Raw genomic sequence first — 44,183 nt, forward strand, 5'->3', positions numbered from 1 at the left:
GGTGCGGGATCGCTGGATCGAAGAAGATCTCCAGGGCTGGCTGGGGCTGCACCGCTTTTATCCAGGGGTGACGGCCTGGATGCGCCAGATCCAGGCTGCCGGAGAGCCGCGCCTGGCCATTCTCAGCACCAAAGAGGGGCGGTTTATCCAGCAGCTTTTGCTCCGCGAAGGGATCCAACTGCCGCGCCACCGTATTCTGGGCAAGGAGGTGCAGGCCCCCAAGGCCACCACCTTACAGCGGCTGCTAGCAGCGACCCAGGTAGCGCCTGAGGAACTCTGGTTTGTCGAGGATCGCCTGCAGACGCTGCGCCAGGTGCAGAGCGTACCGGAACTGGAGCAGGTGCTCTTGTTTTTAGCCGACTGGGGCTACAACCTGCCGGAGGAGCGGGAAGAGTCCGTTCGGGATCCCCGTCTCCATTTGCTCAGCCTAGAACAGTTTTGCCAGCCCTTTGAGCAGTGGTTGGCCCTGCCTGTTCCTTCCCCTCGCCTTGCTGTCAGCCCGGCCAGCCCGGAAGACTTCACCCCTGGCCGGAAACGCCCGGAAGCCGGTTTGGCCTCGCTGGTGCTGACCTTGGTGGAGCTGCTGCGGCAGTTGATGGAAGCTCAGGTGGTACGCCAGATGGAAGCCAATCGCCTCTCTGCAGAGCAAATTGAGCGGGCCGGCAGCAGCCTGCAAGCCCTGCGCCAGCAAATTCGGCAACTCTGCGCCCTGCTGGAGATCGACCCAGCGGATCTCAACCTGGACTTGGGAGATCTGGGCTCTCTCTTGCCCCGCCAGGGGGACTACTACCCCGGCCAACCCCACGGCGAGGGATCCCTGCTGGAGTTGTTGGATCGGCTGATCCACACCGGCATTGTCATCGACGGCGAGATCGACCTGGGGCTGGCGGACTTGGATCTCATCCACGCCCGCCTAAAACTGGTGCTCACCTCTAGCGCCAAGCTCTAGCGGGGCTGTGATCAAGAGTGGCCTGAGCATTGAGAGTCTTGATTGAGATAATTGGGAGAAGCCATGCCTGAAGAGAGAAGAGAGCCCAGAAATCGCGGTATGCTGGCTTTGGATCCCGTTAACCTCTCTTCATAGTCTTCTCCTATGGATGTCTTCGCCCCAACCGGAAACCTGCATGCTGATGCTATCTGGCCGGAAGTGGTAGTTACCCTCACGCTGTTGATCGTCTTGGTGGTGGATCTGGTGGGTGGGTCGGCGGCGCGCAAAAATCTTCCGATCCTCTCCATCTTCGGCTTGATCGGAGCCTTGGTGACCTTGGTGTTGCAATGGCAGCAGCCCCAATTGGAGAGCTTCTTGGGCAGCTTTGCGGCGGATCCCGTGAGCATTCTCTTCCGCGGCCTGGTGGTGGGGACGGCGGCCCTGACGGTGATGATGGCGGAGCGCTACATCGCCCAGGCGGGGACACCCACTGGCGAGTTTTATGTGCTGCTGCTCACGGCCACCTTGGGGGGCATGTTCCTCGCCGGGGCGACGGATTTAATCATGGTGTTCGTCTCCTTGGAAACGCTGGGCATCGCCAGCTACCTGATGGCTGGCTACACCAAGCGGGATCCGCGTTCTTCCGAGGCAGCCCTGAAGTACCTTTTGACGGGGGCCAGCAGCACGGCCATCTTCCTCTACGGCATGTCGCTGCTCTACGGCCTGTCGGGGGGGCAGACCCAATTGGCGGCCATCGCGCCCTACCTGGCCAATGCCGGCCTGGTGGGGATCCTTGCCTTGGTGTTCTGCCTGGGCGGCATTGGCTTTAAGTTGGCGGCGGTGCCTTTTCACCAGTGGACTCCTGATGTTTATGAGGGATCCCCGACGCCGGTGGTGGCCTTTTTGTCGGTGGGATCCAAAGCGGCAGGTTTTGCCCTGGCCATTCGCTTTTTGGCTACCGTCTTCCCGGCCATGACGGAAGAGTGGCGGGCGGTGCTCTCGGTGCTGGCCATTTTGACCATGGTGCTGGGGAACGTGGTGGCCATCGCCCAAACCCGCCTCAAGCGCCTGCTGGCCTATTCTTCCATTGGGCAGGCGGGTTTTGTCTTGATTGGGTTGGTGGCGGGCACCGAAGCGGGCTATGCCAGCTTGATTTTTTACCTGATGGTCTATTTGGCCATGAACCTGGGAGCCTTTCTCTGCGTCACCCTGTTCAGCCTCAAGACTGGCACCGACGAAATCAACGAGTACAGCGGCCTCTATCAGAAGGATCCCTTCCTCACCCTTTGCCTGAGCATTTGTCTACTCTCTCTGGGCGGGTTGCCGCCGCTGGCGGGCTTTTTCGGCAAGCTCTATCTTTTCTGGGCCGGCTGGCAGGCAGGGGCTTACACGCTGGTGCTGGTGGGCTTGGTGACCAGTGTCATCTCCATCTACTACTACGTGCGGGTGGTGAAAACCATGGTGGTAAAAGAGCCGCAGGAGATGTCGCTTTCGGTGCAAAACTACCCTGAGACGAACTGGCAGGCCGAAGGCATGCCGGCTTTGCGGGTGGGCATGGTGCTGACGCTGGTGGCCACGATCTTTGCCGGGATCCTCTCCAATCCGCTCTTTACTCTCTCCACCCAGGCGGTGGAGCAAAGCCCGTTTTTGGGGTTCCCGACAGCCCAGGCTTTTGCTCCAGAGGTGACCAGCCCTTCTCTGACAGTTGCGGGACGAGTCCTAGACCTTTCTTGAGCACTCTGTAAGGCAGGGATCCCTCACCCCCAACCCCTCTCCCTTCGGGAGAGGGGAGTTTACTTGGACAATTGACCCGATGTTGTTGAGCCGGTTTCTGGGCTATCTCAATTCCTGGGATCCCTGACCAGCAGCCGTCCACAATCCAAGAGAATTTCAAATACCCTCTAGGCTGACATTGAGAAAGCGGGCGATCTCGGCTGCTTGGTTTTCGATCTCGGCCAGGGGAGGGGGCTGGCCAACGCCGGTGAGGGGGATGTCGCCGCGTCCTTTCACCCGCAAGTAGATAACTCGGCGGGGGTTGAGGCCTTCTCGCAGCTCGACCCGCAGGCTTTGCACCTCGGCAAAGTCGTATTCCAGCCGCACCTCGCGGTTTTTGCCCGGAAAGCCCTGCCGCACCAGGGTTATCTTCTGGGTGCGGCGGTCGAACTCGTTGTAGCCGCCTCCCAGGTTCCAGTACAGGCTCAGCCATTGATACAGCCCCGCCAGGGATCCGAGCACACCGTAAAAGAGCATGGCAATGCCCTGGGGAATGAACACCAGGCTGGCGGGATCGGAAAAGGGAAGCAAGTTGCGGTGGAAATAGCTGGAAAGACCGGCCAGGGTAAAGCCCAGCCCACCCCCTGTCAGCGCCACCGCCCAAAAGTAGACGCTGGGCCGCCGCGACCCAATCACGGTGTAGCGCAGCAGCTCTTCAGAGCGAATTTCGGGAATGGTTGCAGACACAGACGGGATCCCTGTCGATTTTCCTGGCTTCTCCCATTTTATTTAATTGCAAACTAGAGCGAGACACTTCCCAAGCGCTCCGCGCCGCTAACGCGACCACCCCATCTCCCAAGGGGAGAGGGGAGTTGGGGATAGTAGCGCGTTCGCGACAGCGTTGCGTAGCAATAACGACGTAGAGAGCGGCAACAGATCCTTTCCCGCCTTCTACAACAAGAGTCGCGGGGATCCTGGCTCCCCCTTGAGCGGTTGGATCTTTGCAATGAGCGCCAGCGCTTTAGACCTCTCTGCTCCCGCAGCTTGGGATCCCTCTAATTCAGGGTTGAGGCTGGCGCGGCGTAACGATTTCCCCTGCCCCTGGAGCAACTGCTGGGATCCTGAGTGGTGGGGATGGCTCAGGGTTGCTAGCAGCGCCGGGAGAGGGTTCGCCCTCAGGGGTGGGAGCGGGGGAAGGGGTCGGGTCTGGTTCGGCAGCAGGGGGAGAAGGCTCAAGATCGAGGGGCTTGGCTGCGGGAGTTGCGGTTGGCAAGGCAGCTTCTTGAGTCGTCCGCTCTCCAAAGGCCGACAGGGCAATTGCCGCTTCCCCGCGGCTGACCGGCTCAAAGGGGTTAAAGGTGCGGATGGGGCCGAAGGTGCGCAACACGGTGGAAGCATTCTCCAGGCCGCGATCCGCCACCAGGGGGGCAACCGCCTCCTCAGGGATCTGCGCCGCATCGGTAAAGCCCCAACGCTCCTCCAGCTCTAATCGGGATCCCTTGATTTGGCCGGGAGGCAAATCCAGAGGTGCCTTCATGCGGATCAGCTCTGCCCGCGACAGCAGGCTGTTGGGGCGAAACTCGCGGTTGGCGTCTCCGCTAACGATGCCGGCAGCTCCCAGGGCCTGGATGTAGCGAAAGTTGGGATCCTCCTCCGGCACATCCAAAAAGAGGGGGCGCTCGCTGGCGGATCCCAAACGGATTTGGCGGCTGGGCTGGTCGGCGTGAATGGCGTTGTTGGCCAGCACCAACCAGCGGGCAAATTCGCCGCGACGAACGCTGCGCTGCGGCTGAAACTCACTGCCAACAACATCGGCAAAGACCCCCAGCCGATCCAAATCAGAGACAGCACGGGCCACCAGGGATCCGGGCTCCAGATCCGCAAAGCGGCTGCTGACCTGGCTGGGCGGAGGCGTGAAGGAAGCAGGGGGAGTCGCAGGAGCAGAGGGGACAGAGGTAGAGGAGGAGCGGGATCCCGGCAGAGGCGTGGGCGTCTCCGGTTGGTCTCCAGAGGGGAAGGTAGGCAGGCTCACCGGTCGCACCGCTCGTTGCAGCCGTTCTCCCCACTCGGTTCCCTGACAGGCCGACAACAGCCCCAGCAGCAGGACAAAACCAGCGGCCCTGAGCCAGGTGCCGGCTGGAGGCAGCGATCGCCTAGACTGCTTGAACCGATTGAGCTGATGCTGCAATGCTTTCTCCCCCTCTACTGAGCCCATTTGCGGCTGAACTCCTCCAGCACATCCAGTAAGTTCAGCAGGCTTTGCATGGGCAGCAGATCCGCCAGGGGCAGCTCTTTGCGCCCGCCCCCCACTTTCACCGGGATCCCTTGCAGGATCTCTGTAACGGCATTCTCATCCACCTTGCCTGCCATCACCTGGGGAGCCAGTCGCTCTGCCAAAACGGTATGCAGGTGGGCATCCCGCAGGTAGAGGTGCCACCGGGCCACATCGATGTAAACTTCCTCGCCAATGGCAGCGGCCAATTGCTCGATCTCCGGGTTGCTGGGCACTTGGGCCATTGCTCAGCTCCGTCAGTGGTTGCCCTCTGCCGATCATAACCTGCTCCCACCTCAGGGAGAGCTGGCGGCAGAGCGGCCCGGTAGAGGCAGGGCAAAGTTCTCCTGCAACTGCCGCAGCAGCAACAGGTGCTCCAGCGCCAGGCGATCCCGTTCTGTGCGCAACTGGCTCAGTTGGGCCTGAATTTGACGGATATCGGCCTCGTCAGAGTCCCAGTCTTGCAACAGGCGGTAGAGGCGCTCTTGTTGGTTGGCAATCTGCCGGTTCAGGCGGGCCAGGCGGCGGTTGAACTCCCTATCCATTGCTTCTGCCAGCTCGGGATCCGGCAGCAGGGCCAGGTGATCCCAATGGATGCCCAAGTCGGCCAAGGTTGGTGAGGGTGGATCCAACTCCTTAAGGAGGGGGAAATCGGGAAAAGGCGATAGCTCTATCCCGGGAGAGGTCGGTTGGTTTTGGGCGGGGGTGGGAGTGAGACGGGATCCCGGTGAGGGCAGGTTGGTGGGCTCCAGGGCATTGGGATAGGGACGTGAGTCCTGCGGCGCTGCAAAATGGCTGCCACTGGGGTCAGCCTGGGCTGGCAGGGATCCCAGACTGCATAGCCAAAGGCAAACCGCCAGACCGCAAGCTCTGCGAACGGCTTTTTCCACCCTCCACTCCTCAATCTTTCTCAAGCCTGCTCAGCATCATTCCCAGTCCCCCTCGGCTTCGAGGTTCGGCGTTGTCTCAAACAAAATCGAGTAGGCATCTTGTTTTTGCCCCGGCTCGAATAGGTAGTGCTGGGCAACGCGAGCAGAGGCAGGCACGATGGCCACCCGCACCGGCGGATTTTCTAGCGATACCAAGGGCTGAGGATGCGACCAACGCCATCCCGCCCAGCCGGCTCCCGCCAAGGCCACCACAGCGGCTGCCACCCGTCCCCAAGGGGTGCCCCTGCGCCACCGCCAGCCCAGATCGAGCGCCGGCCTTTGGTCCAGCTCCTCGAACACGTGGCTGATCAGCAGCTCTGTCTGGATGGGATCCAAAGTTGGGGCCTTGAGATTGGCCAAACCGGCCTGCAAGGCTGCCAGTTGGCTGTACAGTTGCCGCGCTTGGGGATCCCTGGCCAGCCAGTCTTCCACCTGCCGCGCTTCTTGAGAGGACAACTCCCCATCCAGGTAGGCGCTCAACTGTTCAAAGCGCTCCTCCACCAGCGGCATCTCCTGCTGGGAATCCCTGGGATCGGGGTTGCGGTTGCGGCGAACCATGGTCATTCACCGTTGAGGTAGGGTTTTAGGGTGGATTGTAAGCGGGCGCGGGCGCGGGCAATGCGAGACTTAACGGTGCCCAAAGACACGCCTGTGATCTCGGCAATTTCCTCGTAGGCCATCCCCTGAATTTCCCGCAGCAGGATTGTCTGGCGAAAAACCTGAGGCAGGTCGCGGACGGCCTGGTGCAACTGCTCGTAAAACTCGCAGGTGGTGAGGTGCTCATGGGGGCTGGGGCTCTCGCTGGGCAGCTCCCATTCCATCTCACTGTCTCGCATTGCAATCGGCGCATCCAAAGAAAGAGGCTGCTGCTGCCGCTTGCGCCTGCGCAGCTCGTCATAGAACAGGTTGGTGGCAATCCGCCCCAACCAACTGCGAAATTTCGCCGGCTCCTGCAGCCGCTTTAGGTGGCGGTAGGCCCGGATCCAGACTTCCTGGGCCAGGTCGTGCCGGTCGGGCCAGTCCGGGGCGAGGTGGTAGAGCACCTTGTCCACATGGGCCTGGTGACGACGCATCAGCTCAGCAAAGGCCTCGCGGTGGGGCTGGGATCCCTGCTGACAGAGCAGCACCAGATCCCCATCAGCGAGCTTTTCGGGCCGCGCAGGCACGTTCTTCACCGAGACCGACCAGCGCTGGCCAGTGATGTCGCTGAGGGCAGCATCCATAGGCATCCATAGGTTATTGAACGACGGAGGGATCCCCTCCCAAGCAGAACCTCTGTTTCCTGACGCAACGGGGGAAGTTAGGTTCCCTCTCCCGATCTTGGCTCAAGGGGGCAGGGCGGTGCGAGAACCCTCTGCAGGATAGCCCTTGAGCCGGCGGCTGGGCTACAGTGGGCTTGCGGTACGGTCAACCTCCCTCCGGCATGACTCCTGATGTCTCTGCTGCCCTCCTCTCCGAGCTCAAGGTGGTGCCGACGCTGGCGGAACTTTCGGCAGCGTCCTTGCAATGGCTGGGATCCCAGGTGAAGCTGCGGGATATTGCGGCAGGACAAGCGCTCTTGATGCAGGATGCCTGGGGCAGTGTGGTTTATCTGATCCTCTCTGGCTGGGCCAAGGTGCGGCGGCCTGTGCGGATCGGCACAACAGAAGGGATACAAAGCAGCGCCCAAACCTTGGCTTTGCTCGGGCCGGGCGCTTGGGTGGGGGAAATGGCGGTACTGGACGAGGCCCCCCGCTCGCGGGATGTGCTGGCCCTGACCCCGGTGCGGGCTGTCGGGATCCCGGCGGCCACCTTCAAGGCGCTGATGCTGCAGGAGCCGCACCTGTGTTACCAGCTAGCCCGCAGCCTCTCCCGCCGCTTGCGCCTGGCCAATTTGCAGGCCGATCTGGATCGACAAAGCCCCCCGCTGCGGGTGGTACATGCGCTGGTGCAACTGGCAGAGGCCTTTGGCGAGAAGACCGCCCAGGGAATGCGCATTGTTTACCCTCCCCTCCAGGATTTGGCCGATATCAGCCAGGTCAGCCGAGAGGCAGCGGCGGCGGTGCTGGGCCGTCTGCAGCAGCAGGGGGTGATTCAGGTGTTGCCGGAGCAACAGTCTCTGCTGCTGGTGCAGTACGCCAAACTGGTAGAGGCCAGCCGTCTGCTTTAGGTGCTGTCAGATCCTGCTTTGGAGACTGCCCATGCGCCCCCAGCCCATCCCGCCCCGGCCCGGACAAGAATCCGTCTGGGACTACCCGCGCCCGCCCCGCTTGGAGCCCACCGCCGAGCGGGTGGAAGTGCTCTTCAACGGCGAGCTCATCGCCCACAGCTGCCGCTGCTACCGTATCCTGGAAACCAGCCACCCGCCCACCTACTACATTCCCCCCAGCGACGTGCGGCTGGAGTATCTCCGCCCCAGCGCCCGCACCTCCTTCTGCGAGTTCAAAGGAACTGCCCGCTACTGGACGATCCAGGTCGGCTCCCAAGTGGCCGTGGATGCCGCCTGGAGCTATTCGGATCCCAGCCCAGAGTTTTGGCCCATCCGCGACTACCTTGCTTTTTATGCGGGCCGCGTGCAGGAGTGCCGGGTGGATGGAGAGCGAGTTCGGCCCCAGCCGGGAGATTTCTACGGCGGCTGGATTACCTCCAAGGTCGTAGGCCCCTTCAAGGGGGAGCCGGGGAGCTGGGACTGGTAGGTTCTAAGCAAGAGGGGATCCCTTTTGCTGAGGAAAAGACTACAGTTAAGTCGAGGCGGGTTCAGGGATCCAACGCGATTAGGAGAGCCGACAACAGCCATGACGGTGCGAGTGCCCCTCGACTACTACCGAGTTTTGATGCTGTCGCCACGGGCGGACGAGCATCAGATCGAGCAGGCCTACCGGGAGCGGCTCGATCCCAAACCGGGCGAGCGCTCTTGGCTGCTGGGGTTTTCGCCGCAGGCCGTGGCAGCTCGCGCTCAGCTTATCCAAGAGGCAGCCTCGGTGTTGCTTAACCCAGAGGCGCGACGAAACTACGACGAACACCTCATGCCGGCGGATCCCACCCTGACGGTGGAAGAGACCCTCTTGCCAGGCGTGCTGTGTTTGTATTGCGAAGCCGGAGACTACCAAGCGGCTTTGGATTTGGCTCAACAGATGTTGGGGCAGGGCCACCCTGCCCGTTCCGATGCCATTTTGGCGCGGGCCATCGCCCGTTTGGAGCTGGGCCGGGAAGCCTGGCAGCAGGGATCCTACGAAGAGGCGGCGCGTTCTTTGCAGGCGGGCCTGGCCGAGCTGGAGGAGTACCAGGCCTTTCCGCAGATGCAAGCAGAGTTCCGCCTTGATCTGGGCAAGCTGCGCCCTTACCGCATTTTGCAACTCCTCAGCCACGAGGCCAATGTTTTCTCCCGAACTGGCCAAGAGGCTGCCGATGCGAACGGGGAGCGACAGCAGGGACTGGCTCTCCTCAAAGCCATGCTGGACGAACGGGGCGGCATCGAGGGGATGGGTCAAGATGGCTCTGGCCTCAGCACCGAGGATTTCCTGCGCTTCATCCAGCGGGTACGTCGCCACCTCACCCTCAAAGAACAGCAGGAGTTGTTTGAGCGGGAGGCTGAGCGTCCCTCGATGGTGGCCGCCTACTTGGCCGTGCAGGTATTGCTGGCAGCAGGGTATCTGGAAAATCGTCCGGCCCTGGTGCGGCGTGCCCGCGGTTACCTGGTTCGCTTGGCGCAACGACAGGATGTGCATCTGGAGCAGGCCATCTGCAGTCTCTTGCTGGGACAAACCGAAGAGGCGCTCGAACATCTGCGCTCCACCCAAGAAGCAGAGGCCTTGCAGTTTATCGAAGAACACTCCGCCGGCTCCCCCGACCATCTGCCGGGTCTGTGCCGCTTCACAGAAAGGTGGTTTCAAGAGGAGGTGTTCCCAGAGTTTCGTGGCCTGGAAACTGCCCAAGCGACTTTGCAAGCCTACTTCGACAACCCCCAAGTCCAAGCCTACCTGGACGAGATGCCCAGCCGCGAAGACCCGCCGGCAGGGATGCTATCTCCGCGAGCCCCCTATCCCCCCCCTCATTTGCCGGCTATGGTGGGTGGCCCGCGACTGCTTGAGCAGACTCAAGAATGGCCTCGCCCACCCTCCCCCTTGCAAGGGGGAGGAACCATGCCCGAACCCCCGCGCCTCTCGGATTTGCCCTCTTACCGGGGCACCCCTAGGCCGGGTGTCTCTGCCCTTGCGGATCCCGCCAGCGGGACGGAGTCCTTTGAGGGGCTCCCTGCTCAGAACCCAGGTTTGCAGGATGGGGAACGTTACCGCCGCAGCCGCCTGGGATCCCGCCGTGGCCGGAGTGAGCGCCCTGCCCTTCCCGCCGGCATTCGTTTGGCCGGGGTGGTTGGTGTCGGCATCCTCTCCCTGCTGATCATCTGGCAAATGCTGCGGGGCCTGTTCACGCCACCGCCGGCGCCACCGCTGGAGCAGCCCCAGGTGCAAGTTGAGCAGCCGCCGGTTGCCCTCAGCCGTCCTGATCAGGCAGAGCCCACTCCTGAACCTGAGCCCACCGGCCCTCTGGCCGAGTGGCAAGGAGTCCAACAGGTGCGGGTGATCTCCAACGATGGCATCAACATCCGCCAGCAGCCCAGCCTGAGGGGAGCCATTGTCGGGACAGCCCCCCGCCAAGCTCTGCTGCGGGTGGTAGAAGTGCAAGCCGGCGAAGGACAGGTGCCCGTCTGGTTGCGCGTCGAGCGAGATGGGGCTCCGGGGGGATGGGTCGCTGCCCAATCCGGCTCAACCCGTTTGGTGGAACGGCCCTGAGCTGTCGGCTTTTGCTCTCTTGTTCAGGGGTTCGGCGGCCTATCAGCCCTTTGAGATGGGCAGGGGCGTGAAGATGTGTCCTTCTTGCAGGCTGCCGAAGCTGTGGCAGCGCTCGGATCCCCAGCGAAAGCCGTAGAGGGCGATGTAGGCGCACATCAGGGCATCGATTTGGTCTTCGTAGTTTTTGAGTTGGCGGCCCCTAAGGGATCCCACCTCCACCTGGAGCAGGGTTTCGTGGCCGCGCAGGGCAGGGTCGGCGTTGGTCAGGGAGCGCAGGTGCTGCCGGTAAAGTTGCCAAGCTTGTTCCCGTTCCGGCCAACTGCGTCGAGGGCGGGCCTTGTATTTCAGGGTGCGGCGGAGGCCGAAGAGGCTCACCATGGCGCTGTGGGGGAAGACTTCGGTGATCTGGCGGGCCAAGGATCCCCGCTCGATGCTGGCCTGCTCCCGAAAGCCATGGCGGGAGAGGGCTTGCACCAGGGCTTCCCCTCGCACTTGGCCGTTTTTTTCTAAGAGCCGGCGGTTGGCCGGGTGGGCGCCGGCGGCGTAGGCGCGAAATACTCGGTTCAACTCGGCTTCGGCCCGCCGCTGGCCGCTGAGGTTGGGGACGCGCAAGGGGGCGTCCACCGCCACCAGGCAGGGATCCCCTCCGGCTTGGGCTTGGATGTAGTCCACAATTTCCGGGTCGGTCTGCAGGATGCGACTGTCCAGCAGGCGGCCCGTCAGGTTCTGGGCTTTGGCATCCCCCATTTCGACCTGCAACGTCGCCACCCCAGAGGGGTTGCGGTTTGACCAGGCCAGGTCTAGGCCAATACAGATTAACCGAGCCATACCGCTTTCCCCTTTTCCACACGCTCGATCGAGGATTCCCTCACCCCCAGCCCCTCTCCCTGAGGGAGGATCCCTCACCCCCAGCCCCTCTCCCTCAGGGAGGGGGGAGTAGGGTTCCCTCGCTGTTCGACTGCCAGTAGCGCCCTCGCACGGCCTCTATCCAATTTGGAACCGTCCTCTAACATCCACCTCAAAACCTAAGAAGGGATCCCGCTAAGGGGGATCCCGAAAGATCTATCCTATTCAGGGCAGTGGACTACGAACCGGCGAGGCAGTAGGTTTTCTGATGAGTGGAGAAACCTCACCCTGCCCTCGCCAGAGGATTAGTAGTCGTAGTCACCCATGCCGCTGCCGCTGCTGGCCGGCGTGTTGGTTTTGGGCTCGGGCTTGTCCACCACGATCGCTTCGGTGGTGAGCACCATGCTGGCAATCGAGGCAGCGTTTTGCAGAGCAGAACGGGTCACTTTGGCCGGGTCAACGATACCCGCTTCAAACATGTCCACATAGGCGTCGTTCTGGGCATCGTAACCCACCGTGAAGGGTTTCTCTTTCACCCGCTCCAGCACGATCGAGCCGTTCTGACCAGCATTCTCGGCAATGCGGCGCAGCGGAGCGCCCAGCGCACGGGCAACCAGGTTGGCCCCCACCAGTTCATCGCCGGACAGGTTGGCCTGCGCCCACTCGGTGACCACCGGCATCAGGTGCGCCAGGGTAGTGCCGCCGCCCGGGACGATCCCTTCTTCCACCGCCGCTTTGGTGGCGTTGATGGCGTCCTCCAGGCGCAGCTTGCGATCCTTCATCTCGGTTTCGGTGGCCGCGCCCACTTTGATCACCGCCACACCGCCGGAGAGCTTGGCCAGGCGCTCCTGCAGTTTTTCTTTGTCGTAGGTGGAATCGGTTTCTTCAATTTGGCGACGGATTTGCTCGCAGCGGGCTTTGACAGCCGCTTCGTTGCCTTCCGCCACGATGGTGGTGTGGTCTTTGGTTACCGTGACGCGACGGGCCGAGCCGAAGGAGTCAAGACGGGCGTTCTCCAGCTTCAGGCCGCGTTCTTCGCTGATGACTTCACCGCCGGTGAGGATGGCGATGTCTTCCAGCATGGCCTTGCGGCGATCCCCAAAGCCAGGCGCTTTCACCGCTACCACGCTCAGCACGCCCCGCAGCTTGTTTACCACCAGGGTGGCCAGGGCTTCTTTCTCGATGTCTTCGGCGATGATCAGCAGCGGACGACCGGCGCGGGCCACTTGCTCCAGAACCGGCACCAGGTCTTGCACCAGGGTGATTTTCTTATCGGTAATCAGGATGTAGGGGTTTTCCAGAACCGCCTCCATCCGCTCCGTGTCGGTGACGAAGTAGGGAGAGATGTAGCCTTTGTCAAAGCGCATCCCCTCCGTCACTTCCAGCTCGGTGGTCATGGACTTGCCTTCTTCCAGGGAGATCACCCCTTCGCGGCCCACTTTGTCCATGGCCTCGGCAATCATGCGGCCCACTTCCTCATCGTTGCCGGCGGAAATGGACGCTACTTGGGCAATGGCTTTGGAGTCTTCCACTGGGCGGGCATGTTCGGCAATTTTGTCCACCAGGAACCTCACCGCCTTGTCAATGCCGCGCTTGAGGGCAATCGGGTTGGCGCCGGCGGCTACGTTTTTCAGCCCTTCTTTAACCATGGCATGGGCCAAGACGGTGGCGGTGGTGGTGCCGTCACCAGCCGTGTCGTTGGTCTTGGAAGCCGCCTGACGGATCAGGGAGACGCCGGTGTTTTCAATGTGGTCTTCCAGCTCGATTTCTTTGGCGATGGTTACCCCATCGTTGATGATTTGGGGCGCGCCAAATTTTTTCTCCAGTACAACGTTGCGCCCTTTGGGGCCAAGAGTAACGGCTACTGCTTCTGCCAATACATCCATGCCGTGCTCAAGGGCGCGACGAGCGTCTTCGCTGAAAATGATCGATTTGGCCATAGTTAACCTCTGACGTACAAACGCCGGTAAGGGTGAAACAAAGACTCAACGGCTCGACTGCTGAATTGCAGTTGAGTTGCTACCGAAGCACTGATGAATTACTGAACAATGGCGAGAATGTCCCGCTCGGCCAGCAGCACATATTCATCGCTGCCCAGCTTCACTTCTGTGCCGGCGTACTTGGAGTAGAGCACTTTATCGCCGGCCTTCAGTTCCATCGGGATCAATTTGCCCTCGTCATTGCGCTTGCCAGGCCCAACTGCGACCACTTCCCCCACTTGGGGTTTTTCTTTGGCGGTATCGGGCAAAAAGATGCCACCCGCCGTTTTTTCGTCCTGCTGGGCAATCTTGACCAGCACGCGGTCGCCCAGCGGCTTCAGGGTAGAGACGTTCAGAGCTACTGCAGCCATGACAATTTTCCTCCGTGATCCGAAAGCACGAAGCTGAAGGGTTTAACTTATGAGTCGAGACCTTAAGCTTGTGCAAATCGAGGTTTTAGCACTCTCGACTTACGAGTGCTAGTTTATCAGCCAACTTTCTGGCCTGACAATAGCCCCTGTGGGCGGGATCCCGCTTTTGGGCAGGTACGGTTGGGTACGGATCTCTCTACTTCTGGGCCTGTTGTGGGATCATGGCCTGAGGGGGGTGGAGCAAGCAGGTGCGGATCCCGTTTTTTCAAGTAGATGCCTTTACGGCGGTGCCTTTTGGGGGCAACCCGGCGGCGGTGTGTTTGCTGCCCCAGGAGCTGCCGGCAGCTTTGATGCAAGCGATTGCGGCGGAGAACAATTTGTCGGAGACGGCTTTTTTGCTGCCCCAGGGATCCCTGGGCGCTGTTCCCCACTATGGGCTGCGCTGGTTTACTCCGACGACGGAAGTGGATCTCTGTGGCCATGCCACCTTGGCCGGTGCCTATGTGCTCTTGACCGAGGTGCACCCGGAAGCTCAGGAGGTGGCCTTTTCCACCCGCAGTGGCCGGTTGTCGGTGCGGCGGCAGGGGGAGCGGCTGGCGATGGATTTTCCCGCCCAGGCTCCCCAGCCCTGGCCGGAAGCGCAAGAGCAGGTGGCAGCGGCTTTGGGGATCCCACCTGTAGATCTGTGCCGCGGAGGCATGGGTATGGCGGTGCTGGCTTCGGCCCAGCAGGTGCAGCAGGTGCAGCCGGATTGGGCCCAGGTTCAGGCGCTCCCCGTTTCCGGCTTGATCGTCACCGCCTCTGGGGAGGATCTGAAGGATGGGCCGGATTTCGTCTGCCGCGTTTTCGCCCCCCAGTTGGGGATCGTGGAGGATCCGGTGACGGGATCTGCCCAGTGTCTTTTGATGCCCTATTGGTCGAGGCGCCTGGGCCGGGCTGAGCTCAAAGCCCGCCAGCTCTCGACGCGGGGAGGCGAGCTGTGGTGCCGCGATCTCGGCCCTCGTGTGGAGATTGCCGGCCAAGCGGTGTTGGTGATTGTGGGAGAGCTGCGGATCCCCTAGAAAAAAGCACCCCGGCTGGTTCCGGGGTGGTGGAAAAAGTATTGGAACGGTTGGGCTAGCCCAAAAGTTCTGCCGCCTGAATGAGTTCCACTTGCTTTTTCTTGAGCACCAGCAGGAGCTGGGTGATGGCCACCGCTGCCAGGAAGGCCACCAGCCATTTCACCCGATCCGGGCTTTGCAACACCAGATCCCGCTCTGCTTGGCCAAAGCCGCCCACGTTGGGGTTGTTGGTGACCGGATCCCCCTCTTGGACGCTGTCGCCCACGTTAACCACCAACTCCGGCCCCGGCGGCACTACCAAGTTTTGGATCCCGTTTTCGGTCTCGAAACTGAGCACCCGCGTGCCCGGCAACTCGTATTCGGGCGGCACTAGGGCAGCCAGCTCAGCTGGCAGGTCGCTGAGATCCGACTCGACGGTGGCAATGCTGGCCAGGCGACCGGTGGCGGGAGCGCGGAAGACGTTGTTGTTGCTGAGGCTGCCGTCGGGGTTGATCTGGCCACGACCGCGGTTGGCGCCGACATAGACCCGATATTTCATGAAGGCCACCGAGGAATCCTCTTTCGGGTCAGGCGCTACCACCGGGAAGACGATTTCCTGGTGTTGCTCGCCGGGCAAAGGGCCCACCAGAAGGATATTGGGCTTCTCGTCGCTGTAGGGGGTGATGTAGGTCTCGGCGGTTTCCTGCCGCTGTTCCTCGGTCATCTCCTCTTCGGTAGCCAAACGGAAGCCCTCCGGCAACACCACCACAGCACCCACATTCAGCCCGCCTTTGCTGCCATCCCCCAGCACCTGCTGTTTGCTCAGGTCATAAGGGATCCCGACCTTGATGGTGAACACCTGGCCAGGGGTAACCGCCTGCGGCACTTCGGCACGGGCGGGCATGGCGTTCAGGTGGCAGTTGGCGCAGACAATTTTTCCGGTGGCCTCGCGGGGGTTGTCGTAGGCCATCTGGGCGTAATAAGGGTAGGCTGCCGCCGGACGGGATCCCATCCCCAGAAACAGCAGCAGCGCACACACGGCTAAGCAAATTCGCTTCATAAGTTCAGCTCAGAATGGATTGCAATCACAGTTTTGGAACACAATTGAGGAAGAGCGATCTCGATCATTCGCCCCACCTCGCTCGGCAGAAGCTGACCTAACCACAAGCGGCTCACCTCGCCATCGGGATCCTGACTCACCGTTTTAAAAGGACTCCATCCCGCTGGCACGACCGGGAATTCAGTTAACCTCAGTTAACAGTTGAACCCAATTGCCGCCGTAGAGCTGTCGGGATCCCTTGCTCCTTCAGCTAGGCCTCGCGGAAATCGGGGCCTTGCCAGGGGCTGAAGCGAACGTTGTCGCCATCCACTGTGGCGCTCACCAGCTCCAGCGAGCGGGGAGCCGGCCCCCGGATCACCTTGCCGTTGGCCGCGTACTGGGATCCGTGGCAAGGGCACTTAAACAAGTTTTCTCCCACATTCCAGGGCACCACACAGCCGAGGTGGGTGCAAACAGCATTGAGGCCGTAATTGGCCACCGCCCCGTTGTCGATCACGATATAGGTGGGATCCCCCTTTAAGCCTTGGGCCAGCACCCGATCCGTGGCGGCATGGGTGGCCAACAGTTCACTGACGCTGATGGGCTTGCCGAGGGCGTCCTGAGCGATGAGGCCCTCACCCCCTCCCCCGGACGAGGGCGGAATAAAATACTTCACCACCGGGTAGAGGGCGCCCACCACCACCACTCCCACCGAGCCACTGAGCAGGGCATTCAGAAAAACCCGCCGGCTCATGGGGGGGGCTTCAAAGTTGCTAACCGCTTCCGTCATAATGGCAAATGCAGACCTGAGAAGTTTTAACGTTCGTTGACAAGCGACACCATCCTAACCGACCCCTTTGGCCAATATCGTTAAGAAATGCAACGGTGAACCCAAGGCCTTCAGCCTACCCGGCAACATTGAAGCCAGTCTCAAGCCAGTGCGATGACGGGATCCGAATTTCAAGCTTTGCTGCAAGACAAGTGGGGCTGCTCCTACGACGTGCAGTTGCGGCGTATCCAGCAAAAGGTGGTGTTGCTGGTGATGTGGCGCTACCTGGAGCAGCCCTCTTTTCCCTTGAGCGAGGCCGAGTACCTGGCCCACTTGGAGAAGGTGATGGCCCATTTACAGGCTTGGGGGGTGTGGGAAACCGTGCGCCGCGAAATCGAAGCCACCCGTCAGAGGCCTCGCATGGGCAAAGCGGTGGCCATTCCTCTAGATTTGCAAAAGGTGGGGGAGCGGGCCTCCGAGTGGTTGCTGTAAGTCCTAGAGGGGACGCTGCTTGCGCACTGGTTTGGTTTCGGGGCGATCCTCCTGAGCTTCTGATTCCAGTTCCAGCAGCGTGCGGAATGCCGGCTCGTCCAGACGGTAGTCCCGCTGCTCGATCAGATCTCGGTCGGTCGAGTAAATGGTGTCGGACTCGGACACAACTTCCTGACGGCGGAAGCGGCGGGCAAAGTTGAGTTTGCGCAGCAGCGCCTCTGTGGGACGCTTCAGTTGCTCTCGCCAAAGCTGCCGGATGCGATTGCGCCGCTCCACCCCTTGATTGCGAATTTGCAAGGCCAGCCAGCGAACGGCAGGCACGGCCAAAAACAGCGTGCCGTAGAGGAAGAGGAATCCAATCAGCGGGTAGATAAACGCCAAAAAGGCGTTGCTGCCGGCGGCGGCGGCCACCTCTTCCCGCGCTCCGTAGAGAATGGCGGCCAGAAAGAAATTGAGCACCCCCAATCCCCCCGCCAGGGTCAGTTGACCAGGTGTAGCCCGGCTAAACACCCAGGGTTTCTCTTGCAACACTTCAGGGATCCCCTTGGGCTGGCGCTCTGAGGCGGCCACCTGCAGCTCCGGGAAGCGGTAGACGATATCCCCGTCGTCGCTCACCTCCGGCTGACCGTCGAACTTGAGCAAAATCGGCAGCATGTAGTCTTCATACTCCAGGGCCGGGGATCCCGGCTCCACATCCAGATAGGGCAACACCTGCTCTGCTGTGATCACCCCTCCATTGGCGCGAATCAGTTGGCCGATGAGGGCATAGCGCTCCTCCTCTAGGTTGGCATTGGGATCCCCATCCCCAAACAGGAAGCTGTACACCGCCTCCAAAAAGTTCATCTCTGCTTGTTCCTGGCGGGGGCGCGCCCGACCGGAATAGTCCCTGTAGTAGTAGGGATAGGGATCCCAGAAGGGGTTGCCAACCCAAAGGTTGGGAAAGTAGTAAAACCCTATCCCCCGCGACCGGCTGCGATTGTCCTCCTCGCGGCTACTGGCCATCTGCAGAGCAATCAAGGCCAAAACGATCAAAACAATCGACACCACCAGCAGGATGCCAAAGGAGATGCGCAGCCCATAGAGAAAGCCCCCCCACAGCTTGCGACGCAGGGCGGCAAGCCGATCCTGCTGCTCTTTGCGCTTGAGAATGCTGCGAAAATCAGGCGGGAAAACGTAGGCGATCTCCCCCTGCCGGGAAACTTGCAGATGCCCCTCCGCCTTTTGGGCCAAATTCAGCAGCTCTTGTTTGGCCTCGTGTAAAGATAGGCCCGTGCTGGAGGCAATATCTCCCAGAGTGACCCGCAGGCCCAACTGTTCTACTGCGTCCATCACCAATGTTTGGGTAGCCACTCTTAACCTCCGCTTTTCGCCGAGACGCGCCGGGGAGCCTATCGGAACCCTTGACCCCGATCCGCTCCCGCATCGATCTATTTCCAGTATCTCCCCTCAACTCCGCGGCGGCGAGGGTCGTTGTTCCTCCCGCCAGCTTTTAACTGGGATCCCCATGAGGTGCCCTGCTGTTTTCTCCACAGCTTGCCGACCTGCCGCAACCTAAGCTTGGGGGAGTCTTATGTACCCCCATCTAGGGCAGCCAGGCCATCACGGCCAGCAGGGCAGAGAGGATCCCGATTAACGCCCAGGTGAGCGGCTTTGTATCCAACGGGGGAGCGGCTTCGCGAGGATCAAGGGAATCGCCAGATTTGGGGGAAGAGCCCTTGCGCTGAGATTGCCCATAGTCCAAGCGGTACGCCGGGGGGTCAGCTTCCTCGAGCCGGCTGAGATCGGGAATTTCGCTCAACCACTCCGCCGGACGCCGCAGACGGGGAGCTTGCCAGATGCCCAAAACATAGCGAGCCTGCTGGGCAACTTCTGGATCCGGGTTGCGCAGCAGGGTTTGGGCCAACCGGATGGCCTCCTGCGTTTCGCCAAGGGCTTCTTGGGCCAGGGCCTGCCAGAGCCGTAGCTTGCCCGACTGTGGGTAGCGGCTTTGGGCCTGCTTTATCTGTTCCAGCGCCTGCCGATAGTCTCCTCGCTCGAACTTCGACTGGATCAGGGCCAGGTGCTGGGTCAATCCCAGGTTTTCGGGAAGGGCCATCTTCGGGCTCCGCAGGCTAGGTCAGCTTCTGTTCTACTCCAAACCCCACCAGCAACAGCTCCTGCAAAGGCTGACCTTGAGGGGGGCGTCGGTAGGTGAGGATCTGCCGCAGGCGCAGACGAGGATTGAGTAGGGTGATGGTATCTACGGCAACCACGCGCGTGTAGGTGGTGGTCATCACCAGTTGCAGGGATCCAGGATCGAACCGGAAAACCGCCACCATCGGGCGATCTTCCTCATAGGCCCGATCCCGCAGATAGTCTCCCTCCAGACCCAGGGAGGTTTCTTGCCGAGGGACAAACAGCATGTTCAGCTCTTGCCCAGCCTCCTCCCCCGTTTCGGAAACCGTCTCAAAAGCCAAGTGAAAGCCCAAAAAACCATCCACGTTGTGGTTGGGGTAGTTGTTGTCGGCCAGCACCTTGTGCTTCAGCTCAGGGGTGAGGGTGCGAATGGTGAACTCGGTGCGGGAGCGCTCCACCTCGCCACGGTCTAGGTAATGGTAGGTGCGCTCGGTGCGCCAAGCCCCGATGCAGCAGTTGAAAAAGTGGTGGAATTGTTGGATGGCGTTCATGCAGGCGGGAGCGGACAAAGTCAGAGATCGACGCCGGAGCCGAGAAGTGGCCCAGGCAACTCTGCTCCCGATCCTAAAACGAATCGAAAACAAACAGGAGTCCCCATCCCGAATGCCAAAGATTGAGATCTCCACGGGGTGGAGACCTGGAACGCAATCCCCTCCTAGCGGCCTTGTGCCACCGGGATCCCCTGGGGCTGCCCCAACAGCTCCAGGGCTCGCTGAAGCTGGATGTCCTCCGGCCCGGCCAGGGTTTCTGCCGTTAGGGGAACGGATCCCTCCCCCACCACCACATCCGGCTGGATCCCCTGGTGATGGATGTTATGGCCGCTGGGGGTGAGGTACTTGGCCGTCGTCACCGCCAGCCCAGAGCCATCTGCCAGCTCCAGCAGGGATTGGATCAGCCCCTTGCCAAAGGTGCGCGTTCCCACCAGTCGGGCTCGCCCACTGTCCTGAAGTGCCCCGGCCAACACTTCACTGGCACTGGCGCTGCCCTGGTTCACCAAGACCACCAGCGGCGCCTCTGTGAGCACCTCGCCGGTGGCGGGAATGCTGTCTTGAATGCCGTGGCGATCCGTCACCAGCACGATGTCGCCCTTGGGGATCCAGAAGCGGGCGATCTCGATGGCCGCCTGTAAGAGTCCCCCTGGGTTGTTGCGCAAGTCGAGAATGTAGCCCCGCACCCCCTGAGCTTCAGCGGCCCGAATGGCTTGACGAACCTGAGCGGCAGCATTGCCGTTGAACTGGCTGAGGCGAATGTAGGCCACCGTTCCCTGAGGCAGCTCAAAAAAACGGGTGCGCACGGGGTTGATGGTGATCGACTGGCGCACCAGCTCCACCTCCCAAACGCGATCCTGCCGCTTCAGCTTCAGAGTAACCGGCGTGCCGCTGCGCCCCCGCAGCCGTTCGGCCACTTCGTCTAAGCTCAGCCCTGCCACCGGCACCCCATCCACGGCCAAAATCTCGTCCTGAGGTTGAATCCCGGCCTGCTCGGCAGGAGTGCCTTCCATAGGCGCAATTACCCGCACCGAGCCCTGCTCGTCGATGGCGATCTGCAAACCGACACCGCTCAGCTCCCCGGCTGTAGAGGTCTGCAAGCTAAGGTAGTGCTCTTTGTCCAGAAAGCGGGTAAAAGGATCCCCCAGCGTCGCCAACATCTCCTCAATAGCGCGGTAGGTCTCTTGCCGATCCTTCAGGGGCCGGGAGAGAAACCGTTGCCGCACCTGCCACCAGTTTTGCCCGTTAAACCCCGGATCTACATAGGCTCGATCCACATAGGCCCAGGCCTGCGCCAGCAGTTGCTGCTCTTCTCCCCAGCGACTGGCCTGAACTGGACAGGCATCCATGCCCAAACTCGCCCAGAGCAAACACCCCAGCAGAACAATGCGGATGCCCCAGGCCAACCTTGCTCGGATCCCCCACCATCTCCGATGGAGCCCTGTGTGTCTCAGCTTCTGCACAACCATCTATCCTAAAAAAGTTAAGAAATGTGAACAAAACACAGCATTGAAAAGTCGTCTGGCCTGTCGGGATCGAGATCTGGCTCCCAAAGCTGAGCCTTGCGTCAGGATGGTGTTAAAGAATTGTGTTAGATTGCTGAGTGGAGCAGGCCTGCCCTGCCCCCAAGATCCACTTTTCAAAAACTGCAGGCATCATGAGCAAAGTTTACGACTGGCTAGACGAGCGGCTGGAGATTACGCCTTTCGTCGACGACGCAACTGGGAAATTCATTCCGCCCCACGTTAACATCTTCTACTGCCTTGGCGGCATCACGCTGGTGTGCTTCCTCATTCAGTTTGCCACCGGCTTCGCCATGACTTTTTACTACCGTCCGACGGTGGCCGAGGCCTTTGAGTCGGTCAACTACATCATGACCCAGGTCAACTTCGGCTGGCTGCTGCGCTCCATCCATCGCTGGAGCGCCTCCATGATGGTGTTGATGATGATCCTACACACCTTCCGGGTTTATCTGACAGGAGGGTTCAAGAAGCCTCGCGAGCTGACCTGGGTGACCGGTGTGATCTTGGCGGTGCTGACAGTTTCTTTTGGCGTTACCGGCTACTCCCTGCCCTGGGATCAGGTGGGCTACTGGGCAGTCAAGATCGTCTCCGGTGTGCCCAGTGCGATTCCGGTGGTGGGTGACTTGTTGGTGCAGCTTATCCGTGGCGGCGAAGCTGTCGGCCAAGCGACTCTGACTCGCTTCTACAGCTTGCATACTTTTGTGTTACCCTGGCTGGCTGCGGTCTTCATGACCATGCACTTTCTGATGATCCGCCGCCAAGGGATTTCTGGGCCTTTGTGAGCAAAGTTTGTCTCTTGGCTCCGCAAACGGTGACCCTTTAGCTTCTGGTTCAGGATTTTTGCAAGGAGAACTCTCATGGCTATCTCAAAGCAGGTCATAGCGACTGAGGCCATTACCCGCAAAGTTGACCTAGACAACCCCAAGGTTGTAGCCAAGCTGAAGAAAAACATGGGCCATATGACCTATGGTGAGCCTGCTTGGCCCAACGATTTGCTTTTTATGTTTCCGGTGGTGATCCTGGGTACCATCGGTCTAATCGTCGGCCTGGCGGTCATGGATCCCGCAGGGGTGGGCGAGCCGGCGGATCCCTTTGCCACACCGCTGGAAATTCTGCCGGAATGGTATCTCTACCCCGCTTTTCACATTTTGCGTATTGCTCCCAACAAGTTGTTGGGGATTGCTCTGATGTCTGCTATTCCTGTCGGTCTTTTGTTTGTGCCCTTCATCGAAAACGTCAACAAGTTCCAAAATCCGCTGCGCCGCCCGGTGGCGACGACGGTGTTTTTGATCGGCACCTTGGTTACCCTCTACCTGGGTATCGGTGCCACTTTGCCCTTGGATAAGTGGGTCACCTTGGGCTTGTTCTAGAGCTTTAGCTTGAGGGTTTGCTCATCATTATTGTTATAGGGTGCAGCAGGTCAGTGGCCAGGCTGCACCTTATATCATCCCTGGAGAGAGCTTTTTGGGGGAGTTCTCCACAAACCTGTGTGCCAAGGGATGGCTGAGCCCGCCGAAATGGTAGTATTTCTACGCCATTGTCTTCAGCTTGACTGCTCATGAGCGCCGCAACTGCTCGAACCTATCGGATCACGGCCCTAGCCGGCGATGGGATTGGCCCAGAAATCATGCGGGTGGGGCGGGCTGTCTTGGATGCGGTTGCTGCCCAGATGGGGTTTTCCATTCAGTGGCAGGAGGGTCTGATCGGCGGGGCGGCCTATGAGGAAACGGGGGATCCCTTGCCGCCAGAAACCCTGAAAATGGCCCAGGAGAGCGACGCCGTCTATCTGGCAGCGGTTGGCGACTTTAAGTACGACACCCTGCCTCCTGAGAAACGCCCAGAACGGGCTTTGTTGGGCTTGCGGGCCGGCCTGGGGCTCTTTGCCAACTTGCGCCCGGTGAAAGTCTTCCCCCAACTGGTGGCGGCCTCTTCCCTGAAGCCGGAGGTTATCGCGGGGATCGACCTGGTGGTGGTACGCGAGCTAACAGGGGGCATCTACTTTGGTCAACCCAAAGGGATCTTCACAGATGCCAAGGGATCCCGGCGCGGCGTGAACACCATGGTCTACAGCGAGGCCGAGGTCGATCGCATCGCTCGTGTGGCCTTCGAACTGGCGCGCAAGCGGCGGCGCAAGCTCTGCTCGGTGGACAAGGCCAATGTCCTGGAGGTATCGCAACTGTGGCGGGAGCGGGTCAATGCCATGGCGGCTGAGTACCCCGACGTGGAACTTTCCCACCTCTACATCGACAATGCTGCTATGCAGTTGGTGCGCTGGCCCAAGCAGTTCGACGTCATCCTCACCGGCAATCTCTTCGGCGATATCCTGTCCGACGAGGCGGCAATGCTGACCGGCTCTATTGGTATGCTGCCCTCGGCCTCCTTGGGATCCTCCGGCCCTGGGGTGTACGAGCCGGTACACGGGTCGGCTCCCGATATTGCCGGACAAGACAAAGCCAACCCCATTGCCCAGGTGCTCTCCGGCGCTCTGCTGCTGCGTTACTCCCTGGAACAGCCGCAAGCTGCCGACCGCATCGAACAGGCGGTAGAGGCCGTTTTGGCACAGGGTTACCGCACCCCAGATATCTATTCCGAGGGAACAACCTTAGTGGGTTGCCGGGAAATGGGAGACAAACTGGTGGCAGCTCTGTCCCAGCAGCAGGCGTCGTAGCCTTGCAAGCAAGATTGAGATGCTTTACCCCCTCCCCCAAAAGGAGAGGGGAGCTACGCCTAACCCGCCTCAGGAAGAAGGTCGATCCCCTCAGTCGTTTCAAGCGCCTCTTCCGGTCGAGAGGTTGTTTCTTGGCAGCGCTCCATAGCTTGCAAAAGCAGGGTTTCCCCTTCTTGCAAGGTTTCGATGCGACAGAGAAGGGCGCGGAATTGAGAAGCCCCCACAAAATCTTTGATGTACCAAGTCATGTGCTTGCGGGCCTGTCGGATGCCACGTTCCCCCTTACACTCCCAGAGGCCCCGCAAGTGTTCTAAAGCCATTTGAATCCGCTCCAGGGGGGTAGGAGCTGGTCTTTCTTGGCCGGTTTTCAGGAAGTAATCGATTTCCCCCACCAGGAAGGGATAGCCCATGGTGCCGCGGGAGCACATCACCCCATCGGCGCCAGTTTCCTCCAGACACTTTACCGCCGCCGCTGGTGAGAAAATATCCCCGTTGGCAATTACCGGAATGCGCAGATGCTCTTTGACACGGCGAATCCAATCCCAACGGGCTTTGCCGTTGAACCCCTGAGCCCGTGTCCGGCCATGCAAAGTCAGCAATTGCGCTCCGGCCTCCTGCAGCCGGTGGGCAAAATCCAGAATGTTGATCTCCTGATCCGACCAACCCAGGCGAGTTTTCACTGTAACAGGTACGGGCACGGCTTTGGCCACCGCTTCCACAATCCGGGCTGCCGTGTCCGGCTCCCGCAGCAGGGCAGAGCCGCCGCCGTTTTTGGTGATCTTGTTCACAGGGCAGCCCATGTTGATATCTACCAAGGTCGCCCCCTCATCCACCGCCATACGGGCTGCTTCCGCCAAAAAGTGGGGTCGGCAGTCGAACAACTGAATGCCGATGGGCTGCTCCCCCTCCCCCACTTCCATAATGCGGGGTAGCTCGCGGGCATAGTGCAAGCCGGTCGCGTTCACCATTTCGGTGTAGACCAGGCTTTGCGGGGCAAAGCGGCGTACCAGCCCCCGAAACACTTTGTCTGTCACTCCCGACAGGGGCGCCTGAAAGACGCGACTAAAAATCTTCACCCCGCCAATCTCAAGGGGTTGGGCCATTCGAGCTTGCAATTGCGGCGAAAGCTGCAGGCTCATCGGGATCCGGAGAAAGCAACCAGCAACTTATCCTTCTTTGTTGACAAAGTAAAGTAGGCCCATGATGCGCGCCCGTTTGATGGCGGCGGACAGCTCCCGCTGCTGCTTGGCGGTCAGGCCGGTGATGCGGCGGGGCAGGATCTTGCCTCGCTCGGTTACAAATTTCTTGAGCAGCTCAACATCGGTGTATTTGATCGGCTCTCCCGGCTTGATGGGAGACAGGCGGCGACGAGCGTAAACCATAGGTCAGGGGAACGGTAAAGCGGCTTGAACTACTTGATCTCTTTATGGACGGTGTGGCGGTTGCACTTGGGGCAGAATTTCTTCAGCTCCAAGCGGGCCGTGGTGTTACGGCGATTTTTGGTGGTGGTGTAGCGGTTCACCCCTGGAGAACGCTTATTGACGTTGGTGCGGCACTCCGTACACTCCAGGGTAATGATGATGCGAGCACCCTTTGCTTTGGCCATGACGGATCCCAAGGTGGAGGAAGTAAAAGCAATTGGGAACCCCCAACCCCAGGGGTTGAGGCTGGAGATGGGTTCACCTCGTAAGCGCGATCACCAATTATCCAACTTTTCTTTGACGGAATCAACCCAGTTTTTGACTTGCTTGCCGGTTTGTTGTCTTAGGCTGCGGGTGTTCCGATCCACGTCCTTGCTCAGGCGCTGCATCTGCTGGGAAAGATCGCGCACTGCCTCGTTGCGTTGGGCTTGGCGCAACAGCTCGCGAGCGGCGGACTTGACGTCCTCGGCGGCGTCCCCCTCCAGGATGTCCTGCAGCAACCGCAGGGCTTTTTCATCCAGGTGGTAGCCCTGCTCCGATTCCACCACCAGGGTGCGCCCGGCCCGGTCGTGGATGCTCTGGCGTTTTTCCTTGTCGAAGAAGGCAAACAGCCCATCGGCCGCCAGGGGCACCAGCAGGGCTTCCGTGAGCACAAACAGGGAGAGCACCCCTTCGCGGGCCAGGGAGCGAACCAGGTGGGGCGGTGCCTCGGTTTCGGGATCCAAGGTTTTGAGGTTCAGCAGCCATTTGCCAAGGCTTTGGCCAGCGGGGCGGGATTGGAAGTAGCCGCGGTTCACCAGCCAGGTGGCGAAGAAGGCGATGTAGCCGGTCATGTCCACGGCGCCCGCATCGGCTCCCACCAGAGAAGCCAAGCCCTGCGCCAGGTAGGAGACCCCCAGCCCCAGCCCAAAATCCAGGGCAAAGGCCCCGATCCGTTTGCCCCAGGGGGCCAGTTTGGGCAGGTTTTCCTCGGCCTGGGGCGAGCTGGCTGCTTGGGAAGCCGGTCGCTCTGCTTGTACAGGAGGCAGGGAGGTTGCCGGGGGCAAGGCGCTGAAAGCTTGCCACTCGCTGGCGTTTTGATCCAGTTGCTCGGTTTTGGGCCGCTCTGGAAATGGAGGCCGTTCAGGATAGGGTCTGGGATCCGTCATCGCAGGTTGAGGCTGTCAGTCCTATCATTCTAGCTAGCAAGGCGGGTCTAGACCCCCACCGGCAGGGGAGCAGGGCTGCGGCGCGGGATCGCGTAGGTCATCCGATCCCGGGCCAGGATTGTGTTGGGAAAAATCGCTTGAGCTTCCGCCAGCAAGTCTTCTAGGGTGATGGGAGCTTCGGGGGTGTAGCGGGGACTGAAGTGGGTGAGGATGAGGGTCTGGGCCTTGGCTTCAGCGGCCACCCGCGCGGCCATGGCGGCAGTGGAGTGCTTGGCGCGCTGGGCCAGTTCGCGATCCGCTTCGGCGTAGGTGGCCTCGTGGATGACCAGGTCAGCAGCACGGGAGAGATCGACGGCGTTGCGGCAGAAGATGGTGTCGGTGCAGTAGGAGAGCTTGCGCCCTGGGATGGGATCCCCCACATAATCTCGCCCGTGGAAGTGGCGGCCCTGCCAGAAGATGGATTGCCCGGCCTTGAGCTGGCCGTAGAGGGGGCCGGGCGGGATCCCGTCGGCCTGAGCCTTGGCCACGTCGAAAGTGCCTGGCCGATCCTGTTCCACCACGCGGTAGCCGAAGGCGGGCACTCGGTGATCCAGGGGCGCGCAAAAAACCCAATATTCTGGATCCTGAAGAATGAGACCTGTTTCTACGGTGTGAACCCGGAAGGAATAGGGGATCCGCGTCTCGCTGTAGCGCAGCACCGCCTTCAGGTACTCTTCCAGGCCGGGGGGGCCGTAGATGTCGATGTGTTGGGGGGTACTGCCCAGGCCACAGGAGGCCAACAGCCCCGGCAGGCCGTAGATGTGATCCCCGTGCATGTGGGTGATGAAAATGCGGCGCAACTGGCTGGGGCGCAGCTCGTCTAGCCGCAACAGTTGGTGTTGGGTGCCCTCGCCACAATCAAACAGCCACCATTCCGACCGCTGCGGAAACTGCACCGCCACGCCAGAGACATTGCGCTGGCGGGTGGGCATGCCGGAGCTGGTGCCCAAGAAGGTAACACGAATGGCGTTGGGATCCGTCACAAGGGCAGAACGGTAAAGTTGAAGGAATGGGATCCCTAGCTTATCAACTGTTCCTGCCGCGCGCAGGGAAAAGGCGGCCCAAAACCCTTGTTAGGATGAAAAGTAAGTGTCAGCTTTCCCGCCATGATCACCTTGACCGAGAGCGCCATCCAAGAGCTAAAACGCCTGCGCAGCAAGTACGAGAAAGAGGGATCCCAGCCCATCCTGCGGCTGGGGGTCAAGCCCAGCGGCTGCTCTGGCCTCTCTTACGTAATGAACTTCGAGCCCCAGGCCAACCCTGATGACCATACCTTTGACTTTGGCGATATTCGGGTGGCAGTGGATCCCTTGAGCATGACTTTGATCCAGGGCCTCACCGTCGACTTTTCCGAGGATCTGTTGGGGGGCGGTTTCAAATTCAAGAACCCCAACGCGGTGGCTAGCTGTGGCTGCGGCACTTCCTTTGCCACCGCCGAAACTGCCGCTGCCGTCGGCCATTGATCACATCCTGCCGGACGACTCTAGGCTAGGCAGGCGGAGTACAAAACACGTCCACCCGTCCTTGCTGCTGACTCGAACGTGGCCCTTGAGATGCTCCACCCACTGCTTCACCAAAGCCAACCCCAGGCCGCTACCTGGCTGGGCCCAGGGATCTGCAGTGGGCACGCGGTAGAAGCGCTCGAAGAGGCGGGGCAGATGTTCCGGCTCGATCTGAGCGCTGTTGCCGATCTTAAACTCAACCCCTCCAGGGATTGGCTGAACCCCTATACGGATCGTGCCACCTGGCTGGGTAAACTTGCAGGCATTGTCCAGCAGTTCTTTGAGGATCTGGGTCAGGAGCTGCGGATGGCTGTAAAACCGCCAGGGGGAGGGGGGCAGATCCCCCACCTGCAGCGTGAGGGAGCGGGCCTGGGTGCATTGCTGCGCCGACTCGATCAAGCTGTGCCAGAGGTGGGTCAGGTCAATAGCTGCAACGGCAGAGCCCAGGTCTTTCCCTTCCAGGCCCTGCAGATCCAATAGGCGGTTGATGAGCTGGATTTCGGCCTCGCACTCCTGCAGGGCAATGTCCCGGTATTGCCGCTGCTTCTCGTTGAGGGGGGTGCGGCTCAGGAGTTCCAGGGCTAGCTTGATCTTGGTCAAAGGCGTGCGCAGCTCGTGGGAGACCGTGGCCAGAAAGTGGTCTTTGAGGCGGTTGAGCTGCTCTAGATCTGCCACCTGGCAGGCCAGTTGGGCGGTGCGCTCCTGCACCTTGGCTTCCAGTTCCTGGTTAAGCTGCTGCAGACGGCGCTGGGCCTGGTTGGCTTGCAGCAAGTGGCGCAGCCGCCGCTTCAAAACCGACCAGTGGATGGGCTTGGGGATGTAGTCGCTGGCACCGGCGGCAAAGGCCTCACTGACAAAGGCTTCGTCTTCTAAAGCGGTGACGATTAAAATTGGCATGTCGGGGTTTTGGGCGTGGAGGCGGCGGCAGCACTCAAACCCATCCAGATCCGGCATCACCGCATCCAGGAGCACCATGTCCGGCTGATGGCGGCTTACGACTTCTAGACAAGCCAAGCCGCTGTCCGCTTCCACAACTTGGTAGCCTTCCCGCTCCAGGGCATAGCGAGCCAAAAGCCGCTGGCTGGGATCATCGTCGGCAATCAGCAGCAGCGGCTTTTCCTCGGCTCCAGAGAAGCTCCCTCCCCGCCAATCTGACATAGGCTTGGCATTAAGCTTCTGCATGGGTACTGGCAACAGGAGAAGGCCCAGACGCGGCAGCCGATAACTCCAGGGTAACTCGCTGGTACTCGGCTTCCAACCGTTGCAAGGCCTGCTTCAGGGTATCCCAGTTTACAAAAGCGGGAGAGGGGTGGCGAGAGAGGTTCTCCAGCTCCTGACACATCTGAGCTAGCGACTTGGCCCCCAGGGTGCTGCTGCTGCCCTTGAAGCGGTGGGCCAGTTGGGCCACGGTTTGGGCATCTTGCCGCTCCAGAGCCTGGCGCAGGGATCCCAGCAGGGCCTGGCTGTCTTGCTGGTAGGTTTGCACCATCTCCTGCCAGTCTTCGGGGGATCCCAGCATGCTGCGTAGGCTGGCCAGGGTGTCGGGATCCAAGGCTGGCTCCGGTTTTTCTTCCGTGCAAGAAGAAGAGATTTCCTGCAAAGCGCGCTCCAGCACAGCCGGCTGCAGGGGCTTGGTCAGGTAGCCGTCGACGCCGGCGGCCTCGGCAGCAGCACGGCTTTCCAGGAAAGCATCGGCGGTGAGGGCAAGGATGCGTGGCTGGCGATCTGGGGGAAGTTCGCTGCGGATGCGGCGGGTGGCGGCCAGGCCGTCCAGCTCCGGCATGTGCAGATCCATCAAGACCAGGTCGTAGGCGCGCAGTTGCAGCGCCTGCAGAGCTTCCAGGCCGTTGGCCACGATGTCCGGCTGATAGCCCAGCCGCTCCAGCATTAGGCGGATGACTTTTTGGTTGACGGGGTTGTCCTCGGCTACCAAGATGTGCAACGGGCAGCGGCTGGCCAAAGGAAGCTGGGGTTCCAAGTTGGAAGTAACGGCAGGCACTTTTTCCTGGCAAAGCAGAGCCCGCAGTTGCGAGGCCTTGACCGGCTTGCTCAGGGCAGGAAAAGAGCCAGAACTTGCCAAAGCCGCGCTGCGGGCCACCAGCAGCAAAGGCCTCAGGGGGGGCTGCTCCTGCTGCAGAGCCTTGGCCAGGGCCAGTCCATCGCCGTCAGGCAGGCTGGTATCCACCAGGGCCAGGTCAAAAGTCTGGGCCTTGGCCAGGGCTTGGGCTTCTGCTGCAAAGCTGCAGGCCGTTACCTGCATCCCCCAGGCCTGGAGCAGGCGAGCCAGGAGCTGCCGTTGGCTGGCGTTGTCTTCCACCAACAAAACCCGCTTGCCGGCTAGAGCAGCATCGAGGGCTGGGGCTGCCAAGAGGGCCGGATCCGGAACACGCAGCGGGACACGGAAACCAAAGGTGGATCCCTGGCCCGGCTGGCTTTGCACCCAGATCTCTCCGCCCATCAGTTGACAGAGGCGCTGGCTGATGGCCAAGCCCAAGCCCGTGCCGCCGTAGCGGCGGCTAATGGAGCTGTCCACCTGGCTGAAAGGCTTGAAGAGGCGATCCTGCTTTTCCGGCGGGATGCCGATGCCGGTGTCTTGCACCTGGAAGCTCACCCACTGCTCCTGGGCCTCGACGCTTACCACCACTTCTCCCTGTGGGGTGAACTTGATGGCGTTGCTGAGGAGATTGGCCAGGATCTGGCGCAGGCGGTTGGGATCCCCCACCAGGCTGGCTGGCAAGCTGGGATCCACCCAGGCCACCAGCTCCAGATCTTTGCTCTGGGCTTGGGCGGCCATGAGATCCAAGAGCTCCTCCATGAGCTGGGGCAGGGAAAAGGGCGTTTCTTCCAGCTCCAATTTCTGAGACTCGATCTTGGAGAAATCCAAAATGTCGTTGATGAGGCTGAGCAGCACCTCGCTGCCGTAGCGGATGGTCTGCACCCAATCCCGCTGCTGCGGATCCAGGGGGGTATCCAGCAACAGGCTGGCCATGCCCATGATGGCGTTGATGGGCGTGCGGATCTCGTGGCTCATGGTGGCCAAGAATTCGCTCTTGGCGCGGTTGGCCGCCTCGGCAGCTTCCATAGCCGCCTTCATCTGCTCTTCCGTCTGCTTGGCCAGGGTGATGTCCCGCCCGGCGGCGTAGGCCAGGGATCCCGCCAGAGAGGCGCGCCATTCGATAAAGCGGTAGCTGCCGTCTTGGGTGCGGTAGCGGTTGACTAAGCCATCCAGGCGTCCTTCTTGCAGCAGCTTTTGCATCGCCTTCTGCGTGGCCAGCAGATCTTCCGGGTGCACCCATTCCCAAAAGGGGTGCTGCTGCAGCTCCTCGAGGGAACGGCCCAGAACAGTCTCCCAAGCAGGGTTGAGGCGGCGAAAATACCCCTGCTCGTCGGCAATGCAGAGCAAGTCCAAAGCTACCGAGAAGAATTGCTCCAGCTCTGCTTCGGCCTGCTTGCGGGCGGTGATATCGACGGCGGTAAACACCCAGCAAGGGATCCCGCGCAGCACCAGCGGCTGGACGAAGACGTCTTCCCAAAACTCCCGGCCATCCCGCCGTTGCCAGTGCCACTCAAAGCGGGCAGATCCCTGCTGGCGGGCCTGCTCCAGGTGAGGCTGCAGCGAGAACCCCCTTCCCTGCAGGGCCTGGCGATAGGGGGACTGCTCCAAAACGTCGAAGGCCCGCAGCTCCTCCAGGCTGGAAAATCCATAGGCGGCAAGGGCGCGCGGATTAGCCTCCAAGATCTCGCCCGTTTCGGCATGGCGAATGAGGATGGCCACGGCAGCATTTTCAAACAGGGCGCGGAACTTCTGCTCGCTCTCTTGCAGGGCTTGCTGCGCCTGCACCCGCTCCGTGATGTCGCGGATGATGAGCACCACTTCCTGCGCATTCAGAGGGGCAATGCGCACCTCCTCGTGGCGCACCTCGCCATCGATTTCCAGGCTTTGCTCGTAGCGCTGCAGGGTTTGGGTGGCCAGGGCTTGGCGAATATAGGCAAGCCGCCGCTCCGCCAGGTCTGGGGGCAGGAGTTCGTGGGGTGAGCGCCCCAGGTAAGTTTCTGGCAAGCCGTAGGGCCGCACCTCCCCCCCACAGCTCACTCCCAGGCAAACGCCCTGGCTATCGAGGTGAAAGATGAGATCCGGGATGGCCGCCAAAATAGCTCTTTGCCTTTCCTCGGCAGCTTTGAGCTCCAGCTCGGCCTGCTTGCGCTCTGTGATGTCCCGCACCAAGACGTAGAGCTTCTCGCTGCCGTGGGCAACGATACAGGCCCTGCGATACTGCCGCACCCCGCCTGGCAGCTCGATCTCGTACTCCAGGTATTCGACGCTCTGGTTGGCCAGAGCCCGCCTTCCCAGAACCTCGCATTGCTCCCTCAACGCAGCAGGCAAAATCTCCTGGAGCCGACGGCCAATGTAGTCCTCGGGGGGGCGCAGAGTGGCGAAGTAGCGGGGCGGCTTGCAGTCGAGGATGCGACCGTCGGCAGCGATCTCCAAAACCATATCCGGGATTGCCTCGTAGAGGGCGCGGTAGCGGGACTCGCTTTCCTGCAGCGCCTGCTCCCGCTCAACCTGCTCGCTGATGTTGCGGCTGGTGATCAGGATCCCGTCCCCCACCGGCACCACCTGGTGGTGGAGCCAACGGGCCCGCAAGCCCGGCTGGCCGGAGATGGGAAACTCCTCTTCCAGGGGGATGCGGGTTTCCACCACCCGCTTGTATTTTTCAAAAAAGCCAGCCGTGCGGTTGATGGGCAGCAGCTCGCACAGCCTTTGGCCGAGGATCTCCTCCCGGCGGTGGGAAATCAGCTCCTCCCCTTTGGCGTTGACATCGACGAAGACAAAATCCACAATCTCGCCGGTAAAAGGATCCCGCACCGCCTCCAACAGATAGATGGCATCCAGGCTGGCTTCCAGCGCTGCGCGGAAACGGGCCTCCGGGCTGGAAGTTGGCAGCGATCCCTTGAAAATGAGCTTGAAAACTCTCTTAAAGAGAGGGATCCGCCGCCGGAGCCAGCCAAGCCCTAGAAGTGCTCCGAGAACCAAAACAATCCCCCCAAGCATAAAGCTGGCCCAGCCCGGCAGCATTATCTCTATCCCCAGCTCTTTTCTGGTGGCGGCTGCTTCCAGCTTATCTTCTGGTTTCCGCAGAATCGCTCAGTTAAGTTGCGGAAAAAAGCTGCCCTACCCTGCCCTGGGAAAAAGCTTTTGGCAAAGGAGGAAACCATGGAAGCTAGCCGGTTAACGGGGGCGCCAGCGGCAGTAGAGTTTTTCCAGATCTACCCAGACCATCACTACTGTGCTAAAGCCGACGCAAATGAGCAGCTCAGTGAGGGTCAGTTCTTCTGTCCCGAAAAAGTCGCGTAGGAAGGGCACATAGAGCAGGGCCAACTGCAGCAGCAAAGTGGTCAACACCGCCCCCAGCAGGTAGGGGTTGGAAAAGGGGTTGAGCTCGATGGTCAGCTTGTCATTAGAGCGAACCGCCAGCGCATGGCCCATCTGGGCAATACACAGGGTGGTGAAGACCATCGTGCGCCAGTGAACGATGTAGGCTTCCACAATCGCCATCATGAGGATCGTCGCCAAGCCAAAGACGACGCCAATGCGCACCATGTAGGCGCCGAGCCCTTGGGCAAAGATGCTTTCTTTGGGGTTGAAGGGGGGACGCTGCATCACCCCCGGCTCCGCCGGCTCCATTGCCAAAGCCAGAGCAGGCAAGCCGTCGGTTACCAAGTTCATCCACAGGATCTGTAGGGGCGTCAGCGGCACGTCCTCTAGGCCCAGAAGGGGTGCAGCAGCCACGGTCAACACCTCGCCGATGTTGCTACCCAGGATGTATTTCACGAAGCGGCGGATGTTGCTGTAGACCACCCGCCCTTCTTCAATGGCCGCCACGATGGTGGCAAAGTTGTCGTCCAGCAGCACCATGTCGCTGGCCTCTTTGCTGACATCGGTGCCGGTGATGCCCATGGCAATGCCGATATCCGCTTGGCGCAGGGCAGGGGCGTCGTTGACGCCATCGCCGGTCATGGCCACAAACTGGTTTTGCTTTTGCAGGGCCTGCACGATGCGCAGCTTGTGTTCGGGAGCCACGCGGGCGTAGACGTTGACCCTCTGCACCTTCTCCATCAGCTCCTCAAAGCTCAGCCGGGAGAGGGTGCGCCCATCAATGGCCTGGTTCTCGGAGTCGAGAATGCCCAGCTCGCGGGCAATAGCGATGGCGGTGAGTTGGTGATCGCCGGTAATCATCAGGGTGCGGATCCCGGCCTGCCGGCAGCGGGCTACCGCTTCCCGCGCTTCGGGCCGAGGGGGATCGTACATGCCCACTAGGCCCAGCCACACCAGGTTGCGCTCGATCTCCTCCAGGTTCTCCGGGATCCGCTGCAACTGCTGAGTGGCCACCCCCAAAACCCGGATGCCCTGGGCTGCCAAGCGGTTGTTGGCGCCCAAAATGGCCTGGCGATCGGCTTCTGAGAGCATCTGCCAAGTTCCGCTTTTCTGGATATAGGTGCACTGCTCCAGCACCAGCTCGGCGGATCCCTTAACGTAGACGCGGTAGCTGCCCTCCTCTTGCACCACCACGCTCATGCGCTTGCGTTCCGAGCTAAAAGGGATCTCCTGCACCCGCGGGTGCTGCTCCTGCAAAGAGGCTTTCTGCAGGTTGGCCTTGGCGGCAGCCACCAGCAGGGCGGCCTCGGTGGGATCCCCCAGGATCGACCAGGTGGGGGCAGCGCCGCGCTGGGCTGAGAGATTGGCTTGCAACAGGGCATCGTTGCAGAAGACCACCGCCCTGAGAAAGGCCTGCAAATCGGGGGCACTCTGGGGATCAATGGGCTGGCCGCCGCAGTAGAAGGATCCCTTGGGAATGTAACCGCTGCCGCTGACCTGGTAGTGGCGCTCGGGGGTGAGGATGTCGGTGACCACCATTTTGTTTTCGGTGAGGGTGCCGGTCTTGTCGGAGCAGATGGTGGTGACGGATCCCAGGGTCTCTACGGCCGGCAGGCGGCGGATCAAGGCGTTGCGGCGCACCATGCGCTGGGTGCCGATGGCCAAGGTAACCGTGATGACAGCCGGCAGCCCCTCCGGCACCACCGCCACGGCCATGCTGAGGGAAGTTTCCAGCAGCGCGGTGAAAGGCGCCATGCTCCCGGCCTGGAGCAGCCCCACGATCACCACCAGCGCCACCAAGGCCAGGGATCCCGACACCAGCACATTACCCAACTGGCTCATGCGCCGCTGCAGGGGAGTGGGCTCGTTTTCTACCGTCTGCAGCAGCCTGGCCACCTTGCCCAGCTCCGTGTTCATGCCGGTGGCAGTAACCAAGAGGATCCCTCGCCCCTGCAGCACCTCGGTGCCCATAAAGGCCATGTTGCGCCGCTCGCCCAGCTCTGTGTCTTCGGGGAGGACACAATCAGCCTGCTTGGTGACCGGTACCGCCTCTCCGGTCAGGGCCGCCTCTCGCACCTGTAGGTTCACCGCTTCCGCCAAGCGCCCATCGGCTGGGATCTGCACCCCCGCTTCCAGCAGCACCCGATCCCCTGGCACCAACTGGCTGGCGGGGATCTCCTGCCACAGCCCGTCCCGCTGCACCCGCACGCTGGGGGAGGCCAATTTTTTTAGGGCCGCCAGCGCTTTTTCCGCCCGGCTTTCTTGCAAGTAGCCCAGCAGACCATTGAGGCCGACGATCAACAGAATGGCCAGAGCATCCTTGGGGAACTCGCCTTCCTGCAAGTCCAGAGTCGCTGAGATCGCCGCCACGGCGATCAGCATCAGCAGCATAACGTTGCGGAATTGGTCGAGAAAGAGCTGCCAGGCGTTGCGGCCAGAGGTGGAGATCAGCTCGTTGGGGCCGAATTCCCGCTGCCTCTGGATCACTTGCTGAGCGGTGAGGCCACGATCGGGATCGGTGTGCAACTTCTGGATGGCGGCGGCAAGGGGGAGGCTATGCCAGGCAGAAACCGAAGAAAGAGGGGATCCATCCGGTGGGATCATCGCGACCACTCGAGGGTTCTTGCCGAATTTTGACATATTCCCCGTCCCGGCGGAGCCGCTGTTGCCGGGCAACACTGCGCAAACAGCCCCTAGACAGCCGTTTGGGTTTTTCGGTGCTCTCGCCGCTATGCAAGCCAAAAGCCGCCCCACCGGCTTGCCTCCGCGTAGGGGCAGAACGGGGCTCCAGACCCAACTTTTCGGCCACAAGAGCGAACTGCTGCTGGAGCGAACCCTGGATATCTCTAGCGCAAGATTTCAGAATCCAAAACAGGCTCTGTCTGGGTGACGCGATAGTAGCCGGCCTGGGTACGAACCGAGGCCTGGTAGGGGCTGGGCAGATCCAGCGAGCGCAGGGGTGGGATGTTGGCGCGCTGGTTGAGCAAAGTGGTGAAGAAGGCGGTGGTTCGCCGGGCCTGGGAGCGCACCACCTCTTCAGGGAAAATCACTGGATCCACATCTTTGCCCCTATCTAGCAGGATCTCATCCAGGGCATCCCCCACTGGGTAGGAAGGATAGGCGATTTGGGCAAAAGCGGATCCAACCGGGATCCCAGCAGCTAGACAACCCAGAACAATGGCTAAGGCCAGACGCATGTGCCGTGATTCCTCCTACGCTACAGCTTGTTCCTCAACACCGGAAAAAAAGCGAGATTTGGGCGTTGCCCACCAACTTTTACCCCCGGGGAGCCTACCTGTTGACCGGCAGCTAAGGCGGATTCTACTCGACATGCCTCAATTGGCAACCACTTGCAGCCCCCAACATGACAAGGGATCCCGCCGCCGACTAGGATCAAGATGCTCTGCTTGGGATCCATAAGCCTGTGAGTGTTCGCGTTCGCCTTGCCCCCAGTCCAACTGGAAATTTGCACATCGGCACCGCCCGGACGGCAGTGTTTAACTGGCTGTATGCCCGCCGCCACGGCGGCCAGTTCATCCTGCGCATTGAAGACACCGACCGCGAGCGCTCTTCCCCCCGCTACACCCGCAACATTTTGGCGGGGCTGGCCTGGCTGGGGCTGGACTGGGACGAAGGGCCCATCTACCAATCCAACCGCATCGCCCGCTACCAAGCGGTGGTGCAGCAGCTTTTGGAACGGGGGCTGGCCTACCGCTGCTACGTCAGCGAGGCGGAGCTGGAAGCAATGCGCGCCGCCCAAAAGGCCGCCGGCAAAGCCCCTCGCTACGACAACCGCCACCGCTTTCTCACCGAGGAACAGCGCCGCGACTACGAAGCCGAGGGCCGGCAGCCGGTGATCCGCTTCAAGATTGAGGAGCCCCTGGAGGTGTCCTGGGTGGATCTCATCCGCGGCCCCATCACCTGGAACACCCAGGACTTGGGGGGGGATATGGTGATCGCGCGGGCGGATGGCTATCCTCTCTACAACTTGGCGGTGGTGGTGGACGACATCGACATGGGCATTACCCACGTCATCCGCGGCGAAGACCACATCGGCAACACACCCAAACAGATCTTGCTCTACCGCGCTCTGGGGCATGAACCGCCGCAATTTGCCCATTCCCCCCTCATCCTCAACCCAGAAGGGAAGAAGCTCTCCAAGCGGGATGGGGCGACCTCGGTAACAGAGTTTCAGCAAATGGGCTTTTTGCCGGAGGCCCTCAAAAACTACTTGGCTTTGCTCAGTTGGTCGCCCCCAGATGGGGAAGAGCTTTTCTTGTTGGAAAAGGCAGCTACACAGTTTGACTTCGACCGGGTCAACCGGGCCGCTGCTCGCTTCGATTGGGACAAGCTCAACTGGATCAACAGCCAGTACATCAAGCAGCTCTCGCCGGCAGAATTGGTGGAGCGGCTGACGCCCTTTTGGCAGGCGGCGGGGTTTGACCTGGGATCCGTGCCGGATCCCGGTTGGCTGGAGGATGTGGCTCGCCTCGTTGCCGAGGGCATCGACCGCCTGACCGAGGCCCCTCCCCTCAGCCGCTTTTTGTTTCAAGAGCCCCTTAGCTATACCTTGCCAGCTTTGGAACAGTTGCGCCTGCCGGGGGTGGCGGAAGCCATGGCGGCCACGGCGGCCACGTTGGCCGCTGCCGAGTTGCCCCAGCCCGTTGCCGCAGACAGCCTGAAGCCGCTGGTGGAGCAAGTAACCAAAAGTCAGGGCATGAAAAAGGGCTTGCTGATGAAAAGCTTGCGGGCCGCCCTGACAGGGGATCTGCAGGGGCCGGATTTGATGGCCTCTTTTGCGCTGCTGCAGCGGCGGGGCTGGGCTTTGGGGCGGCTGGAGGCGGTGCAGAAGTTGGTTGCCTGACTGAAGTTTTGAGTTTGCTCAAGTTTTTGATTGCTTGCTGCTATGCCTTTGCAGGCTTGTGTCGATCCAGATTCCTCGTTGTTGATCCAGCTCCAAGCTGCCAACCAAATCGTCCAGGAACTGGTGCTTCTCTCTTCCCAGGGATCCTCAGAAGCGGCAGAGCCGGAGGTGCTGGAGCAGGGCTTGCGCAGGTTGGCCCAGACCCTGGTGCAGCAGATGGTGAGCCGCTTGGGCGTGGCCTCCGCCCGCCTTTGGTTTTTCGACCCGCAGGAGGGCTGCTTTCAGTCGGTGGCCCATGCCGGCCTGGTCAGCCCTGCCCACGATCAAATTGAGCGGATCTACCCCGATGACAGCCCTATGGGGCGTGTGGCCCAGCAAGGGTTGCCCCTCTTGAGCAACAACCCGGATCAAGAAGCCTGGATGCCTGCCCCGGAGTGGGTGAGGGCTAATGGCCTGCGGGGCTTTGTCGCCCACCCCATTAACCGCGGGGAGGAGCGGCTGGGCGCTTTGGCCCTGCTGAGCCGGATCCCTCTGCAGGCCAGCTTTGTGGAGGTGGTAAAGTTCCTCTGCTCCTATACGGCCAGCGCCATCATCAATGCCAAACTGCTGGAGCGCAGCCGCCGGCAGGCGGTGCGGGAGGCGTTGCTCAACCGCATCACCAGCACTGTTCACCGCTTTTTGCAGTGGGATCAAATCGTCAGCACTGCCCTGAGGGAGCTACAACAGGCCTTTCTCCCGAAAGGCGTGCAGGGGCTGAGCCGCTGCTGTTTTTACAGTCTCAACCCGGACCAGCAGACGGTTCAGGTCACCCACGAAGCCCTGAGCCCTGGACTAGCCCCTTGCCTACGAGAGGTGTACCGGATCCAAGACTTTGGCTCGCTTTGCGAGCGCTTGCGGGCGGGGCAGGTGGTGCAAATCGCCCTGCCTCTGCCGCCGGATGGAGATCTCCTGCCGCCGGCGGGGCTGGCTGCCTTCCAGGCGCTACAAGCTCGCTCGGCGGTGCTGATCCCGGTGCAGTCGGTGGGAGCGGAGATCGGCGGGAGGGATCCCTATAGAGGACGGCCCGGTGTGCAGGGGGGGATGATCGGGTTACTGGGGGTATACATCACTACACCCCATCCTTGGCAGCCGGAGGAGATCGACCTGTTGCGCTCGGTGGCCTATCAACTGGCGATTGCCCTGACCCGTTCCAGCTTGTTCGAGCATGCCCATCAGCAGACGGAACGGCTGGCGCTGTTGCACTCGATCACAGCGGCGATTCGCTCCAGCCTGGATCCCACCACCCTCTTCCACGCGATCACCCAGCAGATCGGGGCGGCTTTTCAGGCGGATGTGTGTATCTTGGCCCTTTGGCAGCCGGAGCAGGAGCTCCTGTGCCCCGTGGGCCTCTATGCGCCGCAGCTTAATCCGTCCGTTCTCGTGAGCGGCACGGAGTCCTCGTTGGATGCCCTGCTGATGGGATCCCCAGAACTCTCGGAGACAATTCAGGCCAGGTTGCGCTGGGCAGCCGGTCTGTTGGCCACCTTGAAGGAGCCGGTGGTGGTGCCGGATGACTTGCAGCCGCAGCGGCAGGGAAGTGGGCTGTTGTGGGTACCTTTGTATGACCATCCGCAGCGGCAGCAGGAGCTGTTGGGGGGGATTGCCCTGCTGCGCGGCTCCCGGATCCCTTCTCCTTGGCAGCCGGAGGATCTGGAGTTGGCGGAAGCCGTGGCCGAGCAGGCAGGGATCGCCCTCAAGCAGGCGCAACTGTACGAGCAGACCCGCATCTCGGCCCAGCGGGAAAGCCTGTTGCGCCAGCTCGCCCAGCGCCTCAGCGGCACCTATGATCCCCAGCAGGTGGTGCAGATTGCCCTCGAGGGTATGGCAGAGGCTTTGCAGGTGGATCGCTGCGATTTTATCGCGCCCCCTGCAACTCCGCAGCCTTCATCTGCTTCTCCCCCAGAGCCCCTGGCCATTCACCAGGAGTATCGTCGTCAGCCGGGGATCCCTTCCCAGGTGGGACAGACTCTGCCCCCTGAGCTGGGCCAGCTCATCTGGGCCAATTGCTACCGCCAGCTAGACACATTGCTGATTGCCGATGTCCACACCTTCCCGCTGCCTGCCCACACACGCCAAAGTCTGCTCCAGAACGGCATCCGCTCCCTGCTGGCTGTGCCGATAGTCACCGATGCTCGCCAGGTGGCCGGGGTGCTCTGTGCGTTCATGCCGTCGGTTGAGCCCGGCAAAACCGCCGATGCCGTCGGACTTGCTCCCGGAGACGCGGACTTGGTGAACGCGCTGGCGGACATTACGGCAGTGGCCTTGCAGCGGGCCTCCTTCTACGAGCAAGTTCGCCGTCAGGAGGCGACAGCAGCAGCTTTGCGGGGTCTAACCGAGGGGCGAGAGGCGGAAAGTCGTCGCTTGGCCGCCGATCTCCACGACCAAACCTTGGCGGATCTGGGAGCTTTATCTCGCCAGATTCAGGAGCTCTCTGGGGATCCAGCCGTTGGCCCCGCTGTCCAGACCCAGTTGCAGGCCATGAGCGCCCAACTGAGGGAAACCATGGCCGAGTTGCGGGGGATCGTGGAAGATTTACAGCCGACGGCCATGCGGGCCTTTAACCTGGGCCCGGCCCTGCGCAGCCTCCTGGAACGGGCCGCCCAGCGATCTCCGCATCCCCTCCTCACCCGTTTCGACAACCAAGCCGATGGCCTGCTCTCCCGCCTCAGCCCCGCCTGCCAGAGCAACATTTTCCGCATCGTGCAGGAGGCCCTCAACAACATCGTCAAACATGCAGGGGCACGGCGCATCGATCTCATCATTCAGCCCCGGCAGGATACTCAGGCTCTCTGCACCCACTTGGAGCTGAAGATCATCGACGATGGCTGCGGTATGCCGGAATCCAAGGGTGGGGCCGATCCCATGCCTGGCCATGGACATGGGCTGCTCAACATGCGCTACCGAGCCGAGTTGATCGGGGCCGCCATTGCCTGGCGTAACCGCCGCTTCGGCAGTGGCACGGTCATGGAGCTGCGGATTCCCTTGCCCCCGACTCCCTAATTTCGTCCCCGGCCCCGCCCATTGACAAGGTAGCGGATGCAGCATTTTCGCTCTCAACCTGTTCTATAGTCATTGAAGCCTAGGGGATCCCCGGTTATCTGACCTATCTATGGGGGGATCCGCCGGCAAGACGGAGTTTTCACGCTGCGAGGAGAAGCATCGGTGGCCTATCGTGTGACTTTGATTCCTGGGGATGGCATCGGCCCGGAAGTGACCAAGGCGATGACCACGGTTTTGGAGGCTACCGGGGTTGGGTTGGAATGGATCCCGGTAGAGGCAGGGGTGGAGGTGATCGAGAAATACGGCACCCCCTTACCGCCCCACGTATTGGAGTCGATCCGAGAGACCAAGCTGGCCATCAAAGGGCCCATCGGCACTCCCGTAGGCACCGGCTTTCGCTCGGTGAATGTGGCCATCCGCAAAGAGCTGGATCTCTACGCCAACCTGCGCCCGGCCAAGTCCATCCCGGGGATCAAAAGCCCCTTTCAAGACATTGACCTGGTGGTGGTGCGGGAAAACACCGAAGATCTCTACGCCGGGATCGAGTTTGAGCAGGGCACACCGGCAGCCATCCAAGCGCGGGAAGCCATGATGCGCCTTTCCGGCAAACCCATCCGCGAGGGATCCGCCATCGGCATCAAGCCCATCTCAGACTTCGGCAGCCGCCGCATTGTCAAGTTTGCCTTCGAATACGCCCGCCAAAACGGCCGCAAAAAGGTAACGGCCGTCCACAAAGCCAACATCATGAAGTTCACCGACGGCCTGTTTTTACAGGTGGCGCGGGAGGTGGCCCAGGAGTACCCCGACATCGAGTTTGAAGATCGCATCGTGGACAACATGTGTATGCAATTGATGCAGAAGCCGCAGCTCTACGATGTGCTGGTGCTCACCAACCTTTACGGGGACATCATCTCGGATCTGTGCGCCGGCATGATCGGCGGGCTGGGGGTGGCGCCAGGGGCCAACATCGGGGATGGCATTGCGGTTTTTGAGGCCATCCACGGCTCGGCGCCCAAGTATGCCGGCCAAAACAAGGTCAACCCCTCTGCCCTTATCCTCTCCGGGGCCATGATGTTGCGCTATCTGGGCGAGCGGGAAGCCGCCGCGAGGGTAGAAGCGGCAGTGCAGTCGGTCATTGCCGAAGGCAAATACGTCACCTATGACCTGGCGCAAGGGGATCCCGTCGGCACGCAAGAGATGGCCGAGGCCATTGCCGCTCGCGTGCAGGAGATGGCCCCCCGCGAGTCCTAGCTCCCCTCTCCCAAGGGGTGAGGGCTCAATAGCCCAAAACCGGATCCACCACTCCCAGCAAGGGATCCCCCAGCCGAAAGCGGCGCACATTTTCCCGCACCCGCTCGGAGAGGGCAGGAACAATCATGGCGTCGGTAATGGCTGTGTGGGGGGTAATGAGGCAATTGGGCAAGCTCCAGAGGGGATGCCCAGCCGGCAAGGGCTCAGGATCCGTGACATCCAAGGCGGCCCCGCGAATCACCCCCTGTTGCAGAGCGGCCACCAAGTCGGGGGTCACGATGTGTTTGCCTCTTGCCACATTCACCAGCCAACACTGGGATCCCATCTGCTCCAGCTCCCGCCGGGCGATGATCCCCTCTGTTTCCGGGGTGAGGGCCAAGGCCAGGATCACCACATCCGCCCCTGCTAGCGCCGCCTGCCGTTCTGCCAGCGTCACCACCCGGCTGGCTCCTGGCAAGGGATCCGCCCTGCGCCGCACCACGTCAACGGAGCACCGGAAAGGCTGTAACAACTGGATCAGCGCCTGGGCAATGCCCCCCGCCCCAAAGATGACCACGCGGCTGCCCCAGAGGCTGGTGCCGGATCCCGCCTGCCAAGTCTGAGCCAAAGCGCGGATCTTCAGATCCCGCAGGCCGGCCAAGGTGAGGGCCAGGGCATGTTCGGCCACCGCCTGAGCGTACACCCCCTTACCGCAGGTCCACACATAGGCGGGATCCAAAACCCCTGCCTGGGCAAAAGGTTCCACCCCTGCCCAGGGCAACTGCACCCAGCGGATCCCCTTTCCTTCGGCAAGACACTGCTTGAGCTTGGGCACGTCAAAGGCATCTGCCCACACCAGCGCCTCCGCTTCGGCCAGCGGCACCAGCTCACCACCCCCTGCCAAAACGGCCTCTTGCAGCCAAGGACGCAGATCCCCAGGTTCGACGGCAATACGCCTGCCTTGGATGCCCATCGGAGCGCTTGAAGAAGACTTTCCCTTTGCCAGGATATCGCCGGCAGAAGGGGAAAAGCCTCAGGGGTCGGCCATCGACGGCAACTGTTAAGGGATCCCAAAGGGAGGATGGGAAGGGCTGCCGGAATCGCTAGGTTGGGGACTGGTGCCCTCGGTTGTTGTTCTTTGTGCTGTCATGAGCCTTTCTGAGTTTTTAACCTTGGTGCTGCTGCTCTTTCCGGGCATTTTGCTCTCTTTAATTTTGATGGCCACCTTTGCCGCCGGCGGATAGGGGCTACCACAAGTGTCGTCGGCTGGAGGAGTAGTCATTATCAAATAGCAAAATCAAATAGCAAAAAAACGTTTCTCTACGTTGTTATTGCTACGCAACGCTGTCGCGAACGCACCACCCTAACTCCCCTCTCCCTCAGGGAGAGGGGTTGGGGGTGAGGGCCTCAGGGAGAGGGGTTGGGGGTGAGGGACGCTCAGGGAGAGGGGCCGGGGGTGGTCGCGTGAGCGGCGCGAAGCGCTTGGGTGCCTCTGGGAGAGGGGCCGGGGGTGGTCGCCTATAGCAGCCTGGAGCGCTCAGGTGAGTGGCAAAGTGTCTTAA

39 protein-coding genes (1 of these 39 cut by a window edge) are annotated in these 44,183 nt (G+C 61.2%); 14 read left to right on the forward strand and 25 right to left on the reverse strand.

Going from position 1 to position 44,183, the window contains the following annotated elements:
* Together gvpJ and NW858_RS11125 are read left to right on the forward strand one after the other, a co-directional pair.
* A protein-coding gene (gene gvpJ, locus NW858_RS11120; protein ID WP_414520503.1) for a gas vesicle protein GvpJ crosses the window boundary here: on the forward strand, positions 1-949 show its 3' portion. It extends 335 nt beyond the left edge of the window; the window shows 949 of its 1,284 coding nt (coding positions 336-1,284); its start codon lies off the left edge, out of view; the stop codon is at positions 947-949.
* Positions 950-1,093: 144 nt separating this feature from the next.
* A complete protein-coding gene (locus NW858_RS11125) occupies positions 1,094-2,662 on the forward strand; it encodes an NAD(P)H-quinone oxidoreductase subunit N (protein ID WP_414520504.1) in 1,569 nt (522 codons plus the stop codon).
* A gap of 156 nt (positions 2,663-2,818) precedes the next feature.
* Here NW858_RS11125 and NW858_RS11130 read toward each other — a convergent pair whose 3' ends face one another.
* The 6 genes from NW858_RS11130 to NW858_RS11155 form a co-directional block, all read right to left on the reverse strand.
* Positions 2,819-3,388: a photosystem I assembly protein Ycf4 gene (locus NW858_RS11130; protein ID WP_414520505.1), complete on the reverse strand. Its 570-nt coding sequence runs from the start codon at positions 3,386-3,388 to the stop codon at positions 2,819-2,821.
* A gap of 313 nt (positions 3,389-3,701) precedes the next feature.
* The gene (locus NW858_RS11135) at positions 3,702-4,856 is read right to left on the reverse strand and encodes an S-layer homology domain-containing protein (RefSeq protein WP_414520506.1); all 1,155 of its coding nucleotides are present in this window, start codon (positions 4,854-4,856) and stop codon (positions 3,702-3,704) included.
* Positions 4,844-5,158, reverse strand: a complete 315-nt coding sequence (locus tag NW858_RS11140) for a DUF3181 family protein (RefSeq protein WP_414520507.1) — start codon at positions 5,156-5,158, stop codon at positions 4,844-4,846. Before NW858_RS11140 ends, NW858_RS11135 begins: the two co-directional genes overlap by 13 nt.
* A 51-nt stretch (positions 5,159-5,209) precedes the next feature.
* Positions 5,210-5,803, reverse strand: coding sequence for a hypothetical protein (locus NW858_RS11145; RefSeq protein ID WP_414347695.1), 594 nt, complete (start codon positions 5,801-5,803; stop codon positions 5,210-5,212).
* A gap of 36 nt (positions 5,804-5,839) precedes the next feature.
* Positions 5,840-6,400 carry an anti-sigma factor family protein gene (locus tag NW858_RS11150; RefSeq protein ID WP_414520508.1) on the reverse strand — a complete coding sequence of 187 codons (561 nt, stop codon included), beginning with the start codon at positions 6,398-6,400 and terminating at the stop codon, positions 5,840-5,842.
* A 2-nt stretch (positions 6,401-6,402) separates the two neighbouring features.
* Positions 6,403-7,065 carry a sigma-70 family RNA polymerase sigma factor gene (locus NW858_RS11155; RefSeq protein WP_414333379.1) on the reverse strand — a complete coding sequence of 221 codons (663 nt, stop codon included), beginning with the start codon at positions 7,063-7,065 and terminating at the stop codon, positions 6,403-6,405.
* A gap of 173 nt (positions 7,066-7,238) precedes the next feature.
* Here NW858_RS11155 and NW858_RS11160 point away from each other — a divergent pair, with 173 nt between their 5' ends.
* The 3 genes from NW858_RS11160 to NW858_RS11170 all read left to right on the forward strand — a co-directional run bounded on the left by NW858_RS11160 (position 7,239) and on the right by NW858_RS11170 (position 10,611).
* Positions 7,239-7,991 carry a Crp/Fnr family transcriptional regulator gene (locus NW858_RS11160; RefSeq protein ID WP_414520509.1) on the forward strand — a complete coding sequence of 251 codons (753 nt, stop codon included), beginning with the start codon at positions 7,239-7,241 and terminating at the stop codon, positions 7,989-7,991.
* Positions 7,992-8,022: 31 nt separating this feature from the next.
* Positions 8,023-8,517 carry a DUF427 domain-containing protein gene (locus tag NW858_RS11165; RefSeq protein WP_414333382.1) on the forward strand — a complete coding sequence of 165 codons (495 nt, stop codon included), beginning with the start codon at positions 8,023-8,025 and terminating at the stop codon, positions 8,515-8,517.
* Between the two features lie 99 nt (positions 8,518-8,616).
* Complete coding sequence (locus NW858_RS11170) at positions 8,617-10,611, forward strand: SH3 domain-containing protein (protein WP_414367832.1); 1,995 nt, start codon at positions 8,617-8,619, stop codon at positions 10,609-10,611.
* Positions 10,612-10,653: 42 nt separating this feature from the next.
* On the opposite strand, the gene NW858_RS11175 is transcribed toward NW858_RS11170, so the two are convergent.
* The 3 genes from NW858_RS11175 to groES form a co-directional block, all read right to left on the reverse strand.
* Positions 10,654-11,439 (reverse strand): DUF429 domain-containing protein, encoded by a 786-nt coding sequence (locus NW858_RS11175; protein ID WP_414367833.1) that lies wholly within the window; start codon positions 11,437-11,439, stop codon positions 10,654-10,656.
* Between the two features lie 323 nt (positions 11,440-11,762).
* Complete coding sequence (gene groL / locus NW858_RS11180; RefSeq protein WP_414520510.1) at positions 11,763-13,397, reverse strand: chaperonin GroEL; 1,635 nt, start codon at positions 13,395-13,397, stop codon at positions 11,763-11,765.
* Between the two features lie 98 nt (positions 13,398-13,495).
* Entirely contained in the window at positions 13,496-13,807 is a 312-nt protein-coding gene (gene groES / locus NW858_RS11185; protein ID WP_011433225.1) for a co-chaperone GroES, read from the reverse strand.
* Between the two features lie 248 nt (positions 13,808-14,055).
* Here groES and NW858_RS11190 point away from each other — a divergent pair, with 248 nt between their 5' ends.
* Entirely contained in the window at positions 14,056-14,868 is an 813-nt protein-coding gene (locus NW858_RS11190) for a PhzF family phenazine biosynthesis protein (RefSeq protein WP_414348662.1), read from the forward strand.
* A 55-nt stretch (positions 14,869-14,923) separates the two neighbouring features.
* Here NW858_RS11190 and NW858_RS11195 read toward each other — a convergent pair whose 3' ends face one another.
* Positions 14,924-15,907 carry an apocytochrome f gene (locus tag NW858_RS11195; RefSeq protein ID WP_414520511.1) on the reverse strand — a complete coding sequence of 328 codons (984 nt, stop codon included), beginning with the start codon at positions 15,905-15,907 and terminating at the stop codon, positions 14,924-14,926.
* A gap of 250 nt (positions 15,908-16,157) precedes the next feature.
* Positions 16,158-16,676 (reverse strand): cytochrome b6-f complex iron-sulfur subunit, encoded by a 519-nt coding sequence (locus NW858_RS11200; protein WP_414333394.1) that lies wholly within the window; start codon positions 16,674-16,676, stop codon positions 16,158-16,160.
* A 153-nt stretch (positions 16,677-16,829) separates the two neighbouring features.
* Here NW858_RS11200 and NW858_RS11205 point away from each other — a divergent pair, with 153 nt between their 5' ends.
* The gene (locus tag NW858_RS11205) at positions 16,830-17,147 is read left to right on the forward strand and encodes a DUF3067 family protein (protein WP_414520512.1); all 318 of its coding nucleotides are present in this window, start codon (positions 16,830-16,832) and stop codon (positions 17,145-17,147) included.
* A gap of 3 nt (positions 17,148-17,150) precedes the next feature.
* Here NW858_RS11205 and NW858_RS11210 read toward each other — a convergent pair whose 3' ends face one another.
* The 4 genes from NW858_RS11210 to NW858_RS11225 form a co-directional block, all read right to left on the reverse strand.
* Positions 17,151-18,497 carry a hypothetical protein gene (locus tag NW858_RS11210; RefSeq protein WP_414348657.1) on the reverse strand — a complete coding sequence of 449 codons (1,347 nt, stop codon included), beginning with the start codon at positions 18,495-18,497 and terminating at the stop codon, positions 17,151-17,153.
* A gap of 232 nt (positions 18,498-18,729) precedes the next feature.
* Positions 18,730-19,242, reverse strand: coding sequence for a tetratricopeptide repeat protein (locus NW858_RS11215; RefSeq protein WP_414333399.1), 513 nt, complete (start codon positions 19,240-19,242; stop codon positions 18,730-18,732).
* Positions 19,243-19,258: 16 nt separating this feature from the next.
* Entirely contained in the window at positions 19,259-19,813 is a 555-nt protein-coding gene (locus tag NW858_RS11220) for a phycobiliprotein lyase (RefSeq protein WP_414333401.1), read from the reverse strand.
* A 164-nt stretch (positions 19,814-19,977) separates the two neighbouring features.
* On the reverse strand, positions 19,978-21,279 hold the full coding sequence (locus tag NW858_RS11225) for a S41 family peptidase (RefSeq protein ID WP_414333403.1): 1,302 nt from the start codon (positions 21,277-21,279) through the stop codon (positions 19,978-19,980).
* 188 nt (positions 21,280-21,467) lie between these two features.
* Between NW858_RS11225 and petB the strand changes: the two genes are divergently transcribed.
* The 3 genes from petB to leuB all read left to right on the forward strand — a co-directional run bounded on the left by petB (position 21,468) and on the right by leuB (position 24,001).
* On the forward strand, positions 21,468-22,115 hold the full coding sequence (gene petB, locus NW858_RS11230) for a cytochrome b6 (RefSeq protein ID WP_414509919.1): 648 nt from the start codon (positions 21,468-21,470) through the stop codon (positions 22,113-22,115).
* 75 nt (positions 22,116-22,190) lie between these two features.
* Positions 22,191-22,703, forward strand: a complete 513-nt coding sequence (gene petD, locus NW858_RS11235) for a cytochrome b6-f complex subunit IV (protein WP_414333407.1) — start codon at positions 22,191-22,193, stop codon at positions 22,701-22,703.
* Between the two features lie 188 nt (positions 22,704-22,891).
* Entirely contained in the window at positions 22,892-24,001 is a 1,110-nt protein-coding gene (gene leuB, locus NW858_RS11240; protein ID WP_414333409.1) for a 3-isopropylmalate dehydrogenase, read from the forward strand.
* A gap of 59 nt (positions 24,002-24,060) precedes the next feature.
* On the opposite strand, the gene dusB is transcribed toward leuB, so the two are convergent.
* The 5 genes from dusB to rnz form a co-directional block, all read right to left on the reverse strand.
* Positions 24,061-25,140 (reverse strand): tRNA dihydrouridine synthase DusB, encoded by a 1,080-nt coding sequence (gene dusB, locus NW858_RS11245; protein WP_414348651.1) that lies wholly within the window; start codon positions 25,138-25,140, stop codon positions 24,061-24,063.
* A gap of 27 nt (positions 25,141-25,167) precedes the next feature.
* Entirely contained in the window at positions 25,168-25,383 is a 216-nt protein-coding gene (rpsR, locus tag NW858_RS11250; protein ID WP_414333413.1) for a 30S ribosomal protein S18, read from the reverse strand.
* A gap of 29 nt (positions 25,384-25,412) precedes the next feature.
* On the reverse strand, positions 25,413-25,607 hold the full coding sequence (gene rpmG, locus NW858_RS11255) for a 50S ribosomal protein L33 (RefSeq protein WP_011430486.1): 195 nt from the start codon (positions 25,605-25,607) through the stop codon (positions 25,413-25,415).
* Positions 25,608-25,697: 90 nt separating this feature from the next.
* Entirely contained in the window at positions 25,698-26,570 is an 873-nt protein-coding gene (locus NW858_RS11260) for an RDD family protein (RefSeq protein ID WP_414509921.1), read from the reverse strand.
* A 47-nt stretch (positions 26,571-26,617) separates the two neighbouring features.
* Entirely contained in the window at positions 26,618-27,574 is a 957-nt protein-coding gene (gene rnz / locus NW858_RS11265; RefSeq protein ID WP_414348666.1) for a ribonuclease Z, read from the reverse strand.
* Positions 27,575-27,715: 141 nt separating this feature from the next.
* Between rnz and NW858_RS11270 the strand changes: the two genes are divergently transcribed.
* Complete coding sequence (locus NW858_RS11270) at positions 27,716-28,072, forward strand: HesB/IscA family protein (RefSeq protein WP_414333417.1); 357 nt, start codon at positions 27,716-27,718, stop codon at positions 28,070-28,072.
* On the opposite strand, the gene NW858_RS11275 is transcribed toward NW858_RS11270, so the two are convergent.
* The 4 genes from NW858_RS11275 to NW858_RS11290 all read right to left on the reverse strand — a co-directional run bounded on the left by NW858_RS11275 (position 28,073) and on the right by NW858_RS11290 (position 36,685).
* Positions 28,073-29,269, reverse strand: coding sequence for a response regulator (locus tag NW858_RS11275; protein WP_414520513.1), 1,197 nt, complete (start codon positions 29,267-29,269; stop codon positions 28,073-28,075).
* Positions 29,270-29,279: 10 nt separating this feature from the next.
* Entirely contained in the window at positions 29,280-33,188 is a 3,909-nt protein-coding gene (locus tag NW858_RS11280) for a PAS domain S-box protein (protein ID WP_414520514.1), read from the reverse strand.
* 153 nt (positions 33,189-33,341) lie between these two features.
* Positions 33,342-36,092: a cation-translocating P-type ATPase gene (locus tag NW858_RS11285; RefSeq protein WP_414520518.1), complete on the reverse strand. Its 2,751-nt coding sequence runs from the start codon at positions 36,090-36,092 to the stop codon at positions 33,342-33,344.
* 242 nt (positions 36,093-36,334) lie between these two features.
* On the reverse strand, positions 36,335-36,685 hold the full coding sequence (locus NW858_RS11290; RefSeq protein ID WP_414333422.1) for a hypothetical protein: 351 nt from the start codon (positions 36,683-36,685) through the stop codon (positions 36,335-36,337).
* A gap of 227 nt (positions 36,686-36,912) precedes the next feature.
* On the opposite strand from NW858_RS11290, the gene gltX reads away from it, so the two are divergent.
* From gltX to NW858_RS11305, 3 genes are all read left to right on the forward strand, one after another.
* Complete coding sequence (gene gltX, locus NW858_RS11295) at positions 36,913-38,352, forward strand: glutamate--tRNA ligase (protein WP_414333424.1); 1,440 nt, start codon at positions 36,913-36,915, stop codon at positions 38,350-38,352.
* A gap of 42 nt (positions 38,353-38,394) precedes the next feature.
* A complete protein-coding gene (locus NW858_RS11300) occupies positions 38,395-41,391 on the forward strand; it encodes a GAF domain-containing protein (RefSeq protein WP_414520515.1) in 2,997 nt (998 codons plus the stop codon).
* A gap of 162 nt (positions 41,392-41,553) precedes the next feature.
* The gene (locus NW858_RS11305) at positions 41,554-42,642 is read left to right on the forward strand and encodes an isocitrate/isopropylmalate dehydrogenase family protein (RefSeq protein WP_414336653.1); all 1,089 of its coding nucleotides are present in this window, start codon (positions 41,554-41,556) and stop codon (positions 42,640-42,642) included.
* A 25-nt stretch (positions 42,643-42,667) separates the two neighbouring features.
* On the opposite strand, the gene NW858_RS11310 is transcribed toward NW858_RS11305, so the two are convergent.
* Entirely contained in the window at positions 42,668-43,594 is a 927-nt protein-coding gene (locus tag NW858_RS11310; protein WP_414520516.1) for a D-isomer specific 2-hydroxyacid dehydrogenase family protein, read from the reverse strand.
* Positions 43,595-44,183: the final 589 nt, after the last annotated feature.

The organism is Synechococcus sp. H55.10, from assembly GCF_047502715.1.
Taxonomy (GTDB): Bacteria; Cyanobacteriota; Cyanobacteriia; order Thermostichales; family Thermostichaceae; genus Thermostichus.

Excerpts from the sequence above, each read along its gene's own strand:
- NW858_RS11280 (WP_414520514.1), bottom strand. The coding sequence starts at position 33,188 with ATGCTGCCGGGCTGGGCCAGCTTTATGCTTGGGGGGATTGTTTTGGTT.
- dusB (WP_414348651.1), bottom strand. The coding sequence starts at position 25,140 with ATGAGCCTGCAGCTTTCGCCGCAATTGCAAGCTCGAATGGCCCAACCC.
- NW858_RS11165 (WP_414333382.1), top strand. The coding sequence starts at position 8,023 with ATGCGCCCCCAGCCCATCCCGCCCCGGCCCGGACAAGAATCCGTCTGG.
- NW858_RS11150 (WP_414520508.1), bottom strand. The coding sequence starts at position 6,400 with ATGGTTCGCCGCAACCGCAACCCCGATCCCAGGGATTCCCAGCAGGAG.
- NW858_RS11310 (WP_414520516.1), bottom strand. The coding sequence starts at position 43,594 with ATGGGCATCCAAGGCAGGCGTATTGCCGTCGAACCTGGGGATCTGCGT.
- NW858_RS11125 (WP_414520504.1), top strand. The coding sequence starts at position 1,094 with ATGGATGTCTTCGCCCCAACCGGAAACCTGCATGCTGATGCTATCTGG.
- NW858_RS11205 (WP_414520512.1), top strand. The coding sequence starts at position 16,830 with ATGACGGGATCCGAATTTCAAGCTTTGCTGCAAGACAAGTGGGGCTGC.
- NW858_RS11135 (WP_414520506.1), bottom strand. The coding sequence starts at position 4,856 with ATGGGCTCAGTAGAGGGGGAGAAAGCATTGCAGCATCAGCTCAATCGG.
- rpmG (WP_011430486.1), bottom strand. The coding sequence starts at position 25,607 with ATGGCCAAAGCAAAGGGTGCTCGCATCATCATTACCCTGGAGTGTACG.
- petD (WP_414333407.1), top strand. The coding sequence starts at position 22,191 with ATGGCTATCTCAAAGCAGGTCATAGCGACTGAGGCCATTACCCGCAAA.
- NW858_RS11285 (WP_414520518.1), bottom strand. The coding sequence starts at position 36,092 with ATGATCCCACCGGATGGATCCCCTCTTTCTTCGGTTTCTGCCTGGCAT.
- petB (WP_414509919.1), top strand. The coding sequence starts at position 21,468 with ATGAGCAAAGTTTACGACTGGCTAGACGAGCGGCTGGAGATTACGCCT.
- NW858_RS11220 (WP_414333401.1), bottom strand. The coding sequence starts at position 19,813 with ATGAACGCCATCCAACAATTCCACCACTTTTTCAACTGCTGCATCGGG.
- groES (WP_011433225.1), bottom strand. The coding sequence starts at position 13,807 with ATGGCTGCAGTAGCTCTGAACGTCTCTACCCTGAAGCCGCTGGGCGAC.
- NW858_RS11215 (WP_414333399.1), bottom strand. The coding sequence starts at position 19,242 with ATGGCCCTTCCCGAAAACCTGGGATTGACCCAGCACCTGGCCCTGATC.
- NW858_RS11225 (WP_414333403.1), bottom strand. The coding sequence starts at position 21,279 with ATGGTTGTGCAGAAGCTGAGACACACAGGGCTCCATCGGAGATGGTGG.
- NW858_RS11175 (WP_414367833.1), bottom strand. The coding sequence starts at position 11,439 with ATGGCTCGGTTAATCTGTATTGGCCTAGACCTGGCCTGGTCAAACCGC.
- leuB (WP_414333409.1), top strand. The coding sequence starts at position 22,892 with ATGAGCGCCGCAACTGCTCGAACCTATCGGATCACGGCCCTAGCCGGC.
- NW858_RS11290 (WP_414333422.1), bottom strand. The coding sequence starts at position 36,685 with ATGCGTCTGGCCTTAGCCATTGTTCTGGGTTGTCTAGCTGCTGGGATC.
- NW858_RS11260 (WP_414509921.1), bottom strand. The coding sequence starts at position 26,570 with ATGACGGATCCCAGACCCTATCCTGAACGGCCTCCATTTCCAGAGCGG.
- NW858_RS11195 (WP_414520511.1), bottom strand. The coding sequence starts at position 15,907 with ATGAAGCGAATTTGCTTAGCCGTGTGTGCGCTGCTGCTGTTTCTGGGG.
- groL (WP_414520510.1), bottom strand. The coding sequence starts at position 13,397 with ATGGCCAAATCGATCATTTTCAGCGAAGACGCTCGTCGCGCCCTTGAG.
- NW858_RS11200 (WP_414333394.1), bottom strand. The coding sequence starts at position 16,676 with ATGACGGAAGCGGTTAGCAACTTTGAAGCCCCCCCCATGAGCCGGCGG.
- NW858_RS11155 (WP_414333379.1), bottom strand. The coding sequence starts at position 7,065 with ATGGATGCTGCCCTCAGCGACATCACTGGCCAGCGCTGGTCGGTCTCG.
- rpsR (WP_414333413.1), bottom strand. The coding sequence starts at position 25,383 with ATGGTTTACGCTCGTCGCCGCCTGTCTCCCATCAAGCCGGGAGAGCCG.
- NW858_RS11300 (WP_414520515.1), top strand. The coding sequence starts at position 38,395 with ATGCCTTTGCAGGCTTGTGTCGATCCAGATTCCTCGTTGTTGATCCAG.
- NW858_RS11140 (WP_414520507.1), bottom strand. The coding sequence starts at position 5,158 with ATGGCCCAAGTGCCCAGCAACCCGGAGATCGAGCAATTGGCCGCTGCC.
- NW858_RS11275 (WP_414520513.1), bottom strand. The coding sequence starts at position 29,269 with ATGTCAGATTGGCGGGGAGGGAGCTTCTCTGGAGCCGAGGAAAAGCCG.
- NW858_RS11170 (WP_414367832.1), top strand. The coding sequence starts at position 8,617 with ATGACGGTGCGAGTGCCCCTCGACTACTACCGAGTTTTGATGCTGTCG.
- NW858_RS11270 (WP_414333417.1), top strand. The coding sequence starts at position 27,716 with ATGATCACCTTGACCGAGAGCGCCATCCAAGAGCTAAAACGCCTGCGC.